We start from the raw sequence: 57671 nt of genomic DNA on the forward strand, positions 1-57671 counted from the left end.
AGCAGACATCTATTGGCTCTGGAAGGGCAATGCTTGTAGCTTTCGAAGTCGCGTTGCATTCAAGCTGGAACCAGCAGGTTGTAAAGGGGTGGTCGATGAGAAGAGGATCGAGCGGATCGAGCAGGCGGCCGAGCCTTACAAGGCCACGGGAAAAGCGATAGGGCCGATAGAAGATGGCAATGTTGCCCCAGGGCGCGTAGTAGGCCAGATCGCCCACCGCCTCACCGTCATAAGGCTCCATCCCCCGGCTAGCGAGTTTCTGCGGCAGGAAACCGATCTTTTCCTTGCCGACATAATCCTTCATCGCGAGGCTCAGTGGCAGGAGGTTTTTGAATTCACGTGCGGCGGCGTGCTGCTCCAGTTCGGCACGGATCTGGAGAGTGCCAATGGTCAGGCTGATCAAAGATGCATTCCTTCTTCGAACCCAATGCCTTCACGCATGATTCATGACTACTTGACGATTTCAACGGTCACCGACTGGCCCTCAAATCGGGCAAGTTCGGCAGGCGTGGCCCGATACTTGCCGATATGGATCGTCTGGTCCGAGTAGTCGATGCCCGAGGCGTTGTAGTAGAAACCGAGATTGCCCCACGGCACGAAGTAGATGAGATCACCGTCTTCCGGATCCGACCCCTCGGAGCCTTTCACCGTCAGCTTCCGGGAGAAATAGCCGATCTTCTCACGGCCGGCGAACTCCTCGAGCTTCATCGTCAACGGCAGGAGCGACAGGAAATCCCGCACTGTCGGATTGTCCTGCCCGATGGTGACATCGACCGACGCCGCGCCTGCGGTAAATCGAACGACCGTGCCGACCACGGACGGGCGGCTCTCGGCCAGTGCAGGACCGAAGGTCGTCATGACAGCAAAGACGAGCGCGCAAACAAGCCGGGAGATGTCGCGACGGGTGGTGACCATCGTTGAGAACCTGAACAGTGATGCCAATCTTGATCGGCATGCAGGTTGCTGCCGATCAGCGCTCTGCCGTCGCACTACACCTGGATCGGTGGGCACATCATGCAGCAAACGATATCGACCGCAAAGAGGCCCAGGACCGCCATGACCGCAACGGCATAGCCCGCTCCCAGCCGTCGCCAGTCCATGGCGTATTCGTTTGGATTGTAGACATGTCATCTCCTTGGCGTATTGAAGGTGCGGCTTACGCCAGCGCATGGTGTGGATGAATATTACCAAAGGAACATGCACGGCATTAGTCCGTGGGATCCGTACATAGCCATGAGCTCTCTTCATCAATGACCCCATTGACCGAAGCAGCGGCCGGACGTCCGGCACGCCGAATACAGGCCTGGATAGGCTGATGTCGGTTCATGCACGGGCAAGATGGGCGGCGTGGTGCACGTTCGCGCCTGCGCGATGCCTGACCCCGACCCAGTCATCGGCATCAGCATCGGCATCTGGCTCCTCACTCCGCACCGCGTGCGAACTGCGATGCAATCCTCGCGACACGCTCGCCCAGATAGGCGGCCGTGTCGAGATCGCTCCTGATCGGCGATAGCTCCGGCGGCTCATCCTTGGAATAGGCCATCGCGCCCAGCCAGCCGCCAATCCGGTTCCTGGCCTCATCGGAATGGCCGGGGAAGAGATCAAGGCCGGTCCAAATCATACCGTGCTGGGCCGCAAACAAGACGAGCGTCACCAGCGAATTCAGCTTGTCGCCGTGCCAGGAGCCGGAATTGGTGAAGCCCGCTGCGATCTTGTTGCGCCATGTCTGGGGAACCCATGCCTGGCGGGTGGACGCTTCCATGAAGGCCTTGAAGCGCGCGGAGATCGTGCCGTTATAGGTGGGGGAACCGAAGATGACCGCATCGGCGGCTTCGATCGCCACCCAGTCAGGCTCGCCGTCTGCCAGCGCGACAAGCGCGACCGTTACCCCTTCGATCCGCGCGGCGCCGGACGCGACGGCCTCGGCCTGTTTCCTGGTATGGCCATAGCCACTGTCATAAACCACGGCGACGTGCATGTTCATCTCCTTCAGGTGAGCGAGGTATCAGCCGCTGCGGGCTACCTGCCGGGGCATGGTGTTTGAGGGAATTCAGAAGGAATGCGGATGGCTTTGCTCAAGACTGTATCCGCAGGAGCCAATCCGCGTGATCAGGCGCCGCCCGACGACATGATGCGCCGGGCGACCTGCGGAAGCTGAGATTGGCAATCAGGCCGTCAGGTGCTGGGTGAAGAAGGACTGGATCTTGTCGAATGGAATCTTGTCGACCTGGTCATAAAGATCGACGTGATTTGCTCCCGGAACGATGACCAGTTCCTTCGGCTCCGCCGCGGCGGCAAAGGCGGTTTCCGCGAAGTAGCGGGAATGCGCCTTCTCCCCATGCACGAACAGCACCGGACGCGGCGAGATCTCGGCGATATAGGTCAGGATCGGCATGTTCATGAAGGAGAGCGGCGTGGTCTGCGACCAGGCATTGCCGGAGTTGACGGCCCGCTTGTGATAGCCGCGGGGCGTCATGTAGTAATCGTGGTAATCGATGAGGAATTGCGGCTCGCCACCCTTCAGGATATTGTAGGGCGGCTGGTAGACGGTGTTGCTGCTTGCCACGTCGACCCAACGCTGATGGCTCAGCCGATCCAGCGTCTGCGTGCGCTGTTCGAGCGTCACGCTGTCGTTGTAGCCCTGCGACATCACGCGCGCCATGTCATACATTGTGCTGGCGACGGCGGCCTTCACGCGCTTGTCGACGGCCACCGCGTTCAGCGCGAAACCACCCCAGCCGCAGACGCCGATCATGCCGATCCGTTCGCGATCGACCTCCGGACGCAGGCCAATGTAATCGACGGCGGCGCTGAAATCCTCGGTGTTGATGTCCGGTGAGGCGATGTTGCGCGGTTCGCCGCCACTTTCACCGGTGAAGGAGCCATCAAACGCCAGGGTGGCAAAGCCCCGCTCCGCCATGATCTGCGCATAAAGGCCGGATGACTGCTCTTTCACCGCGCCGAACGGTCCGCCGACGACGATTGCCGCCAGCGTCCGGCCATTGCGGTTCTTCGGCTGATAGAGGTCGCCGGAAAGGGTGATGCCGTAGCGGTTCTTGAAGCTGACCTTCTGATGGTCGACCTTGTCACTCTTCGGGAAAACCTTGTCCCAGGTGTCGCGAGCGCCTTGCGCCTGCGCATCGGCAGTGCTCATCACTGTGGCGGCACCCGCAGCAGCGATGCCAACGCCGGTCATCACCAGCAAATTGCGGCGCCCCATATTCATATCCCCATCGACGTTCTGCGGGGTACCTGGAAAAATTGTCTTCACGGCAGAGCTTCCTTCTCTTGGCTAAGCTTCGCCGCTAAACCTAGTGAATGGCGCTACCGGTGATTAGACATTGGCTATCGCTCAGCCTTATGGATTTTTCTCATCAATCTGTAGTGACCGCATATAGCTTAAAGGGACACCCCTGTTTGCTCTTGAACGGATATGAACCTGCGACGTTCAAATCGGTCTCCCCAAGTGACTGATACTTCCATTGCTGAGTGTATGCTGATCGGTGGCGCGGCAGAATGACAAATGAACAGTGTAGACAATGGAACTGCGCCCTGTTGCCGATGTAATCGCCGGGTGTCACACACTCTGCCGCTCTACAGTGTGCTGCAATCGAGATGCCCTCACTAAGGCTGTCCTTTAGTAGCCTCCCGTCAGGAAGATGGTTTCGCCGGTCATGAAGCTGCAGGCCTGGGATGACAGGAAAATGGCCGCGCCCACCATTTCTTCCGCATGGCCGGCGCGGCCCATCCAGTTCAGTGTGCGGGTGTATTCGGCCCAGCCTTCCGGGTCGTTGTCGCGGCGATCGGCGTTGCGGTCGGTATCGATGAGACCGGGTGCGAGCGTGTTGAGCAGCACATTGTCGCGGGCATAGTCGCGCGCCTGGCTCTGGATGAGGTTGTTTTGCGCAGCCTTCGTCGCCGCATAGGCCGTGACGATGCCCTTCGGCCGCAACTGGTTCACCGATCCGATGGAGACGACCCTTCCCCACTTTCGGGCCGCCATCCGCGGCAGGGCGGCCTGCAGCATGTCGACGGTCGAGACCAGGTTGACCGTCAGCTGGAATGCCAGATCGTCTGCGGTGAGCGCGCTTAGCGGCGCGTTGATCTGCGCACTGGCATTGATGACCAGGATATCCACCGGCGCGATCGCTTCGGCCCGTTCGATGAGGTCCAGGCCTGCTCCTGCCACAGAGAGATCGCCGGCAAGTTCCTGCGCCGTACCGCCGGCCTTGGCGATGCGCTGCTCAACGCCCGCGGTACTTCCCTCCCGGATGCCGTGCAGGATGACGTGCGCCCCGGCACCTGCCAGCCCTTCGGCAATCGCGGCCCCGATGCCGCGGCTCGATCCGGTGACAAGGGCGGTGCGGCCCTTTAGGCCAAACAGGGTCTCCAGACGCATATTTATCCCTCAAACAATTGAACGCGGGCGCCGGAGACGCCGGGACGGCAAGAAAACAGGCCGCCCGATAGTGGCGCGTCGGCAAGCGCGGAGGCAGGCAGGCGTGTGCGGGCGCTGGTGATAAACAGGGTCGACAGGTCCGGTCCGCCAAAGGCGATGCTCGTCGGGCGCGGAACGGGCAGTTCGATGACCTGGTCGAGCTTGCCGTTGGGCAGGTAGCGCCTCACGCACCACCCGTCCCAGACCGCGCACCACACCCCGCCTTGCGCATCGACGGCCAACCCATCGGGGCGGCCGTCGGCGACGGGGATGCGGGCAAAGTCGCGGCGGCCCGACAGCGCTCCGATCGACGGATCGCAGTCATAGGCGTGGATCAGCCCCGGAACCGTATCGACGAAGTAGAATGTCCGCCCGTCCGGGCTCCAGCCCAGCCCGTTCGAGACAATGATGCCGCCTTCCTTGCGTTCAAACGCGCCGGCCGGGGTGATCCGATAAAGAGCGCCGGTCGGCTTGGAGGCATCGATGCGCATCGAGCCGACCCAGACGGCACCGTCCGGTCCGCATTTGGCGTCGTTGAGGCGGTTGTCGGCAATGCCGCCTTCCGGGTTCACGAAGGGCGTGAGGCGTCCGGAGGCGAAATCGAGCCATTCCAGACCGTCCTGCGAGGCAACCAGCAGGCGGTCCTGGCTCACCGGAATGACGGCGCTGACCAGCTTTCCGGTTTCCGCCGTCTCATTGCGGCCCGTTGCCGGATCGAAACGATGAACGGAGGGGTGCAGGATATCCACCCAGTAGAGCACGTTTTCGCCCTCGTGCCAGACCGGGCTTTCGCCGAGCTGGGCGCCCCAGGGAAGAATGCAACTGAGATCCGCCGTCGGCCGGCTGACGGCCGAACGCGGGCGTGGCCGCGAACTGATGGCAACGGCGCCGGCGGCCCCCGTAATGCGCCGGGCCGCAGCAATCAGCTCGCGCCCGGCCGGATGAATATTGGAGGCTTCGAGACGCGACGACGGCCCAAGCGCCACCAGGACCCCGATCGGCGTGTTGTCGCGCCCCATCACCGGGGCTGCAACGGAATTGACCCCCGGCAGATGCTCTTCATAGGAGATTGCATAGCCGCGGGCGCGCGTGAGGGTGAGATCAGCCTGCAGCGCCTCAAGCGTGGTGACGGAATGAGGCGTATGGGCGTCGAGCGTCAGCCGGTCGAGAAGCGCCCGTCCGACGGCGGGATCCTGGAAAGCAAGCAGCGTCTTGCCCGGTGCCGTGCAGTGGAGCGGTACCCGGCGGCCCACTTCGACGCGGACGGAAACGCCATTGGGCGAGCGTTCCGCCAGATACTGCGCCGTCACACCGTCCAGACGGCACAGGGCGACGGTCTCGCCCAGTTCGGCGGCCAGCCGTTCCAGTTCGGGTGTGGCTGCGGAGACGAGATCAAAGCTCTCCCAGACCTTGTGCGACATTTCCAGAAAGCGCTGCCCAAGCACATAGGTCCCGCGGGCCTCGTCCTGGCGCACCAATCCGTAGGCGATGAGGGTGCGCAGAATGCGCGCAAAGGTCGGTTTCGGCAGGCCTGACGCCCGCAGCAATTCGGCAAACCGCAACGGTTCGGGGGCGTCTGCCACCATGTCGAGCAGCGAAAGCCCCTTGGAAAGCGCTGCCGTTCCCCCCGGCGTCTCCGGCTTCACGGTGTCCCCTCCCGACCGAAGCGCTGCCGTCTTGCGGCCATTGCCTCGTCCAGCATCCGCTCCATCGTCCATCTCGCTTCAAACCCCAACGTGTTTCTGATCCGTGCGTTTGACGTATGGTAATAGACGCCGGCGCCGGGAAAATCGACTGGCACGACGGGAAGTCCGGTTCGTGCCGCCATCTGGGGCAGGAGCACGGCAAAATCGACGGGCTCGTCCGAGCCGAGATTGAAGATGCCGCCCGCCGCATCGGGATGATCGAGTGCGAGAAGAACGCCCGCGACCATGTCGCGCGTCTCGGTGATGTGCATGCGAAAGGGCCTGCCATTCTCGTTGCGGGCGAGCACATGGGCGGGCCTACCGATATCCCTGGAGCGCAGGAGATCGGCATTGGCGGTGTTGCCGAACGTCTGCTGCTGCCGGATCCGCGGGCGCAGGAAAAAGCGCGGGCCTGAAAAGAAACTCTCCTCATCGAGAAGCTCTGAGGCATCCTGCGTGTGCGAAAAGCGCAGGATCACCGTCTCGAACGCGCCGGTTCGCTCGAAAAACCGCACCAGCTCCTCGCCGAGGAGCTTGGTCAGGCCATAAGGCGAATTCGGATTGAGCGGGTGGTCCTCCGTCACCGGCAGATAGTCCGGACGGTTCTCCGGATAGACCTCGCCCGAGGAGGCAAAGACGAAGCGCTTGATTTTGGCCGCCGCGGCGGCAGCCAGAAGACGGCGGGTGCCATCGACATTGACGCCGAACATGCGCTCGCCATCCGCGGGGTCCCAGGACATGAAGGCGCCGAGATGCACGATGGCGCTCACCCCGACGGTCGCCTCGGCGAGGCGGGCGGCATCCTCCAGCGAGCCGACGACCTCGTCGCCCCCCATTCCCGAAGGCCGCAGGTCAAACCCGCGCACGGGCCGCCCGTTTGCCCGCAAGGCTGCGACAACGCCGCGACCGACGCGGCCGGCCGATCCGGTAACGAGGATCATAGCCGCGCCCCCGTCCTGGCATCGAACAGATAGAGATGGGCGGGATCAAAGCCGAGCCGCAGCTCCTCCTGCCGCGGCAACGGCCCGCTGTGGGATACCCGGGCGATCAGCCCCTTGGTCTTGCCATCCTCGCCATCGGCGATCCGGGCGCCTTCGGTATCGAAATAGACGTATTTTTCCGATCCGAGGCTTTCCACCAGCGTCGGGCGCACGCCAAACGTCACCGGCGCGTCGTTGAGCGTCAGGTGCTCGGGCCGCACTCCGACGATCACCGGGCCTTGGTGGTCGGTAGCCCTTGTGAGTTCCATCTGCTGGCCGAAGGCCGTCAGGCGTCCTGCGGTGAGGTCGGCGTTCAGAAAGTTCATGCCGGGCGACCCGATGAAGCCGGCGACGAAGAGATTGGCGGGATTGTTGAAGAGTTCGTCCGGGGCGGCGATCTGCTGGATGATGCCGCCCTGCATGATGACGACGCGATCCGCCATGGTCATCGCCTCCACCTGGTCGTGGGTGACGTAGACGGTGGTCACGCCGATGCGCTTGTGCAGCGCCCCGATTTCGGCGCGCATGTGGACGCGCAGCTTGGCATCGAGGTTGGACAGGGGTTCGTCCATGAGAAAAGCCTGGGGCTGGCGCACGATCGCCCGCCCGAGAGCGACGCGCTGGCGCTGGCCGCCGGAGAGATCCTTCGGTTTGCGATCCAGATAGGGCGTCACCTCCAGAATGCGCGCCGCATCGTCGACACGCCGGTCCAGTTCCGCCTTGTCCGTGCCGCGCATCTTCAGTCCGAACCCGATGTTCTGCCGGACGGTCAGGTGCGGGTAGAGCGCGTAGTTCTGGAAGACCATGGCGATATCGCGATCGCCGGGGGAGAGATCGGTGACCTCCCGCTCGCCGATGAAGATCTGGCCTTCGCTGGCGGGCTCAAGGCCCGCGAGGATCTTCAGCATCGTCGACTTGCCGCAGCCGGACGGGCCAACCAGCACCACGAACTCGCCATCCTCGATTTCCAGCGAAAAGGGCCTCAGAACGTTGAGGGCGCCATAGGACTTGCTGACATTGCGAATGGAAATATTGGCCATGCTTATTTCTCCGCGCCAGCGGTGAGGCCGCCGACCAAATAACGTTCGAGGAACAGGTAGATTGCGATGATCGGCACGGCGATGAACACCGATGCGGCGGAAATGTCGTTCCAGTAGGTGACATATTCGCCCTGCATCGTCGTGATGCCGAGATTGGCCGTCCAGTTGTCAGGGGAATTGACGAGGAACGTGCGGGCATAGGCATAATCGGCCCAGCTCAGCACGAAGGCATAGAGTGCCGTGGCGGCAAGCCCCGGCGTTGCGATGGGCAACACGACGCGCACCATCGCTCCGATCGGCGAGCAGCCATCCACCATGGCCGCCTGTTCAAGCTCCTTCGGGATGGTGTCGAAATAGCCTTTCAGCATCCACGTGGCGAAGGGGATGATCATGGTGGAATGGGCAAGCACCAGCGTCCAGAGGCTACCGATCAAGCCGAAACTCGAAAAGATCGAGAAGAGCGGGATGACCAGCAGGGTGGCCGGCAGCATCTTGGCGGTGAGCACGAAGAGGCCCATCGTTGCCCCTCCCCGCATCGAGTAGCGCGACAGCGCGTAACCGGCACTGACGGAGACCAGCATGGAGAGCGCGACCGAGCCGACGGCCGCCAGCATGGAGTTCCACAGCCACAGGAGGATCGGTTTTGCCGCCCAGACGCGGGCGAAAATGCCCCATTGCGGGTCGGCCGGCCAGAAGGTCGGCGGCAGGCGGTAGAGTTCATTCGTGGTCGACAGCGCCGTGACGAGCAGCCAGTAGACCGGGAAAAGGATCATCGCCAGCGTGAAGATCACGGTGGCATAGAGAGCAAGGCTTTGGGCGAAGCTACGTTTCATCAGAGCCTCCTCAATAGATCGATTTCGAACGCCGGCCGAGCATCAGCAGGCTGGCAATGATGCAGATGACGAGCGTCACAACGCCCACCGCTGCAGCGCGGCCGAAGTTGTGATACTGGAAGGCCTGGTCATAGGTCATGATCGAGAGCGTCTGGGTGGAGCGCAGCGGTCCGCCGCCGGTCAGCACCTTGATGATCGAAAAATCCCGGAACACCCAAAGCAGCGTCAGCACCAGCGTGACGCCGAGAACGGGCATCAGAAGCGGCATGGTGATCCAGCGGAAGCGCTGCCAGACGCTCGCCCCATCCACCTTGGCGGCTGCGTAATAGTCGGACGGGATCGACTGCAATCCGGCAAGGCACATGATCGAAACGAAGGGAAAGCCCTTCCACACCATGGTGATTGCCACGGCCCAGAAGGCCGCCGTGGAACTGCTGACCCACGGGATCATCTGGTCGGCGAAGCCGAGCTGGATCGCCAGCCAGCCGAACAGGCCGAAGGACGTGTCGAACATCCAGGCGAAGATGACGACGGCGATGATTTCCGGCACCGCCCAGGGCAGAGCCATGCCGAGACGCGCGACCGTGCGCCCCCTGAAGCGGTTGTTGGCAAGAAGCGCGGTGCTGAGGCCAACGGCCACGCTTCCGGCGGTCACGATGACCACGAGCTTGAGCGTGACCCAGCAGGCCAGCCAGAATTCCTGCGAGGAAAAAAGCCAGGTGTAGTTGCTTATCGAGAACGGTCGGCTGGCACCGCCGAGCCTAGGAATCTTCACCTGCTGGAACGACAGGTCGATCGCCAGAATCAGCGGCCAGACGATGATGGCGGCTACCATCAGCACCGCCGGAGCGATCAGGATGTAGCCTAGAAGATGCTGCCGGCTGGGGCGCGCAAGGTCAAAGAACTTGCGCCGCCCCGCCTGGACGGTGTCGGTCATGGATGGTTCTCCTGCCGGATGCTGAAAGTGGTGCGGGGGCCGCAAGAGGCCCCTGCCCTGAAGATCGCCTCAGCCCTTGATCGCCTCGGCCTTCGCCTGCATCGTCTTTGCGACGGCTGCCGGATCAAGATCCTGGATGATCATCCGCTGCGTCTCTTCCATCACCATCTTGCTGAACTCGTTGTAGTAGAGTTCGAGACCCGTCGGCACGCGGTCGATGCCCGCGGCGGCGGCTTCCTTCATCGTCTGGATGAGGACCGGAAAATGCGGAATGGTCTTTTCGACGCCGGAGACATCGGCCTTCGGGCTCGGAGGCGTATTGCCGCCCATCGTGGCGTAACTGCGCTGGAATTCCGGCGTCATTGTCAGCTTGATGAAATCCCAGACAAGAGCCTTCTGGTCGTCAGGAATGTCTGCGGGCATGGCAAGCACGTTGGAGGAGCCTCCAAGCGGCGGCGTGAACGGCGGCACGGTATAGACGATGTCGCTCTTGGCGGTTCCCTTTTCGGTCGTGCCATAGAGCCATGGGCCGTCCAGACGCATGGCCATTTTGCCGTCAGCAAACAGTTTGCGCACATCGCTCGCGCTCATGTCCACGGGACTGACGCCGCTTTTCATCACGGTCTTCCAGCGGGTGAGCCCCTCGACCATTTCCGGCGTATCGATGGTGATATTGCCGTCCTTGTCGGTCCAGTAGGCCTTCGCATCGATGATGTAGTTCAGCATTTCGGTCAGGTACTGGCCCGGACCGCCCTTGGTTTCATGGCCGGTGCCGAACTGGTCGATGATGCCGTCGCCGTTCAGATCCTTGGTCGTCGCCTTGGCTGCTGCCAGGAATTCGTCATAGGTCTTCGGCACGGCGACGCCGGCTTCATTGAGGATCTTCTTGTTGTAGGCCATGACGAAGCCGAAATAATTCGTCATGATGCAGACGGTTTCGCCGTTCCATTCGCATTTCTGCTGGCCGGCCCAGCCGGTCATGTCGATGCCGTCCTTTTTCAGCCACGGGCCGAGCGGCTCCAGCCAGCCGCTGTCGGCGAACATCTGGAATTCGAAGGAGGCGAGATGGACGATCTGCGGCGGCTGGTTTGCGGCAAACAGCGTCGTCATCGTATCGGCATAGGCGCTGCGTTCGGCCTTGGTGAACTCGATCCTGACGCCGGGATGCTGCTTCTCGAAGGCGGCAATGACGGCGTGCCACCATTCGCCCGTGCCGGCATCGTCGGTCTGCCAGGAAATGAATTTGAGGACGGTTTCGGCCATGGCCGGGGCAAGGCTGCCCATCGTCATCAAGGTTGCGGTTGCAGCGCCAAGCGCCAGTCTTTTCACGTTCAGGGTCATGGCTTCCTCCTCCAAAGAGCCCGGTTAAATACGTTCGAGCAGATCAAGGGCCGCCTGCGATGGCGCAACCCCAAGGCCCGGCCCGGACGGCAGGTGATATCGGCCGTCGCGGCAATCCATGTCGCCGCTCAGCAGGCGGCGGTTCGGCTCGAAGATCGAATGCTGGAATTCATGGCCCTTCAGCGTCGGCAGGGTGGATGAGGCCTGCAGGCTGGCGGCCAGGAAAATGCCGGCGCCGACGGTCGCATGCGGGATCACGTCAATGCCGTGTTCGGCGGCAAGCGCGCCGATGCGGATGAAGTTGGTGATGCCCTTGTGGCCCATTTCCGGCTGGACGATGGCGATGCGGCAGCGCTCGATGCGGGCGCGCATGTCCCAGTGGGTGCGCCATTCCTCGCCGACGGCCATCGGAATATCCGTACCCTTGGAGACTTTTTCGAGGCCTGCAATGTCTTCCGTCCAGACGGGCGCCTCGGCAAACCAGGGGTCAAACGGTGCCATTTGCGCGATCAGTTCCAAAGCCCGATCCGGCGTCTGGTTCCAGTGCATGTCAGCAGCGATCCTGGCCTTAGGCCCCAGGACCCTGCGCAGGTTTTCCATTTCGGCGGCCGGGCCATCATCGGCAACGGGGGTGGCAAACTTGAAGGCATCAAAGCCGCGGTCCTGCCAGTATCTGGCGAGGTCGCCGCGAGCCGCGAGCGTTTTTTCCGGCAGACCCGAGACATAGGCCGAAAAGCTGTCGACACCGCCACCAAGCAGGTCACGAACGGATTTGCCCGATTCCTGCCCTGCAATATCCCAAAGCGCGATATCGAGGGCGGCCAGCGCATCGACATAGAAGCCGCCGGTATAGCCGCGCACCCGCATCATGTCATAGAGGTCGTCGTAGATCGCCGACGGATCGGATGCATCGCGGCCGATGACGAAGCCGGCCAGGAGATCGTTGATCAGCGCCGCGACCGCGCCCGGGGCAACGATGCCATAGGTCTCACCCCAGCCGACGGTGCCGCCTTGCGTCGTCATGCGGACAAGTACGCTGCGGTCGAAGGTTGGATAGACCGTGCGGTTTCCCTTGCGCACGATATAGCCGTTCGGGTTGACCACCTCCCCCTCGCGAAGCGCGCCGAGATAGGGCACCTTGCGTGGTTGTGTGAGCGTGAAGACCTCGATCGTCGAGACGGGGCTGTTCATGCGGCCTCCCTGCCGAGGAGGCCAAGTTCCAGAAGGTTGGCGTCGATGTCGGCAATGGCAGCCGCATCGAGATCGGGGGTTGGCGCCCGCACGCCGACACCCTCGATGATGCCGCGGCGCATCAGGACGTATTTTGTCAGGCGCATGCGGTAGACGGCCTGCAGAACCAGAAGCGGCAGGGTGCGCACATAGATCCGGCGGGCTTCGTCGCGCCGGCCGGCGGCAAGGGCGCGGTCGATGGCGACATGCTCCTCGACGATTTCCAGCGCCGGCATGGCGGCGGTCGCACCGCGCGCATATTCATCCAGAATGTAGCGGGCGCCGCCGCCGCCGATCACGCCCTTCAGGCTTTCCGGCGCATGGGCGACGATATGACTGATGGCGGGACCGGCCGGCAGCGTCTCTTCCTTGACATAGGTGACGCGCGGCAGGGCGTGGATGATGTCGACGATGGCCTCCGGTGTCAGATCGGATCCACGCGGGGCCGGTGCATTCTGTAGGATGATCTCCACCTGCGGCAGCGCCTTCAGGATCTTGCCGAGGAAATCGATGAGGGCCGGCGCGTCCGTGCCGACGGATTTTGGCGGCTGCACCATCAGGTGGCCAACACCGAGACCGGCAGCCACGCGGCCATGCTCCACCACGTCCCGCCAATCGGCAGCACTGGCACCGGCAACGACCGGCACGCGACCGGCCACTGTTTCAACCACGATGCGCAGAAGCCTTGCACGCTCACGGGCATCCAGGTTCTCCACCTCGCTGGCAAATCCGGGAAACACCACGCCGTCGACACCCTGCTCGAGAGCAAAGCGAACCAGCCGCGCCATGCCTGCCTCATCGACACTTCCGTCCGCCAGAAATGGCGTTGGCAGCACAGGCAGAATACCCTTCAAGCCGATCATCATGCTCTCCCTCACGATTGGTATCATATATTGGCACTATGAATTCACTAATTGACACTACATACGCCAGCGCTTTATGACAAGCCCTCAGGCAAAAAAGAGTGGAAGAGGCGCAGAGCATGACAGGACAACCGGCATCGATCGTTGTGGATTGGGGAACGACCTCATTGAGGGCAACGTTGGTCGGAGCCGACGGCCAGGAGCTTGACGTGATCGAGACGCCCCAGGGGATCTCAACCCTCAGCAAGGGGCAACACGAGGCAGCCTTGATGGCGACCCTGTCTCCCTGGCTTACCGCGCACGGCGCGCTACCGGTTGCAGCGCTCGGCATGATCACCAGCCGCAATGGCTGGATCGAGGTGGCCTATGTGCCCTGCCCGGCCGGACCCGCAGAGCTTGCGCAGGGAACCGTCCGGATGATGCTTCCGAACGGTTCCAATCTCGTCCTCCTTCCGGGGTTGACCGATCCGGCGCGGCGGCCGTTTCCCGATGTGATGCGCGGAGAGGAAACCCAGATTGCAGGCCATGGCCTGAATGCCGATCAGACCCTCATCATCCCGGGCACCCACAGCAAGTGGGCAAGGGTCGGCGGCGGCCGCATCGACGGCTTCCAGACCTTCGTGACCGGCGAACTCTTCGCGCTGCTCATGAACCATTCCTTCATCACGCGCGGGGCAACCCAGCCGCCGGTCGACGATCCAGACGCCTATCACCAAGGCCTGGCGGAGGCAAAGGAGACTGGCGCCATGCTCTCGCTGCTGTTTTCGGCGCGCACCGGGGGGCTTGCCGGCCGGCTCTCGGCCGACCAGCTGCGCTCCTATGTGCGCGGTCTTGTGATCGGCCAGGAGTTCAGGCAGGCGCGCGAGGCGGGCTGGTATCGGGAGGGGGATCCGGCCGCGATCATCGGCAATGATGGCCTCAACGACCTCTATCAGATCGCAGCGGATGTATTCGGTCTCCGGATCACGATGGGGGAGGACGACGTGCTCACACGGGGTGCGCTGGACGTGCTGCGGCATACACTCGCCTAGGCCCAGGACAACATACTGGCGCCAACAAAGAGGCTCGGCCCGCCAGACCATCCAATCGCGTTTTTACGGCTCGTCCTCGTTCTGCATCTGGACCCCAAGGCTGGGAATCTCGGATCTCCCGACTTCGTCAGTCTTGGGTTCGGCGGCGGCGGTATTCTTACGGGAATGCCGCCACCTGAAGTAACGATCGATACCGTTCAAATCATACAGAATGGCAGTCTGCTTTGGGAAACCGACATGGCCAGCGACGGTCTGACTGACGTGCATCGATAGCGGGCCGGAAGCGTGTCGGCCGTCATGACGGCCACATCGATGGCGCCCTCGTCGAGATGTTCCTGAACGACCGGAAGGAAATTTCTGTTTTGCGTGTCTCCAGTGCGCGGCATGTGAATGACCTCGAGCACACAGTGCGGCGCCCTTGAACGCACACGCTCGAGAAGGCGGGGCATCAGGACGACTGAAAAATAATCATTCATACCGATTCTGAATGCGCGATTGGAGGTCGCGGGTTCAAAATCGAAGCGCGACAGCATCACGGACTCCGTGTCCTCGATGATGCGTCGCACGGCGGGAAATATCTCCGTGCAAAAGCGCGTCATCACAAAACCGCCGGACGTCTTCTTGAACAGCTCATCTCCCATGATCGCCCGCACGCGCTTGAGTGCATGGCTCATTGCGGGCTGGGAGAGGCCGATATACTCGCCGGCCGCCGTCATGTTGCCCTTGATCACGAGGGCATAGATGACCTTCAGGAGATTAAGATCGATGGATCCCAACGAAAATCGCTGCATGCGAAACCAGCCTCAGTCTTCAGAGCGTGCATAAATACAATGGCATGGACTGCGCCAACCGAGAATAGAGGACATCCCGTCGCTTCAGATCGCGGCCCGAACTCTCAACACCGCGCATCCCATCATCCCATGTGACGCGCCAGGGTGACCATCGATCAACGAAAAGGACCGGCCCGACGGGGCCGATCCTTTGTTTTGGTTTTTCTGGGCAGGAAGGCTTACGCAGGCCGCTCCTCGCCCGCATTCGGCCGCCACGTAATCAGCCTCTTTTCTGCAAAGTCGAGGATGAGGTCGATGATGAGAACGAACACGGCCAGGATAATGATGCCTGCAAAGACGCCGACCGCGTCGAAATTGCCTTCCGAGCGGGCAATCAGGTAGCCGAGGCCGGCGGATGCACCGAGATATTCCCCGATGATTGCGCCGACGACGGCAAAGCCGACGGAGGTGCGCAGCGACGACAGGATCCAGGTCGCCGCCGCCGGAAAGTAGACGTGACGCAGCAGATCCGAGCGCCTGGCGCCCAGGATGCGGGTATTCGACAGCACGACCGGGTTCACTTCGCGCACGCCCTGCATGGCGTTGAAGAAGGTGACGAAGAAGACGAGCGTGACGGCAAGTGCAACTTTCGACCAGAGGCCCAGACCGAGCCAGAGAACGAAGATGGGGGCCAGAACGACACGCGGAATAGCATTTACGGCCTTGATGAACGGGTCAAGCACGCGGGCGACGAAGGGGCTGAGACCCAGCCAGACGCCGGCGCCGACGCCGAGACCCGTGCCGATGATGTAGCCAAGCACCGTTTCGCTGAGCGTGATGCCGACATGCTTGTAAAAGCCGGTGTCGGAGACCCAGGCGATCACCTGTTTGACGATGTCATAGGGAGCCGGGAAGAAAAACCGGTCGATGGCACCGGAGGTGACACCAAGCTGCCATCCGCCCAGAAGCACGACCAGGAGCACGATCTGGATGATGCGAATATTAACGGCTTGCATAGCTTTTCTCCACTTCGCCACGCAGAGACGCCCAGATATCGCGGTAGAGCGTCATGAATTTCGGATCGAGTTTGATCTCGGCGACATTGCGAGGCCGTTCGAGATCGACGGGGAAGCTTTCGATGACACGGCTCTTCGGGCCGGCAGCGAGCACGACGACACGGTCTCCAAGCGCAATCGCCTCCTCCAGATCGTGGGTAATCATGACCACCGCACGGCGATCTTCCTGCCACAGACGCAGCAACTCATTCTGCATCAGGTGGCGGGTATGAATGTCGAGCGCCGAGAAGGGTTCGTCCATCAAGATGACCTTCGGGCCCGTGATCAGCGCCTGCGCCATCTGGACGCGTTTGCGCTGTCCCCCCGACAGCTGGTGCGGGAAACGGTCGCCGAAGCCTTTCAGGCCGACCTTTTCAAGCCAGGCGGAAACCTTGGCGCGGCGTTCCTCTTCCGGGACACCGCGAAACATAAGGCCGAGCTCGACGTTCTGGAACGCGGTTTTCCACGGCAGAAGCGCATCCTGCTGGAAGAGATAGCCGATATTGTTCTGCACCCCCTGGACCGCGGTGCCATCGATCGACACCTTGCCCTCAGCAGGCTTCAGCAACCCGGCAATGGCGTTGAGGATGGTGGATTTCCCGCACCCCGTCGGGCCGACAATCGAGAGGAACTCTCCGTCACCGACCTTCAGGTTCACGTTCTGGACGGCCACGAACGAACCAAACGCCATGGTGACGTCGTCGATCGCCACCATCGGCTTGGGTTTCAGTTCTGTCACGGCCTCCAGCTTTCTGACTGGCGAAGACATGGCGGGCCCTCAGTTTCCGCTCTTCGAGGCAGCCGCCTCAACGAACTTGTTGGTGTAGGTTGTGTTGAGATCGATCGTGGCCTTGGCGACGGCGTCGTTGAAGCTCTTCAGAACGGCCAGCGGCGTTTCGAGGTCAGCCTGCTCGAACTTGCCATCTTCGGAGAAGATGGCCTTGGCCGCTTCAACGGCCTTGATGTAGGTCTGCTTGTCGCCGGAGACGAAATCCTCGGGGAGCTTGTCGACGATTTCCTCGGCCGAATGCTGTTTCATCCAGTGCAGCGCCCGAACCGTCGCATTGGTGACCTTCTGGATCAGTTCCGGATTGGCATTGATGTAATCCTGCGTCGCGTAGAGCACGGAGGTCGGGTAGATGCCGCCATAGACGTCCTTGGCACCCTGATCGCTGCGGGCATCGATGAGGATCTTGCCCAGGCCGCGCTCCACGACGATCGTCGCGGCGGGATCGTAGTTGACGAGCAGGTCGATCTTGCCCTGCTGCAGGGCGGCCACGGCCGCAGCGCCCGAACCGACACCGATGATGGAGATGTCGTCGTCGCTGAGTTTGTGCTGCTTCAGGTAGTAACGAATGAAGAAGTCGGACGAGGACCCGGGCGACGTGATGCCGACCTTTTTGCCCTTGATCGTTTCGGGTTTGGCCGGATCGAAATCCGTGTCGTTCTTGCCGGCGAGAACAAGGCCGGAATTGCGCGCGAGCTGGACGAAGCCGACCACGTGCTTGTTCTGCGACTGCATCTGGATCGTATGATCGTAGAAGCCGACGGCGACGTCGGTTGACCCGGCAACAAGGGCCTGAAGCACCTTGGAACCGCCCTGGGCGAAGTTCTCGGTTGTCACGTCAAGCCCCTCATCCTTGTAGAAACCAAGGCTATCGGCAACCGGAAACGGGAGATTGTTGAGATTGTAGGAGCCTACGCTCATTCGGATGGACTCGGCATTGGCAGATGCTGCCAAGGCACAGAACGCCGTTGTTGCAAGCAAGTATTTACGCATGAGGGTCTCCTCCCTGTTGATGTTATGCGTCGATATGGACGTCTTCAGGCCGCGTGTTCAATCGCAGCCATTGGCTTGGCGAAGGCAAAGCCTTCAAAAAGTCTCCGCGCCGTTCTCACCAGCCCGGCTGTCACCGCTCCGTTTCGCATCTCCAGTTGCACGTCGAGCCGGCCGGCCGGATGTTCGATACGCACCATCGCCGGCACGCAAAGACCACCTGCCAGATCATGGGCAATGGATCCTTCGGTGACGGCTGCGGTTGCAATGCCAACCGCACCGGTCGTTGCGAGAGCCGGATGACAGTCGTTCGGCATGAAATAGCGGACCGAAAGAGTGCCGCCCTTGCGCGCCGGCGCAATCAGTACCGGCTTGGGAATAACCATGTCAGCCACGTCGCCCATGCCCATCATCCTGCCGGCTTCGATGCGTATGCGGCTCATGCGCTCGATGAGTTCGCGATTGGCTGTCAGCACCTGCGGTTCCTCGTAACCCGTCACGCTAAGATCGGCTGCGCGCATCAGCACCATCGGAATGGCGCAATCAATGGACGTCACCGCCACCCCGTCGATCGTGTCGACAGGCTTGCCGGTGGGCAGCAACTTGCCGGTTTTTGCACCGGCGGCATCCATGAACGTCAAGGCGATGGGCGCTGCAAGTCCCGGCACGCCGTCAATCGAAGCATCGCCTAGATAGATGACCTCGCGACCCCGCGTCGGCACCTTCGCCTCGATCAGTTTGCCGGTGTTGACGTTATGGATGCGCACAAGCGTATCGTCTCCCGTCGCCGCCAGAAGCCCGGCCTCGATCGCGAACGGACCGACGGCTGCCAGCATATTTCCGCAATTGGGCGAATAGTCCACATACTGCCGGTCCGTACGGACTTGGGCAAAAAGATAGTCGACATCGGCGCCCTTGATCGTGGAAGGACCGATAATCGCGACTTTTGACGTGACGGGATTGCCACCCCCAATCCCGTCGATCTGCAGCGGGTGTCCGGAACCCATGATGGAGAGAAGGGCAGCATCCCGCGCGGCTCGCTCATGGGGAAGATCGGAGGCGAGAAAGAACGGCCCGCGCGATGTTCCACCACGCATCAGTACACAGGGTATCTTGAGCAAATCGTTCATGGCCTCGCCTCAGTCTTGCATGCTGCGGATTAATGTCGCTTGTTGTTGCAATATGGGGAAAGAAGGATAATCTGTTAAATGCAATGTTCGGAGGATTTATTGCGAAATGAGCATTAATTGCGAAATTCTGGACTTGCGCGCATTTCAGGCTGTGGTTGAGCTGGAAAGCTTCCACAGGGCCGCTGATGCGCTGCATATCTCACAACCGGCGCTTACACGCCGTATCCAGAAACTGGAACAGGCCATCGGGGCGCCTCTTCTGGAGCGCACCACCCGCCATGTTGCTCCAACGGCCATGGGGCAGGAGGTCATGCCGCTTGTCCGGCGGATGCTGGAGGAGTTCGACGGATCGCTTTTTGCGATGAAGGACGGAGCACAGCGACGGGGTCTCATCACAATGGCCTGCGTTCCGACCGCAGCGTTTTACTTCCTGCCGACGGTGATCAAAACCTTTAGCAATCAATATCCCCATATTCGGTTGCGGATCAGAGACTTGACTGCGAACGAAGGCCTGCAGGCGGTGGCCCGTGGGGAGGTCGAATTCGGCATCAACCTGATGGGAAATTCCGATCCGGATCTGGCGTTCGAGCCGCTGATAGACGATCCGTTCGTGCTGGCGATGCGCAAGGACCATTCGCTGGCGGCGTTCGAAACCATCCAATGGGATCAGTTGGAGCCCTACCCGCTGGTTGTTGTCGACCGCTCCAGCGGCAACAGAACGCTGCTCGATGGAGCGCTTGCGCGACACAATTTGAAATTGAACTGGTTCTATGAGGTGACCCATCTCAACACCTCGCTTGGCCTCGTGGAAGCCGGACTGGGGATTTCCGTCTTGCCGCGTCTGGCGACACCACAAGACGATCATCCTTTCCTCGTCACCCGGCCGATCGTAAACCCGGTGGTATCTCGAACCATCGGCATCGTGCAGAGGCGAAGCAGTGTTCTGTCACCTGCGGCGGAAAAGTTCGTGGAGATGCTGCTGAAGACCTGGAAAACACCGTAGTCAAGAACAGGCAAATGGATAGGTGTTGCTTGGTTACCCAAGGACTGGTGCGGGATCCGGCTGCCGAACGGAGGTGACACAGTGGGACGAGCGCTGTTTCCTTAAGGTAAGGAAAAACAGCAGTTCAATTTTATGCAGTGCCGGCAGTTCAAGGCTCCAAGCGGTGGTCTGCTCCAACCCGTTGCCACTGGGGCAAGGGAACACAACGCTAACCAAGTCGTTCTTGCATGCCGGCATTTCCCGGCGGTAATCGGCGGCTTGATGTGCGTAAAATAAATGACGAAGGTGGGGAGGCTGCGGCGCCTCGTTCTGAAAGCCTCCAGGTAAAGAAGGCGAGATACCCCGCCGGTTTGCTTGCGTCGCGGTTGGCTGCAGCGTTGAAAGAAGCGCAACAGCCGACATGTTATGTGGCGCTTAGCGAAAGTGCGGCTGACGAAATCGCAGCTTCGGTCGGTGCCCTCTTTCCGGATATCCCACTCCTTGTCCTGCCGCCCTGGGACTGTCTCCCCTACGACCGGGTGCCACCGTCTCCGCATTGCATGGGCCGACGCATGGATGCGTTGCGCATCTGGAGGGAACCCGGCGGCCCGCCTAAACTCCTCGTCACCTCCCTTGAAGCGATGCTGCAACGTGTTCCGCCGGCGGCGGTCATCGAGGAGAGCACGTTCGATCTGGCGGCGGGCCAGCGGTTTGACCGCGAGGCTTTCTCGCAATTCGTCCGGCAGACCGGTTACATCGAGGAAGGTGTGGCAGACGATCCCGGCGAGGTGGTGGTGCGCGATGGCGTGATAGACATCTACCCTGCGGGCGCGCCGGGCCCGATGCGGATTGTCGTCTCGGAGAAGGATGAGGTCGAGGACCTGCGGGGCTTCGATCGCGTCTCCCAGCGCACGGAAAGCTTTCTGGAGCGGGTCAGTCTAGGTCCGGCCACGGAAGCCATCTCAACGAATGCCGATCTAAACGTAGCGGCTCCGACGTCCGGGACAATGGAACATGTCCTGTGCCGCCTCTATGAGAACATGCCGAGCGTCCCGGAGGTCTTGGGCGATGCGATCATACATCTGGCCCCGGGCGCTGAAACACGCGTTGAGCGTTATCTCGACATCATCGAAGATGCGCGGCAAGCCCGTACGCGCCTTGGTGAGACCGACACCGGCTCCGCGCGGTCATTCTACTTGAACCGTACGGAATGGGATCGATACGCTGAGGGCATGAAGGCAAACGGCCTTAATCTCGAGCAGGAGGACAGTCAGCACATCGAAGCCTTGGCTTTGGGTTTTGGCAAGTCGGTGGCGCGACTGGTTCAGGAGGGCGTGAAGCAGGGGCAAAAAATCGTCCTCACCGGGACGGGCAAAAGCTTGGAAGCCCTGTCTCGACGGCTTGCAAAGGCAGCCGGGACGACCGTCCAGCCCATCGACACCTGGGAGGCGGCGATCTCGGCCGAGGCCGGAAGCCTCCTCAAACTGCCATGCGCGCTGGAGCAGGGCTTTGTCGACAAACGGAACAACATTGTCGTCGTCGCGGCCCAGCAAACAAGCGGGACGAACAGCGCCCGCCTGCTCCTTGCGGAGCCGGAGCTGCAGATCGGCGATGTCGTGGTTCACGAAGAGCACGGTGTCGGCGTTCTGAAAGACCTGCAGAGCCTCGACATAAACGGCGTGCCCCACGACGCAGCGCGCCTCGACTATCGCGACGGCGGATCGCTTCTCGTACCGATGGAAGATTTCGGCAAATTGTGGCGCTATGGATCCGAGGCACAGACCGTCACGCTGGATCGGCTCCACACCGAGGCCTGGGAGAAAAAGCGCGAGAAAATTGCCCGCGATATTCAATCGACAGCCCGGCACCTGGGAAGGATTGCCAGGCAGAGAGAGGCTTCGCAGGCTGACACCTTCGCGCCGCCGCGAGCGACATACACCGCGTTTACGCGACGTTTCCCCTATGCGGAAACGGCAGATCAGACCGAAGCCATTGATGCCGTGCTCTCGGATCTTTCTTCCGGTCGCCCGATGAACCGTCTCATCTGCGGAGATGTCGGCTTCGGCAAAACCGAGATCGCCTTGCGGGCGGCAGCGGCCGTTGCCCTTGCCGGAGGGCAGGTCGTCGTGATCGCGCCGACCACCGTTCTCGCCCGTCAGCACTTTGCCACCTTCGAGCAACGTTTTGCGGGCTCCGGTGTTTCAGTCGGCATGCTGTCGCGGCTCGTCACGGCTTCCGAGGCAAAGCAGCTCAAGGCAGAACTGGCCGAAGGCAGCCTTGGCATCGTCGTCGCGACCCAGGCGATCCTGGCCAAAGACGTGCGTTTTGCCCGCCTTGCCCTTCTCATCGTCGATGAAGAACACCGCTTCGGACTGCGACAAAAGCAGGCGATGACCAAGCTTGCCCCCTCTCTGCATGTGCTTGCCATGTCGGCGACGCCCATCCCCCGGACACTGCAATCGGCGATGGTCGGGATCCAGGAGGTCAGTCTGCTGACGACACCGCCGCGTCGGCGTCTGCCGGTCCGCACCACGCTTTCGACCTTCGACAACGCTTCCGTCCGCATCGCGCTGATGCGCGAGTTCAGGCGCGGCGGACAAAGCTTTGTCGTCGTGCCGCGCATCGAGGACATCGCAGCGGTCGAGGCGCGACTGCGCAAGATCGTTCCGGAGCTGACGATCCGGGTTGCGCATGGAAAGATGCCCGCAGCGGCCATGGATGAAGCGGTGGTGTCTTTCGCGGCGGGCGACGGCGATATCCTGCTGGCCACCAACATCATCGAAAACGGCCTCGACGTTCCCCGGGCGAACACCATATTCGTCTGGCACGCGGACCTGTTTGGACTGGCGCAGCTTCATCAATTGCGCGGGCGGGTCGGGCGCTCTGGCACGCAAGGTGCAGCAACCTTCCTGACGGACGAGAACATGGCATTGTCCGAGGAAGCGCAGCTGCGGCTATCGACGCTGGTCGAAAACGATCGGCTCGGCTCAGGCCTGTCCATCAGCATGCGCGATTTTGACCTGCGCGGCGGAGGCGACCTCGCCGGCGAGCATCAGGCCGGGCACATCAAGGCCATCGGCATTGGTCTTTATCAGACGCTGCTGGCGGAGGCGGTCGCAAAGCTGCGCAAGCCGGTTCAGGACAAGCCGATGCAGGCTATGAAGGAGCGGACAGTCCTGAACTTCGGAATTTCAGGCGGGATACCGGCAAACTATGTGTCCGATCCGGCGGTTCGGCTTCATCTATACGCCAGACTGGGCCGAGCTTCCGCGCCGAAATCGCTGGAGGATCTGGAAGAGGAATTCGAAGACCGCTTCGGCGAGCCGCCGCAGGACGTAAAACTGCTCCTCAGAAGAACCCGCCTGCAGCTTGCTGCCGCACGGCTCGGCATCGCCAAACTGGAGGCCGGGCCAAAAGCGATAGCTGTCACGTTTCGGGAAAAAGCGCCTCTCCGCTCCTGGGCGGCCTTTGCAAAAGCAGAAGGTGCGGTTTTGGAAAAGAACCGCCTGCTGTTCGAAGCCAGCCGAGCGGCGGGTGACGAGCCGCTCGAATTCTTCGAGAAAATGGTCGTGAGCGCACAGAAAATGTCGAAACGCGGTGTCAAAAGAGGGGCCGGAAACGAAAGGGAGGACTGACGCAGCGTGAGGGTGGCGCCAAGTCCAGACCTGAAACACAACGCTGACACTGCCCGTAGCAACTGCTCCGTCTGCAGGAACTTGACCTGCACCGAAAATCGATCAGCCAGCACCTCCAGAGAAGCGTCATGGGTCTGGTCGGCGCCGCTGCAAACGGCGTCCTTGAGGAGGACGACCCGGTAACCCAGGTCGATGGCACCAAGTGCCGCGGCGAGAACGCAGGCATCGGTTTCTCCTCCCGACAGGACGAGTGTATCCACTCCCTCCCCTGCCAGAAGGCGATGAAGGTCGCCTGTGGACCAAGGCGAATAGGTCATCTTGTCCACGATCCTTGCGGGCGGCACCTTCGCCTTCAGGGACGGGAGGAGGTCAACCATCTCCGGCCCGAGCCGGTCGAGCGTCATCCCCTCCATTTTTCATACTAGCGCCGCCATGTGCCGGACATGTCCGCAGCCTGCCTCGGCGGCACAAAGCGCGTAACGATCGTCCGCCGTGCGTGGCGCCCGACGACCTCCTGGATTTGAGGCGCCACCTGCTGCATCCACGGCACATGCCAGGGCGTTTGCTCGGCAAACATGCGCTGCATGTCGATGCAAAGGTGGATCCAATTGTCGTCGGCCATCCTGAATTCCATGACTACCCCACCGTACGACCCCGTCGAGGTTCCCGCAGGGAGATGGCAGAACCGCCTGCGCACAGCACCCTCATGCCTGGTCGAACGGCGTGACCGGCAGACGGCGCTTGTGGTCGCTGCCATGGTAGAATGTCAGGACGCGCTCCTGGGCCCTCGAGGCGGAGAGTGACGGGGCAACGGAGTGATGCCGTAGGGCCCATGCTTTTCTAAGGAACGAACAGGTCGAGCCTATTCGAGGATGACCGGAAACAACAGGCGATAGGGAACCTGTAGGAGTTTCAGCCGAAATCTGCTTTGGGGCGCAGCAGGCGGACAAGCCTGTTCGGCGCGATGCGGACGCCGTGGATCTTCACGCGCTCATCAGCGCCTTCTGCTTTTGCGTCCCGATCTTAGACAGAACGTCGTCCGGCAAAAATCCTGACTGTTTGGTGGACGCGGCCGCCTGCCCCCCCCCGGAAATGCTCAAAAGAAAATCGGCGCCATCGCCGATAAAAAATCTTGCGCCTTCGTCCGATGCCCTCTTATAGTCCTTTTGCATGCGCATTCATTTCGTCTCGCTTCGCATGCCATCAACAAGAAGGGGTAAATCATGAGACTGGGAGTCGATGTCGGAGGAACCTTTACGGATCTTCTTCTTCACGATGATGCCACCCGCCGCACCTATCAGGCCAAGACGCCCTCCACGCCCGAGGACCAGTCGATCGGTGTTGCTGCCGGCGTGAAGCTGATCTGCGAGAAGGCGGGCATTTCTCCCGCCGATCTTTCGCTCATCCTCCACGGCACCACCGTCGCAACCAACGCTGTTCTCGAAGGAAAAGGCGCCCGTGTAGGCCTGCTGGTCACCGAGGGCTTCGAATACACGCTGCATCTGGCAAAGTCCTGGACGCCGGGTCCGCTGTTCGGCTGGATCGTGATGGACAAGCCCGATCCGCTGGCCTCGCTTGCCGACACGCGCGGTATTCCCGAGCGGATGAATGCCCAGGGCGAAGTGGTTCGGCCGCTCGATCGCGAGAAGGCCACCGCTCTCATCGACGATCTCTGCTCGTCGGGCATCGAGGCACTCACGATCTCTCTTATGCATTCGTATGCAAACGCGGAACACGAGCGGATCCTTGCTTCGATCGTGCGCGAGCGCTACCCGGATATTCCCGTTTCGGTATCGTCCGATATCCTGCCCGAGTTCCGCGAATATGACCGTGCCATCACCACGGTGATGAATGACTACGTGCGCCCGATCATGAAGCGCTATCTGTCGCAGATCGAGGCGCGCCTGAAGGACATCGGTGTCACCGCACGCCTTCACATCGTTCGGTCCGATGGCGGCCTGATGAGTGCCCAGGCGGCCTCCGATCGGCCGGTCCATACCGTACTCTCCGGTCCGGCAGGCGGCGTCACCTCGACCGTGATGGTGTCGCGCCGCTCCGGCATCCGCAAGCTGCTGGCCTTCGACATGGGTGGCACGTCGACCGACGTTGCCGTGATCCTCGATGGTCAGCCGACGATTTCCCGCTCGACAGAGGTCGGCTCGTTCCCGGCCAAGGTCCCGACGCTCGACGTCCGCTCGGTCGGTGCAGGCGGCGGTTCGATCGCCGAAGTCTCCGAACTGACCAAATCGCTGCGGGTCGGACCGCGCAGCGCCGGCGCCCGCCCGGGGCCGGTCGCTTACAGCCGTGGCGGCACGGAACCGACCGTCAGCGACGCCAATGTCGTTCTCGGATATCTGCCGCCGGTGCTACTCGGCGGGGACATGAAACTCGACGTCGAGGGCGCGCGTGCATCGGTCGCGAAGATCGGCGACAGGATCGGCCTTTCCCCGGAAGATGCCGCCCAGGGCATCATCGATATCGCCAACGAGGTGATGCTGGGGGCGCTGCGCGTCATCACCGTTCAGCGCGGGCTCGATCCGCGCGATTTCGGCATCCTCGGCTTCGGTGGTGCCGGCCCCCTGCATGCCAATGCAATGGCTGAACTGCTCGGATGCTATCCGGTCGTTATTCCCGGCAATCCCGGGGTTCTCTCGGCCCTCGGCTTCCTTGAGTCCGAGTTCAAGAACGAATTCGTGCAGACCTTCATCCGTTCCACCCGCGAACTCGACGCCAACGACGTTTGGTCGCGCTTCGAACAACTGGAGGCAAAGGCGAAGGCCTGGCTTGACGAAGAGCATGTGCCGGCGTCCGACCGCAAGCTGACCTTCTCGGTTGACCTGCGTTACGAACAGCAGGGTTTCGAAGTCACCATCGATATCGACGGCGACACTCTTGCCAGCAAGGGCGCCCTCAAGCCTGTCTTCGACAAGTTCCATGAAACGCATGAGCGGCTCTATGGCGTTCGCTTCCATGTCCCGGTTGAACTGGTGGCACTTCGCGTCGTGGCGACCGGCGCGACCCTTCCGGTCGAGGAAACCGCGCCGGCTGCTGCCAGCGCGGATGGCGGGGCGCTGATCGAGACACGGCCCAGCTATTTCAAGGGCCAGTGGATCGACACGCCGAATTATGACCGCTCCAAGCTGACCATGGGCGAAAAAATCCCGGGGCCGGCGATCATCCGCCAATACGATACGACGACCGTGCTGCTGCCCGACCACTATGCCGAGGTCGACCCGCACGGCAACCTCCTGATCTGGCCGAACGCGAAGGGGAACTGAGATGAGCAAAGTTGATCCCATCACCCTCGATATCATCGAGAATGCCCTGAAGAACGCCCGCTTCGAGATGGATGGCGTCGTGGTGCGCATTGCGCTGTCGCCCGTCATTCGCGAGCAGCACGACGAATTCCCGATGATCTGCGATGCCAAGGGCCGCATGGTCGTCGGGCAGTTCGGCTCCTATATCCCGGCGATCGTGGAGCAGTTCGAAGGCGACCTGAACGAAGGCGACGTCTTCGTCTGGAACGACCCCTATGCCTGCAAGGGCTCGATTTCGCACAACAATGACTGGTGCGTGATGATGCCGATCTTCCACGAGGGCATCCTTGTGGGCTTTTCGTCGATCTTCGGCCATATGGTCGATGTCGGCGGCAAGGTGCCGGGCTCCATGCCGTTCGACGCGCGCACCATCTGGGAGGAAGGCCTGCGCATTCCGCCGGTGCGCATCTACGACAAGGGCAAGCTGAACGAGGGCGTGCTGAGCATCATGCTCAACAACACCCGCACGCCCGACATGAACCGGGCCGACCTCATGGCGCTGATCGCCGGCTGCCGTACGGCCGCCACGCGCGTGCGCGAGTTGTGCGACCGCTTCGGCCGCGAGACCTACATGTCGGCATGCGACATGCTGCTCGATCGGACCCGCGAAGCCATGAAGGTGTTGATCGACAAGTATATTTCGGAAGAGCCGGTGTCCTTCACCGACTATGTCGATGACGATGGCGTCGGCAACGGGCCGTTTAAAATGACGCTTTCGATCTACCGGAAGGGCGACAAGGCCGTCTTCGACTGGACGGGAACGGACGACCAGGCGGAAGGTCCGATCAATTTCCATATCCACGAAGGTCTCTGCAAGCTGTTCTTCGGCGTGTACATGATCATGGCCTTCGACCCGTCGATCCTGTTCAACGAGGGGTTCTACGATCTGTTCGAGGTGGTGCTTCCGGAGGGAAGCCTGCTCAATCCGCGCTTCCCGGCAGCCCTTTCGAACCGACTCAACACCCATACGCGGTTCTTCGATTGCCAGGCCGGCGCTCTCGGACAGCGTGCGCCGCATCTCTCCATGGCCGCCGGTTACGGCACCAGCCCGCACTTCATCTTCACGGGCCATGACAAGGACAACAAGTACTTCCAGTTGATGGAGCTTCTGTTCGGCGGCGTGCCGGGACGTCCCCGCGGCGATGGTCTTGACGGGCATGCCTGGTGGCCGCTCTTTTCGGCAACGCCGATCGAATACATCGAGAACTATTATCCGGTTCTCGTCGAGAGCTATCGGCCGATCCGTGATTCCGGCGGTGCAGGCCTCAACCGTGGCGGCGCCGGCATTGCCAAGACCTATCGCCTCCTGGAATCCGGCAAGGTTTCCATCCACGACGACCGCGAAGTGGTGCCGCCATGGGGCATCAATGGCGGCCTGTTCGGCGGCACCTCCAGCAAATGGCTGCTGCGCAAGGGCAGCGAGACGCCCGAACGCATTCCCTCCAAGATCGACAATCTTCAGGTCAACGAAGGCGATGTGATCGTGTTCAATACCGCTGGGTCCGGCGGGTGGGGCGATCCGCTGGATCGTCCGCCGGAAAGTGTGGCGCGCGATGTCCGCTATGACCTCGTCTCTGCAGAAAAGGCGCACAATGACTATGGCGTCGTCTTGAGTGCCGCCGGCACCGTGGATGAAAGTGCAACCGCAGCGCTGCGCGCCGACATGAAGCGCGACAGGGGTGCACCGAAGCCCTTCAACTTCGGATACTTGCCCGAAGCCGCGGAATAACAGGAAGCGCAAACAGGGTCCCCTTCGACGGACTTCGATGGGGACCTTCCAGCAACGGGCGTGGAAGCCGGGCTGAGGCCCGCCTTCTGCTTAGCCGCCCCCCACAGCATAAAATCATCGCAGACCGGAGAGAGCCCAGTCATGGCCGTTGACTATTTGAAGCGCGGAAAGCCCGAAGCCCAGCGGTCCGAGGACGACCACAAGGTGCGCAGCGTCGTGGAGGAAATCCTGAAGGATATCGAGGCGCGGGGCGACGCCGCGGTCCGCGAACTCTCGGAAAAATTCGACAAATACGCTCCGCCGTCCTTCAGGCTGTCCGAGAGCGAGATCGAGGCCCTGATGAACAAGGTCTCGCCCCGCGACATGGAGGACATCAAGTTCGCCCAGGCGCAGGTGCGCAATTTTGCCCAGGCCCAGCGCGATTCAATGCTCGACATCGAGGTCGAGACGCTGCCGGGCGTTATTCTGGGACACAAGAACATCCCGGTGCAGTCGGTCGGTTGCTACATTCCCGGCGGAAAGTTCCCGATGGTGGCGTCGGCCCATATGTCGGTCGCGACGGCGTCGGTCGCGGGCGTGCCGCGCATTGCGGCAGCAACTCCGGCCTTCAAGGGAGAGCCAAACCCGGCGGTGATTGCGGCCATGCATCTCGGCGGCGCGCACGAGATCTATGTGCTGGGCGGCATCCAGGCGATCGGTGCGATGGCGATCGGGACCGAGACCATCAAGCCCGTTCACATGCTGGTCGGCCCGGGCAATGCCTTCGTCGCCGAAGCCAAGCGGCAGCTCTACGGTCGCGTCGGCATCGACCTTTTCGCCGGCCCGACGGAGACGATGGTGATTGCCGACGAAACCGTCGATGCGGAAATGTGCGCGACGGACCTGCTGGGACAGGCCGAACACGGATATAATTCTCCGGCCGTCCTCATCACCAATTCGCGCAAGCTCGCCACCGAGACGCTGGCCGAAATAGACCGGCTGCTGACCATCCTGCCCACGGCCGACACGGCATCGAAGAGCTGGGCGGATTACGGCGAGGTCATCGTCTGCGATACCTATGAGGAAATGCTGGATGTCGCCAATGACATCGCGTCCGAACATGTCCAGGTCATGACCGACCGGGACGACTGGTTCCTGGAGAAGATGCATTCCTACGGGGCGCTCTTCCTCGGGCCGCGGACGAATGTGGCCAATGGCGACAAGGTGATCGGCACCAACCATACCCTGCCCACCAAGAAGGCCGGACGCTATACCGGCGGGCTGTGGGTCGGAAAGTATCTCAAGACGCATTCCTACCAGAAGGTGCTCACCGACGAGGCCGCCGCCAGCATCGGCGAATATTGCTCGCGACTTTGCATCCTCGAAGGCTTTGTCGGTCATGCCGAACAGGCCAATATCCGTGTTCGCCGCTATGGCGGCCGCAACATTCCCTATGGTCAGGCGGCAGAGTAAGGCGATGGAGCTTCCCCGCACGCCCTCCTTCCGGCTGGATGGCAAGCGCGCGCTGGTGGCCGGCGCCTCGTCGGGCATCGGCCTGGCTGCGGCGGTCGCGTTTGCGCAAGCGGGCGCGCATGTGGCGCTTGCAGCCCGCTCCGCCGACAGGCTTTCAGCGGCGGTCGACAGTCTGATGCGTGCCGGCCTTTCGGCCGAGGCGCTGGTCTTTGATGTAAAGGACGTCGAGGCCATCGAGACCACGATCGCCAGCCATGCGCCGTTCGACATCCTGGTCAACAGCGCAGGGCTTGCACGGCACGGCCCTGCCCTCGATACCACGCCTGAGGACTTCGATGCCGTTGTCGGCCTTAATCTGCGCGGCGCCTACTTCCTCACCCGCGCGGTGGCGCGCAGCCTGGTTGCGGCGGAAAAGCCGGGATCGCTGATCAATATCTCCTCGCAGATGGCCCATGTCGGCGGCATTGACCGGGCCGTCTACAGCGCGACGAAGCATGCCGTGGAGGGTTTTACCAAATCCATGGCGATCGAGTGGGGCAAGCATGGCATCCGGGTCAATACAATCTGCCCGACATTCATCCGCACGCCGCTGACGGAGCAGACCTTCTCCAATCCGGACCGGGTGGCGTGGATCGGGGACAAGATCAAGCTCGGCCGTATCGGTGAGGTCGAGGACATCATGGGTCCCGTCGTCTTTCTCGCATCGGATGCGGCCGCAATGATCACAGGCTCGGCCTTGATGGTGGACGGTGGCTGGACTGCGGACTGATATGGGAGGTGAAATGACAATGAGCGGACATATAGCAATCGTCGGAGCCGGGCTTGTCGGCGCGGGCTGGGCCATCGTCTTTGCGCGAAGCGGTCATCAGGTCAAAGTGTTCGACACCAGCGAGTCCATTCGCTCGCGCCTGCCGGATCATCTGAAGGCGTCGCTGGAGGCGATGGCGGCGTATGAACTCGTATCCGGCGTCGATGACATCATGCATCGTATCACGGTCTGCGCCAGTCTGGCCGATGCCGTCACCGGCGCGGACTACGTCCAGGAATCGGTGATCGAGCGCGTGGACCTGAAGCGGGAGGTGTCCGCTGAAATCGACCACCACCTCGCGCAGACCGCCGTGGTGGGCAGTTCCACCTCCGGGCTGCCGGCCTCGTCCTTCACCGAGGACTGCCGCAACCGCGAGCGCTTTGTGGTCGCCCATCCGGTCAATCCGCCGCATCTCGTCCCAGTGGTGGAGATCTGCCCGGCACCCTGGACCGCGCCTGCGACCGTGGAAAAGACGCGCGACCTGATGCAGTCGGTCGGGCAGGCGCCGGTCGTCGTTACCCGCGAAATTCCCGGCTTCATCCTGAACCGCCTGCAGGGTGCCTTGCTGGACGAGGCGTGGTCGCTGTTCGACCAGGGCTATGCGACGGCAGAGGACATCGACAAGACGATCAAGCATGGGCTGGGGCTGCGCTGGTCCTTCATGGGACCGTTCGAGACCATCGATCTGAACGCGCCCACGGGCATCGACGATTATGCGCGCCGGCTTGGTCCCATGTATGTGGAACTGGCAGGCGGCCGCCGTCCGGCCGGTCCCTGGAGCGACGATGCCGTGCGTCGCGCAACCGAGGAGCGCCGCGCAAGGCTGCCGCAGGATCAGATCGATGCACGCCGCGCCTGGCGTGACGAAAGGCTGATGGCACTCGTGGCGAGCCAGAAGAAGTTGGAATCCTGAAGCGCCGCGCCTCGTCAATCAGGTGTTTCGGATGACTTGAGAGGCCGGGCTTCGCCACAGTGCGCAGCCTGGCCGCCATCTTTAGGACGCAGCTTCCGGAACCGTGGATCGCCAGACCAGTTGACCGGCCAGCGGCAAGTCGCGGCCGAGTTCGTGGGGCCGGCGCGGTTCATCGAGATGCAGGAGGCTCAACGTTTCCTGCACCATTTCGGCAAGCGGCTGCTGCACCGTGGTGAGCTTGTAGGGTTCGCGACCCGCTTCCGGAATGCCGTCAAAGCCTGCGACCATGACATCTTCGGGCACGCGCAGGCCGTGATGGCCGCGCAGCGCATCGATCGCCCCCATCGCCATGATATCGGCGATGCCGAACACGGCGTCGGGCATCGGCTTTCCGGTTGCCATATGTGCGTCGATGGCGGCCATGCCGCCTTCGTAGCTCGAGCCGCCGGGGCATTCGACAATGGCGTCGCGCCGGATGCCCGCTTCCAGCAACCGTTCGAGGAAGCCGCGCACGCGGTCCTGACTGGTGGAGCCGTTCGGATCGCCGGTTACCATCATGAAGGACTTGGCGCCCGCCTGCAGCAAGACCTCGGCGATCATCCGCCCGCCGGCCACATTGTCACAGCGCACGCCATAGACGCCGCTATGGGGAACGTAGCGGTTGAACAGCACGACGGGAATACCGCGGTCGTGGCACAGGTTGATCATGCGCGTTGACAGCTGCGCGGATGTCAGGATCACCGCCTCGACCTGATACTGCAGAACCCGCATGATCGCTTCATCGGTGTGCATGTCTTCCGAAAGCGTGAAGGTCAGCGTCTGGCGCCCGCGCTTCTGGAGTTCCTGGCTGAACGTATGCAGCGTGCGCACGTAAAAGGGGTTTGCCAGCGTGCCCAGGATGACCGCGACGATCTTCGAACGGTTCTTCGTCAGGCTACTGGCAATCGAATTGGGAACGTAATTCAGCTTCCGCGCGGCCTCGATGATCTTCAGTCGCGTGCTCTCCCGGATGCTGGATCCCGGTGTAAAGGCGCGAGACACCGCCGACTGGGAAACACCAGCCAGTGCTGCGACATCAAAAGATGTCGCCCGGATCGTCTCTTCCGCCATTGCGTTGTCCCCGCATTCGTATTCAGACCCTGTTGCTATCCTAATATTAAAGGAACTGCAATTTTCCCGGCAACCGTCCTCCACAGCAGCATATCGCGGCGTGCTGACCCTCTTGTTCCGGGCTTAAGCACGGTAGACCCTGCCGATGGCTGAATGTGTATGCAGGCGATGCGGTTGTCGCGGACTGCAGCACGCCGCGCGACCGGATTGGTGAAACCCGAGCAACCGGCAGATTCGGTCACGTTCCGCCGATGACGGCGGGGCCGAACGGCCTCAGGCGGCTGTCCAGCCGCCATCGACCGGCAAGACCGTGCCGGTCATGAAGCGAGCCGCGTCGCTCAGGAGGAAGCAGACGACATCGGCAACCTCATCCGGACGTCCGAACCGTTCCATCGCATGCCGCAGCCGTGATTTTTCCCGCTCCGCACTGCTTGCGGAGGCAAAGGCGCGCTCCATCATCGGCGTCTCTATCGCACCGGGCGCCACGGCATTGACCCGGATACCATCGCCCGCATGATCGATGGCAAGGCTACGGCACATGGAATTGATCGCACCCTTGGAGGTCGCATAGGCAATGCAGCCACGACCGCCGGAGAGCGAAAGCTGCGAGGAGCAGAGCACGACGGAGGCACCTTCGGCCTGCTGCAGATTGGGTAGCAGGGCTTTCACGGCATTGGCGGTGCCGATGACGTTGATCGCCAGCACCCTTTCCCAGTCATGGCTCTCGACTGCATCGATGCCGCCAATCAACTCGATGCCGGCAAAGGTGGCCAGTCCGTCGAACCGCAGCCCGGCGCGGCTGACCTCATCCCGGATGGCCACAAGGCGGCCGCCATCCCGGACGTCGCCGGAGTGACGGGCAACACGGGGATCGAGCGCATCGGAAAAGGATAGATCAACGCCGATCACCGTGGCCCCGCGTGCTGCCAGTGCGTTTGCGGTCGCAAGGCCCAATCCGCTTCCCGCGCCGGTAACCATGATCGTACGACCTTCAAAACTGTTCATCGGCGACACCTCAGTAAGGGTTTTCCTGAAGCCAGGATACGTAAGCGCGAAGCCCTTCGGGGAAGGAAATTTCAGGTTTCCAGCCGAGATCGCGGGCGGCGGCGTTCAACAGCATCTTTCCCTGCTGGTCGGCACCGGGCAGGAGGCCCGGGCCGATCTGCGCCCGGATCGTCGGCAACTGGCGTGCGACGAGATCGAAAATATCGCCGACCGTGACGGTCTCGCTGCCGTTGATATTGTAGGCGGCAGCGGTTGGGGCCACCGCATCGAGCGCCGCATGGATCGCCGAGACGACGTCATCGACATGCACGAACTGCAGGCGCTGCTGCGCGCCCGCTTCCAGTTGCAAGGGCTCGCCTTTGGCCGATCGGACCAGCGGCTGGATGATCGCATCGGTGACGCGGCCGGGACCATAGACCCAGCCGATCCTCAGAGCGATGGCGCTGAGCCCACGTTCGCGTACGAAGCTCTGCAGCACCAGATCGGAGGCTGCCTTGCTGGTGCCGTAGAAGGTTGATGCGGAAAGGCGCACGCTTTCGTCCACCAGTTCGAATTCCGGGGTATCGCCATAGGCGGATACCGAGGACAGGCTGACGAACCGGCGCAGCTTGAGATCGGAGGCCAGCGAGAGCAGCTGCGCGGTTCCCCGCACATTGATATCGATGACTTCAGCGGCATTGTCCTGCAGCAGCATCGGTCCGGAGATACCGCCGCAATGCACGATGCTCTCGCAGCCTTCCGCCACCACAGGAGCGTGGCGCGTGATATCGCGGACATCCGCCACGTAGAACGGGCAACCCAAGTCGCTGCCCCGCGGCGAGACGACGTCCGTTGCAATGACCTTCCGGCCGGCCTTCAGCAGCGCGGCAACTACGCGACGGCCGATGAAACCTGTCGCTCCCGTCACGAAGACGGCTTTACTCTTTGGAGCCATAGGTTTCCTCAGCCGATATCGGTTTCTTCGCGTCCGCGGGCGAACTGCGACACGGTGACGGCCAGAACCAGGGCGGCGCCATTGAAGACGGATGTCACCCAGAGCGGAATGCCGAGCATGGTAAGGCCCGTGATGCCGGTTGCGAGGAAGTAGACCGCGATGACCGCGCCCCAGGGATTGAACCGTCCCGGAATGATCGACGTCGCGCCCAGATAGGCGGCAGCGAAGGCCGGCAACAGGTAGTTCAGGCCGGAGAACGGATCGGCCGCGCCCAAAAGGCCGGCATAGACCACGCCGCCAAGCGCGGCGAGGAAGCCCGACGAAATCAGGCAGCCGACGCGGACACGCCCGACGTCGATGCCGGAGAGACGGGCGACCTCGCGGCTGCGTCCGACGAAAAGGATGCGGCGACCGAGCGGCGTGAACTCGAAGATGAGCCAGATGATGATAGCCAGCAGGATCACATAATAGAAGGCATAGGAAATGCCGAACAGGCGCCCGCGCGAGACGAGATTGATCAGGATCGGCGAGATGCCGCCAATCGTCGAGGAGTTCGTCATCCACTGCACGAGGCCGGTAATGATCGAGGTCGTGCCGAGCGTGACCACCAGCGAGGGGATGCGGACGTAGACGATGAAGAACGAATTCACCAATCCGACCAGGACACCGGCAAGCAAGGCGATCGGGATCACGAAGCCGATCGGAATCTGGTAGACGGCATTCAGGACGCCGATCGTGACGGCCGAAAGCGTGAGATTGGCGCCGACCGACAGGTCGTAATCCCCGGCCGTCAGCGGAATGATCAGCGCAAGCGCCAGCACGGCGCCGGGCGCCTGGGTGGCGAAGAGGATCGAGAAATTCGTCCAGCTGAGAAAGATGCCGGGGAGCGCGACGCTGAAGAAGGCAATGGTGAGAAGCCATACGCCGACCAGTGCGAAGCGCTCGATGCGACGTCCCAGCTTCTGCTTGTTCCAGAGTGGCATGTCAGCCTCAGTTGTGCTGTGAGTGGCCATAGCAAGCCTCCGCAATATGATCTTTGGTGATGTCGTCACCGACGAGTTCGCGCACCACACGCCCGCGGGCGAAGACAAGGACGCGCGTGCAAAGGTCGGCAAGCTGTTCAAAATCCGAGCTGGCGCAGATTACCGCGGCCCCCTCGGACGCCGCCTTGCGGATGACCTGGAACACCTGCTGGCGCGTTCCGACATCGACGCCTTGCGTCGGCTCGTCGAGCATCAGCAGCTTCGGCTCGCGGATCAGCCACTTCGCCAGCAGCACCTTCTGGGCATTGCCGCCGCTAAGCGAGCCCAGTTTCAGGCTGACATCGTTCGGCCGCACCTCGTATTCATGGGCAAGTTCGGTGGCCCGCCGGGCAATCTCTGCCCGCTTCAGGCCGAAGCGCCCCATGAATTTCTTAAGGTCGAGGATCAGCATGTTTTCCGCGACGCTGAGGCTGGCAATGCCGCTTGCCTTCGGCCGGTCGGCAGGCAGGAGAGCAATATTGCGCTTCACCGATCGCTTCGGTGTGCTGGTCGCAAGGTCGATCTTTTCATCGTCGAGAACCAGCGTGCCCGAACTGGTCGCGGTGGCGCCGAAGACGATATAGGGCACCTTCTCGTAGCCGGAGCCGATCAGGCCCGAAAGGCCGAGGATTTCGCCTTTCGCCACCGTGATTTCCTCGACGGAAATGCCCGGTTCGGAAATGTTCGTGACGATCGCGCGCGGCTCAAGCGAGGCCACGTCCGGACGGGCGGATGTCGTGCGGGTGATGCGCCGTCCGATGATGCCTTCGACGAAATCGTCATGGGAGGCGTCCCGGGTCACGAGCGAACCCGAGACGAGCCCGTCGCGCAGAATCGTCGCCCGATCGGTGATTTCCCGGACTTCATCGATATCGTGGGAGATGAAGATGACGCTGTCTCCCTGGGCCGCCACGCGGCGCACGAGTTCGAACAGGCGGTCGACCCCTTCGCGCGGCAGGAAGGGCGTCGGCTCATCCAGAATGAGAATGCCGCCGCCATGGTCGCTGCCGGTTGCGCGCAGATCATCCGACGCCCTGACGATCGCCAGGAGCGCGCGCTCGATCTGGGATATGTCTCCGGTTCGTGCGTCAAGGTCGAGCTGGATGCCGAAGCGATCCAGGGCCTGCTGGGCGGCAACCCGCTCGGCGCGCCAGTCGATCCTGCTTTTGCGCGCCGTGATCGACGCGACCCTCAGGTTTTCGAGCACCGAAAGGGACGGGACAAGCCCGAGATGCTGGTGCACGAAGGCCATCCGGTAATCGCGAAAGGCGCCCGCCTTCATCGGAAGGTCCAGCTGCCGGCCGTAGACAGAAATGGAGCCACCCGGATCCGGCGCATGAAAACCGGACATGATCTTCACGAAGGTGGATTTGCCCGACCCGTTCTGACCGAGCAGACCATGAACCTCCCCGGCCGATACCGTGAAGTCTATTCCTTTCAGCGCCCGGGCTCCGCCGAACGTCTTGGCGATCTGCGAGACCTGCAGCGCCGGAACCGCCGACGCTGCAGGGTCGCCACGCCCGGGAGGGACGTAGCCGATCATGCCGCTTACTTCACCATCCAGGTTTCGCGGAAGCCCTTCACATAGTCCTCGCCGTAGCCTTTGTTGGGTTCGGCCGGGACGCCGGCGGTTTTGACGTTGGACTGGTCGAAGATGTAGTAGGGAACGCCGATATCCTTGGGCATCGGCAGACCGGCGAGCTTGCGCATGTATCCGTCGATGGTCGAGCGGGCAATCCAGTCGAGGCTTTCGCCGATGTCCATCTCGACCTTGCCGTCGCGGATGAAATCGAGCACGAACGGCGTGCCGTTCGACGTGGCGATCTTCACCGTGTCGCTCTTGCCGGTCAGTTCCACGGCCGGAACCACAAACTGGCTCATACTGTCATAGATGGGAATAACGTAGTTCGCAGTGGGCTTGGAGATCAGGGCCGACTGCACGGAGGGCTGGATCTTGGTGCCCCATTCGGTGATGCCGACATTTATTTCCTGCTGGATCGTGCATTTCGGGCAGTTCTTCTGCAGCGCGTCCCGAATGCCCTGCACCAGCGGGGCGGTCGGCGGCACTTCGTCGGATTTCACCACGATCGCATGGGCGTTGCCGCCGGTCTTGTAGATCATCCAGTTGCCGAGCAGCCAACCCTGCCCATAGAAGCTGACCGGCAGGTCGCCTTCCAGCAGCTTGTTGGCCGGCTGCGACGGATCGTAGAAGTGCGAGGTGAACACCTTGACGCCGGCATCCTTGGCGGCCTGCAGCTGCGGCTCGACCACGGCGGGGTTCACGCCGGAAATCAGGTCAACGATATCGAACTTGTTCTGGATGGCATATTCGATGCCCTGCACCCACTGGGACGGCTGCCCCTGGTTTTCCCATTCGCGGACCTCAAGGCCGATTTCCTTACCGACCGCAATCTCGCGGGCGATGATGCCCTTCAGGAACTGATTGGAACTGGTGTTCGGGATGGAGAGCATCTTCTTGCCCTTGGCGACGGCCTGAATGTCGAAGGCCTCGCCGGCGGGCTTGTATTGCGGTGCCTTGCGATGCTGCTCGACGATTTCGGTGGCGCGGGCGAGGCCCTCAGAAGCCTGGTCGGCATGCGCCTGCCCGCCGATAAACGCTGCCCAGGAGACAGCAGCAAGGATGGTGCTGGACTTGAAAAATGCGCGCATCGACGTTCCCCTTCAATGCTTATGGATGTGAGTAGCTGCGTTTTCGCATGCGTATTCATTTCATCTTTCTGCCGCTTCGTGAATTTGTCAATGGGCTGTTTACGATTCGTCAAGTTCCCGAATTGCGCCGCTAATCCCAACGAAAACAATAGGCTGGCGACAAAACCACCCTTGATTGCGATGTACTGCCTTCGAAATTTATCGCATGGGGAGCTGGCACGGGTTGACAGACAGGCCCAATCGAGAAACCATGAATACGTATTCTTTTCCTGGGGGATCGTTATGGGCAATTACTTGCAGCTCGGCCTTTTCATGCCCAGTACGACCGGCAGTCTCATCATTGCCAAGGGCACGCCGCCGCAGAGCGAAGCCACCTGGGAGTTGAATCGTGATGTCAGCCTCGCCGCCGAGGCGGCCGGTATGGAATTCCTGCTGTCCCAGGTGAAGTGGCGCGGTTACGGCGGCGAATCCGGTCACTGGGATGGCGCGCTGGAATCCTTCACCCTGATGGCCGCCATTGCTGCGGTCACCAGCCGGATCAAGCTCATCGGTTCCGTCGCGGTGCGCACGATGAACCCGGCGGTGGTTGCCAAGATGGCTGCGACCGTGAGTGACGTCAGCGCCGGGCGCTTCGTCGTGAACATCGTCGCCGGCTGGAACAAGTTCGAATATGCCCAGATGGGTCTGTGGAGCGACGACGATTACTATCTGAACCGCTATGAATATGCCGACGAGTTCCTGCACATCCTGAAGCGGCTATGGTCGGAAGAAAGCGTCACCTTCAAGGGGAAACACTTCCAGCTGGAAGACTGCAGATCCTTTCCGAAGCCACGGCAGATGCCGGAAATCGTCTGTGCCGGACAGTCGGAAGGCGCCCTCGCCTTCGTGGCCAAGGAGGCCGACTACTCCTTTATCGGGCGGATGAACGACAGCGCCGAACAGCTGGGACAGGTCGCCGCCAAGATTTCGAAGCTGGCTGAGCCCCATGGCCGCAGCGTGCACTCGCTGACGCTCCTCAACGTCATCGCCGCTCCAACGGATGCCGAGGCGCAGGCCGAGAAAGCCTTCTACCTGGAGAATCGTGACGAGGTGGCGATCAAGGAATGGATGCGCGTGTCGGGAATGGACAAGAACCGCATCGACTACCTGCATCTCGATCCGGAACCCGCGACCTTCATGTCGGTGCCCTACATTGTCGGCTCGTATGAGAAGGTGGCAGCCCATCTGGATGCGCTGGCGGTCAATGGCATAACCGGCGTCTGCCTCGCCTTCCCGGACTTCGCGTCGGACGTGCCGGATTTCATCGCCAATGTCATGCCATTGATGAAGTCCCGCCAGCGCGCGGAATAGGTTTTCAACCGATCGCTCATGGGGAAGCGGTGGAGCGGAAAAGACCGGCAGCACTATGGCAGATTATTTTTTGCATAGGCATGCAAAGCGACTGCGCCAGCCTGCCAAAGACTGGAAACTATCAAAAGAATATGGGGAACCCGCGCCTTCAATCAAAAGATGAAGCCGCATTCAAAAAAGGGGAAGCAGCATGAAAATTAGTCTTAAGGTAGCGAGGGCAGTGCTTGCGGCGGCGCTGGCGACGGCGCTCTCGGCATCCGCTCTGCAGGCAGCCACGTTGCGCCTTGGCTCCGGGTTCGGCGACAAGCACTCCTCGACCATTGCCCTTCGTGACGTCTTCGGACCGGAGGTCGAGAAGCGGACCGAGGGACGTTACGCTGTCAAGATCTTCGCCAACAGCGAACTCGGGCAGGCGTCCGAAATGATCAACCAGGCCCAGAGTGGCATCAATTTCGGCGTCTACGTCTCTTCCGCCTTCTTCAACGCACAAGTGCCGCAGATCGGCGTCACCAATCTGCCGTTCCTGTTTCCCGATCGGGAGACCGCCTTCAAGGTCATCGATGGCCCTGTCGGGCAGAAGATCACCGCCATGTTCGATGCCAAGGGCCTCTCCGTCCTCGGCGTCATGGAGCTCGGTTTCCGCAACATCACCAACAGCAAGCACGCCATCAAGGAACCGAAGGATCTCGCCGGCCTTAAGATTCGCCTGCAGAACAATCCCGTCCATATCGCGACGTTCCAGTTGCTGGGTGCAAGTCCGACATCCATCGATGCCAGCGAGATGTATTCGGCTCTGAGCCAGGGCGTCGCCGACGGCCAGGAAAATCCCTATGCCGTCATCAACAGCTTTCAGCTCTATGACGCCAAGCAGAAATTCATGACCAACACCGGTCATTTCTTCGACGTCATCGTCTTTGCCGTCAGCAAGTCGGCGCTGGAGCGCATGTCGCCGGCCGACCAGGCAGCCGTTCGCGAAGCCGCAAGACTGGCAACCGCCGAGCAGCGCCGCCTTGCCGCCCAGATGGATGCCGACAATCTGAAGCAGATTCTTACCCATCAGGTCGAATTCACCGAACTCACCGACGACCAGAGAGCGAAGTTCCGCGAGGCAACGGCACCGGTCTACAGCAAGGTGCGCGACACGATTGGCGCCGGCATCTTCGATGAATTCACCGCAGCCGTCAGCGCGGCCAAACCGTGATGGGGCGCATCCTGTCCCTCCTGGACCGAGCGGTGGAGGCGGCGATCGTCTGCCTCATGGCCGTTGTCGTTTTGACCGTGGCGAGTGATGTCGTCTCTCGCTACCTGCTCGGCGGATCGTTGATTTTCGCAAACGAACTCAGCAGGATGTGCTTCATCTGGGTGTGCTTCCTGGGCATGCCGATCGGCATTTCCAAAGGTTTGCACGTGGCGATCACCACCCTCGAGGCGCGGCTTACGCCGACCTGGCAGAGCGCAATGTTCCGCCTCGGCCTGGTGTTCATGCTGGTTCTCATGGTCGTCGTCATCTGGGGGGCGATCGTCAGCATCGGCGCACGCTCGGCAGAACAGTTGAATACCATTCCGGTCACCGCGGCCTGGTTCTACGTTCCGGTCGCGATCGGAGCCGGTCTCTCCATTCTCCACATCATCGCGCAGTTCATCGAAGGCCGCCGCGTCGTCCGCGAGGCCATCGAGACAGTCTGACGCCAACGGTCGGCAAACATAAGCGCGCCTGCCTCGCCCAAGCGTCAACCGGGCGGGGCCGGGCTGTCGGTTGCCCTGGAGCCTCATCATGAGCATTCTCATCTGCCTGCTGTTTTTCGCCTTCTGCATTCTGAGCATTCCGCTTGCCTTCTCGTTTGGCCTCGCGGGTCTTGTCGGCGTCATCATGTCCGATCTGCCGATCGAGGTAATCGCCACGCGCATGATGTATTCGATCAATTCCTTTCCCCTGCTGGCCATCCCGTTTTTCATGTTCGCCGGCGAACTGATGGTACGCGGCGGCATCGTGACGCTCGGGATCGAATTTGCCGACACGATCATCGGCCGCGTCCGTGGCGGGCTTGGCCAGGTCACCATCCTCTCCGCGCTCGGCCTTGCGTCGGTATCCGGGACCGCGGTTGCCGATGCGGCAGCCTTGGGCTCGGCGCTCCTCAAACCGCTCGGCCAGAGCTACGGCACGCGCTTCGGCGCCGCCCTGATTGCCGGCGCCAGCAATCTCGGTCCGATCCTGCCGCCAAGCACCGCGATGATCGTCTATGCCTCGATTGCAGGTCCCGGCATCTCGGTGCCGGCGCTGTTTCTCGGCGGGGTGCTGCCGGCCGTCCTGATCGCCGGGGGCATGTCGCTCTATGTCTACTTTGCCGCCCGCATGCGCGGCTTTCCGCTTCGCGGCGAGGCCTTCTCGATGAGCCGCGTGGTCAGGCAGGGCATCAAGACGCTGCCGGTATTCTTCCTGCCCATCATCGTGATCGGCGGCATCGTCGGAGGCGTTTTTACCGCGACCGAAGGTGGCGCCATCGCCGTCATCCTGGCCATGCTGCTGGGCTTCTTCTATACGCGCGAGCTGAAGGTTTCGGACCTCTGGCCATGCCTGCTGGGCGCCGGCCTCACGACCGCTTCGGTGACGGTCATCATCGCCTTTGCCTCCACCATGACCTTCATCTTCTCGATCGACGGGCTGCCTGACCAACTGGCCGCCGGCTTGAAAGCGATAACGTCCAGCCCGCAGATGTTCCTGATACTCGTCTTCCTGCTGCTGGTCATCGTCGGCATGTTCATGGAATCGACGGCCGCCTATGTCATGCTGGTTCCGATCTTCGTACCCATCGCGGAAGCCTACGGCATCGACGGTGTGCATTTCGCACTCGTCTTCATTCTCACCCTGATTGTCGGGATGCTGACGCCGCCGGTTGGCGTGCTGCTCTTCGTGATGTGCGGGCTTTCGGGACTGAAGCTCGGCGAGATTGCTGAGGAGGTCTGGCCCTATATCCTCATCCAGTTCGGCGTGGTCGCCGCCGTACTGTTCTTCCCGGATGTCTTCCTGGCGCTGCCGCGCCTTGCCGGCTACTGAGGTCACAGCATGAGCAATGCCCTGAACGCCGCCACGGACCCGATGCCGCATCTCGTGCGGCATGTGGCAAACCTTGCCTTCGATGACCTGCCGCCGTCTGCAATTGCCTGTGCCAAGACCTTCATTCTCGATACCCTCGGCGTCGGCATCGCCGGCGCCAACGGCACAGGTGTCGGCAACCTGCGCAAACTCGCGCAAACCTGGGGCCGAGAGCCCGAAGCCACGGTCTGGGGGTCGGGAGAACGGCTGCCGGCAGCGTCCGCGGCCCTCGTCAATGGCTACCAGATCCACTCGCTGGAATATGATTGCGTTCACGAGCGGGCGGTCCTCCACCCGATGGCGGCCATCCTCTCCGCCGCCATCGCCTTTTCGGAGAGGCGCGTGGCCCATGGCGGTGCGCCCGTCGATGGCCGATCATTCATCGCAGCAATCGTCGCTGCGGTGGATCTGGCGACATTTCTCGGCTTTGCGGCCCGCGGATCGCTGCGCTTCTTCCGGCCTTCGACGGCCGGTGGCTTCGGCGCTGCGGCGACAATTGCCAAACTGTCCGGCTTTGATGAGCATCAGGTCGCCAATGCACTGGGAATCCAGTATTCGCAGGCCTCCGGAACCATGCAGGCGCATGTCGAGGGCTCGCCCTGCCTTGCCCTGCAGGTCGGCTTCGCTGGCCGGGCCGGGCTCGTCAGCGCCGATCTGGCAGGCGCCGGCTTCGAGGGCCCGAGGGACATCCTGACGGGCCGGCACGGCTATTTCAGGCTGTTCGAAAACGACCGCTTTGCAATCGACGGCGAAATCGAGCGCATCGGCCGCGACTATCAGGTCGAAGAACTGGCGCACAAGCCGTTCCCCAGCGGCAGGCTCACCCACGGCACCATCGACGCGCTGATGCAGTTGCAGAGCCGTCATGGCTTCAAGGCTGAAGATATGGCGAGCCTCGAATGTTTCGTGCCGCCGGTGGTTGCACGGCAGGTCGGCCGACCGGACATTGCAACGCCCGACCCGAACTACGCAAAACTCTGCATTCCTTTCGTGGCGGCGACCTTTCTGCGGCATGGTCGCGTGGATGTCGGCGAGTTTCTCGGCGCCGAGATGTTGAACGATCCCATAACGCACGCGCTGGCAGGCAGGGTGGCGGTGACAGAGGACGATAATCCGGACCTCAATGCCATGAACCCGCAACGCTTTGTGCTGACCCTCAAGAACGGCGACCGCCACGAACTGACCCTCAACCACGTTCTCGGCCATCCCAAAGCGCCTCTCACGGCCGCGCAGAATGTCGAAAAGTTCATGCGCAACTGGGCCACCAATCCGGCTCTGGCCACTGCGGACGGAGAATGGCTGGCTGAGACCATCGCCCAGCTTGAAACGGTCAAGGATATCACGGACATCACGCGTCTGATGGTGCCGGCCGACCTGCGCTGACAGCGCCCTCGCCGCACGCTTCTGCGCTCCTCCAATCCTTGCGTGGGCCTGAAAAGGCCCGCGTCATGATCCTTCGATCACGGCCATTCCTACGTTTCACCGATTGCAACCAAACGGCAATGCATAGGAATTCATTCTAACATCAAATAATTGTTGATATGACGATGCTCAAAATAGCGCGTCCGAGGAAACCGCTGGACAAAAGTGATCTAGCCGGACAAGGCCATGGCGGCTTCGCGGGCGCATCTTGCCGAAAACTTGAAGAATTCGCGGTGAGTTATGCTCGCCTTCTTTTTCATTTCTTAATCGGGCCGCGAATTGATCGGGTCAGACAAAGCACGGTCAAGACGGGCAAAACACCCGTAGATCTCCGTCACAAAATTCTTGCATGCGCATGCAAATTGGCTATAGTCACGACAAAAGAGCTTACGCACTGTGTGGCGTGCGCCTTGACGGCTTCGTGAGAGAGGACGTGCGGCGTCCTGGGGAATGTATTGTGACCGGAATGAATTCGACGCCCAAAACCCTTTACGAGAAAGTCTGGGCAGACCACGTCGTGAAATCCTACGAGGACGGAACCGATCTCCTCTATGTCGATCGGCATCTGGTCCAGGAAGTCTCCAGTCCCCAGGCCTTTGCCGGTCTCGAAGCCGCCGGGCGCAAGATCCGCCGGCCGGATGCGCATATCTCCGTTGCCGATCATGCCGTTCCGACCCGGGATCGCGCAGCGGCCCTGCGGGATGGGCTTGCGGCGCGGCAGGTGGAGCGACTGGTCCAGAATACCGAGAAATTCGGCATTCCCTATATTCCGATGCGGGACCGGCGCCACGGCATCGTGCATGTCATCGGTCCGGAGCTGGGCTTCACCCTGCCGGGGGCGGTGCTGGTCTGCGGCGACAGCCACACCTGCACCCATGGCGCTTTCGGCGCGATTGCCTTCGGCATCGGTGCGAGCGAATGCGAATGCGTGCTTGCCACGCAGACGCTTCGCCAGCGAAAGCAGAAGACGATGCGCGTTCTCCTGGAGGGACGCCGCCCGGACGGCGTGGAGGTCAAGGATTTCATCCTGGCCGTCATCAGCAGCATCGGTGTCGGCGGTGGCGTCGGCTATGCGATCGAATATGCGGGTTCGGCCGTGCGCGATCTGTCGATGGAACAGCGCATGACCCTCTGCAATATGAGCATCGAGGCGGGCAGCCGGATCGGCATGGTCGGGCCTGATGACAAGACCTTCGATTATCTTCGCGGACGACCGCTCGCTCCTGCCGGTCAGGAGTGGGATGCAGCTGTCGAGGCGTGGCGGGGCCTTGCGAGCGAACCCGATGCGGTTTTTGATCGCGAAGTCGTCATCGACGTGAGCACGCTCGCTCCGTTCGTTTCGTGGGGAACCACGCCTGAGGAGTGCTCGCCGATCACCGGCCGGGTGCCGGATCCGGCCGAGGAGCCGGATGACGGGCGTCGACGCCGGCTGCAGCGGAGCCTCGATTACATGGCATTGACGCCGGGCATGCCGCTCACCGACATCCGGATCGATCGCGTGTTCATCGGCTCCTGCACCAACGGACGCATCGAGGATCTGCGCCGGGCAGCGGCTGTGGTCGACGGCCATCGTGTCGCCGATCATGTCTCGGCCATCGTCGTCCCGGGTTCTGCCGCCGTGCGCGCGCAGGCCGAACAGGAGGGCTTGGACCGCATATTCCTGGAAGCGGGCTTCGAATGGCGTTCGTCCGGCTGCTCCATGTGCGTGGCGATGAACGATGATCGCCTGTCGGAGGGCGAGCGTTGCGCGTCCACATCCAATCGCAATTTCGAGGGCCGGCAGGGCAAGGGTGGCCGCACCCACCTGATGAGCCCACCGATGGCCGCGGCAGCTGCGATCAGCGGCAGGCTCGCCGACGTCCGCAAACTGAGCATCGAGGCCTAGCATGAAGCCTTTCACGACGATCGAAAGTGTCGCCGCCTTCATCGATGAGGATGCGATCGACACCGATATCATTTTCCCGGCGCGCTTCCTGCTGTTGCTGGACAAGGCCGGGCTTGCCAAGCATGCGTTTCACGAACGCCGCCATGCGCCCGCCCTCAAGCAGCCCTTCATCCTGGATCGCGCGCCGTTCACCGCGGCGGAGATCCTCGTCGCGCGCAAGAATTTCGGCACCGGCTCCAGCCGGGAGCAGGCCGTCTGGTGCCTGGCGGACTTCGGCATCCGCTGCATCATCGCCGAAAGCTTCGGTGAGATCTTCTTCGCCAACTGTTTCAAGAACGGTGTGCTGCCCATCGTCAAATCCGGCGACGAGTTGAAGGAGATCCGGGAGGCCGCCGGCGAGGAACAGAAGATCGAAATCGATCTGGTGGATCGCACGATCCGCTTCCAGGACGGACGCGTGATGGCCTTCGAGGTCGATGACTACCGTCGCGATGCCCTGCTGAACGGGCTGGACGAGATAGGCTCGATCCTGCGCGACGACGGTGACGATATTGTCCGCTTCGAAGAGCGCCAGCGCGGCCGATCGCCATGGCTGCATCTCGACCCGCAGAAGCTTTCGACCTTCGCCGATCTCGGCAAGGAGAAGATCCTGGACTGACGGTTCGGCGCGCAACCGCGCACATCCTCAGATCAAGCCCCAACGTCCATCGAAAAGGCATTGTTAATGGCAAAACCCATCCTGAAACAGGCATTGGCGTCCGGTCAGTTCGTCGTAGCGCCCGGCATTCATGACATGATTGCCGCCGCTGTCTTCAACAAGAGCGGCCTCGAGTTCGCCTATGCCTCCGGCTATTGGATGGGCGCATCCGCCTACGGCCTGCCGGATGCCGGCATCGCAACCTATACGCAGATGGTCGATCGGGTCAGGACGCTCTGCAATACCGTCAATGCCGGTGTGATTGCCGATGCCGACACGGGCTATGGCGGCCTGCTCAACGTGCACCATACCGTCATCGGCTATGAAGAAGCCGGCGTGACGGCGATCCAGATCGAGGATCAGGAATTTCCGAAGAAATGCGGCCACACGCCGTTCAAGCGCATTGTTCCGACCATCGACATGGTGGAAAAGATCCAGGTCGCTTGCGATGCCCGCAAGAGCACCGACACGCTGATCATCGCGCGCACCGACGCCCGCCAGTCCGAGGGTTTCGAAGGCGCGATGAAGCGGATCGAGGCCTATGGCGCCGCTGGCGCGGATATCCTTTTCGTCGAGGCTCTGGAGAGCGATGACGAAATGCGCGAGGCCTGCCGCAGGCTCAACAAGCCGACCATGGCGAACATGGCCGATGGCGGCCTCACCCCGATCCGCAGCGCCGCTGAGTTGAAGGATCTCGGCTACAGCATGGCGATCTACCCCGCCGCAACGGGCCTTGCATCGGCGCAGGCGGCGGAGAATGTCTTTACTGCGCTGAAGACGCTCGGCACCTCGCAGTCGCCGGATGTCTCGCTCTTCTCCTTCCGCGAATTCAATTCGCTGATCGGCTTTGAAGATGTCTGGGAATTCGAACGCAAATGGGCCCGCGATCCGGCCAAGACGGACAGCGCGGCGTAACGGCAATCATAGCGACGTGGTTCGGGCGGTGGGAGTGGAAACGACCGCCCGGACGACCGAAAACGAGGCGAAAAATCGCCCGGCCTGAATCTGCACTCTCCAGGGTGCGATGAAAGGAAAACAAAAGAGGGACAAGAGCATGGACACGACCGAACGGGAAGGCGGCATCGCCGCGCAATTCAAGATCGGCATGCGTCGCCTGGCCTCCGGGGTCTCGCTCATCACCACCGGCCGTGGAGATGTGCGCGGGGGGCTGATCGCCACAGCCGTCAATTCCGTGAGTGCAGAACCGCCGACCTTGCTGATCTGCGTGAACCAGGGCGCTTCGGCGCATGATCTGATCGTCACGTCGGGAACCTTCTGCGTCAATTTCCTGCCGGCCAGCTGCGCCGACATCGCCGGACAGTTCAGCAGCTCGGCCCGCAAGGCCGAGCGCTTCGTCACCGGCGACTGGACAGAGATGGCCTCGGGCTCCCCGGCGCTCGCCTCGGCGCTTGCCGCGTTCGATTGCGAGGTGGTGCAGACGGTGTCCTACCATTCCCACACGATCTTCATCGGGCTCATCCGGGAGGTACGCCTCAGCGAAGGGGACGATCTCCCGCTGATCTATCTCGACCGCAATTTCCACTGCGGGGCCTCCTCCAAGATATCGTTGCCGGCATGAGCGGCTTTCAGTTCAGCACCACGAAATCCCTGATCTGCCGGCCCGGCGCGGCGGCCGATCTGGCGGCGAGTGTGGGCGCTCTCCTTGGGCAACACATTCTGGTCGTCACCGATCCCGGCATCCGCAAGCTCGGGCTGATCGATGCGGCGCTCGCATCGCTTGCCGCGGCTGGTTGCGAGGTTTTTGTCTTCGACGCGGTCGAGGCGGACCCGTCACGCGCGACATTGATGGCGGCGGTCGCGGCTGGCCAAACCTTCGGCGCAACCGGCGTCGTCGGTTTCGGCGGCGGTTCTTCGCTCGATGTCGCCAAGCTCGCAGCTCTTCTCCTGGGGTCCGACCAGCCGCTGGACGAGGCCTGGGGCGTCGGCAATGCGAAGGGTCCCCGCCTGCCGCTGGTCCTGGTTCCGACGACGGCCGGAACCGGATCCGAGGTGACGCCTGTTTCCATCATCACGGTCGAAAACGACGAGAAGCGCGGCGTATCGAGCGCTATCATCCTGCCGGATCTGGCGGTGCTCGACGCGGACCTGACGCTCGGACTGCCGCCCGCCATTACGGCCGCCACCGGGGTCGATGCCATGGTCCATGCAATCGAAGCCTTCACATCGAAAAGCCCCAACAACAATCCGCTGTCGCGCATGCTGGCACGGGAGGCGCTGCGCCTCCTGGGCGCAAATATCGAAACGGTCTGCGCCGAAGGATCGAACCGGTCAGCGCGGGAGGCCATGCTGCTGGGGTCGATGCTGGCGGGCCAGGCGTTTGCCAATTCGCCCGTTGCCGCGGTCCATGCGCTGGCCTATCCGATCGGCGGCATCTTCCATGTGCCGCATGGGCTTTCCAACGCACTGGTGCTTGCGCCTGTGCTGCGCTTCAATGCCGAGGTGCAGGCTGATCTTTACGACGAGATCGCCGCCGACGCCTTCCCCTCTCTGGCCGAGATGGGACAGGGGCGGACCAGCGCCTTCATCGACGCGCTCGTGTCGCTCGCAGCGCGTCTCAAGCTGCCGCCGCGGCTGAGAGATGTCGGGATTCCCGAGGATGCCCTGCCGCGCATGGCTGCCGACGCCATGAAGCAGCAGCGCCTTTTGGTCAACAACCCACGGCCGGTATCCGAGGCTGATGCACTGGCCATCTATCGCACGGCCTGGTGAACGCACCGGGCCGTCTTCGCTGGATTCGCTTCAACACTGGGAGAAAATGCAGATGGCCGATCATGCGGGCAAGACCGTTCTGATAACCGGAAGTGCAAGCGGCATCGGTCTGGCGATCGTCGAACGCTTCCTGTCCGAGGGGGCCAATGTCGCGGGCCTTGATCTGAAGCCGACCCGGGTGGACGACCCTTCGGACAGGCTGCTGTCGATCACCGCCGACGCGACGGACGAGGCCGCGGTGAACAAAGCCGTCGCCGATGTCGCCGACCGGTTCGGCAGGCTCGACGTCATGGTCTGCAATGCGGGCGTCATCGGCATCGGCTCGGTTGTCGACATGGATTTTGCCGAGTGGCGGCGGGTCACCGAAATCAACCTGAACAGCGTGTTTCTTGGCGCGCGGGCAGCAGCCCGCCAGATGATCGCCCAGGGTGGCGGAGGCGTGATCGTCAACGCCTCGTCCGGTGCCGGCCGAAAGGGAGCGGCCAATCTCTCCCACTACTGCGCCTCGAAGGCCGCCATCGTTTCGCTGACGCAGAGTTTGGCGATCGAACTCGCCCGCCATGACATCCGCGTGAACTGCTACACGCCCGGCCATATCGAGACGCCGTTCTGGAAGGACATCGCCGAGGGCTTTTCCCGGCTGACCGGGCAAACCGCGGATGACGTCATCGAAGGCTTTCGCCGCACGGTGCCGGCGGGCCGCTTCGGCAAGCCCTCGGATGTAGCCGCCGCCGTCTCGTGGCTTGCGACGTCGGATGCGGCCTATGTGAGCGGCCAGGCCATCGCCATGAACGGCGCGGAGATGCCGTATTGAGGGGAAAGCAGCATGCAGGCGTTCGACTATATCATCATCGGTGCGGGTTCTGCCGGCTGCGTTCTGGCCAACCGGCTGTCCGAGGATAGCAAGAACCGGGTTCTCCTGATCGAGGCCGGCGGCTCGGATCGCAACCCGGTCTTTTCCATTCCCCTCCTTGCCGGGGCTGCCTATTTCTGGAAGCCGAGCAACTGGCACTACGAGACCACTCCGCAACAGGGTCTGGACGGCCGCGTCATCAAGTGGCCGCGCGGCAAGGTGCTGGGCGGCTGCTCGACCATCAACGGCATGATGTACATGCGCGGCACCCGTCGCGATTACGACCTGTGGCGCCAGATGGGCCTGCCCGGCTGGAGCTATGAGGATGTCCTGCCCTATTTCAAGCGGGCCGAGCATAATCCGGAAAGACCGCAGAACAGGTTTCATGGTCAGGGAGGCCCGCTGCATGTCGAGCGCGCCAAGGCCGACAACCCTCTATACAGGGCCTTCCTGGAGGCCGGCTATGACGAGGGCATGCCCGCCAATGACGATTTCAACGGCGCGGTGCAGGAAGGCCTCGGCGTCTATGACTTCAACGTGCTGAACGGCCGCCGGGCCAGCAGCTCCACCGCCTATCTGCGCCCTGTCCTGTCGCGCTCCAATCTTGCCGTCTGGACCAAGACCCATGTGCTTGGGCTGGCCATGGATGGGCGACGCGTCACCGGCGTCAAGCTATCCCGTGGTTCCGCCCTCGAAACGATCACGGCGCGCGCCGAAGTGATCCTCAGCGCCGGCGCCATCAACTCGCCGCAGATCCTGCAACTGTCAGGCATTGGCGACGCTGACAGGCTGAAGGCACTCGGCATCGACCCGGTGCTGCACAGGCCCGAAGTCGGCCGTAACCTTCAGGATCACATGGGGGTCTATCTGAAATATGCGGCCAGCCAGAAGGTCACGCTGTTTTCGCTGTTCAGGCCGGACAGGGCGATCCGTGCGCTGACGCAAGCCTATCTCTTCGGCACCGGCCCCGCCTCCGCCGTGCCACTGGAGGCGGGCGGCTTTCTGAAGACGCGACCGGACCTCGATGAACCCGACATCCACATGACCTTCGTGCCGGGGCTCAATCTCGAAACCACGCGGGCCGGGCAAGGCGGTCACGGCTATCTGATCAGCTTCTACCAGCTTCGGCCGGAAAGCCGCGGCGAGGTGCATATCGTTAACAAAGACCCGCGCGCCAAGCCGCGCATGGATGCGGCCTATCTCTCGTCGGAATTCGACCGCCAGGTCATGCGCGACGGTGTGCGGCTTGCCTATCGCATCGGCGAGAACGCTAAGATGGCGTCCTATCGGGCAGCGTCGATCTCGCCTGTTGCTGCCGACATGGAAAGCGATGCCTCCATCGATGCCTGGGTTCGCCAGAGTGCCGGCACGACCTTCCACCCGACTGGCACCTGCCGCATGGGATCTGATGACGCCTCCGTCGTCGACGCCGAGCTGCGCGTGCGCGGCATCGATGGGCTGCGCGTCGTTGATGCCTCCATCATGCCGATGATCGTCAGCGGCAATACGTCGGCGCCCACGATGATGATCGCGGAAAAGGCTTCCGACATGATCTTGGGCAAGGCGCCGCTGCGCGGCTAAGGTGAATTCTGGCAGGGCATCTTCTTCTGCTGGATCAGCCCTTTTCAGCGCGAGAGTGAAGGCGGAGCATCAGCGACCGGCAAGCCTCAGCCTTGCCGGTTCGCCGAGTGTGCAGCCTTCCTCGATCAGGCGACAAGAAGCCGGACCACCTCTGCCACGTCTTCCACCTCTTCCAGGCGATCGACTAGGGCGATCAGTTCGTCGCCTTTCTGCGTGGAAAGGGCGGGCACGCGGCTCCAGCAGCGCCAGAACTTGTCGATGTTCTCCTCGCGCGTCAGCGGGAAATCCGGGTGGCCATAGACCGATGTGAGATCGACGCTGTGTTCGGCGCCCGATTTCAGGACGACGCTCACCGTCTGCGGTGTCATGGCCGCGTTGTCGGGGTTGGGTACTTCGATCACCGTCACGCGCGATGCAAAATCATGGGTGCGCGGATCGTTCAGCATCGCCTCGCCGATGAACTGGTCGACATCCACCACGCCGTGGTTGAGGAAGGTGCCGGCAACGAAGGCGAGGCAGAGCTTGGCGTAGTTCGGAGCGGGCGCCGGAATGTCCGGCCGCCCGACCAGGCGGTTGACCAGCGGCGGAACGATGCAGGTAATGGACTGGATATCGTCCGGCGCAAAGCCATGGGCCTTCAACAGCCGGTTCAGGCCGTCGATGACGCCATGGGTCAGGCGGCCGGACGGGAACGGCTTGTGCGACATGCGCTCCATCTGGAAACCTGAGAGCAGTTCGCGCTTGCCATGGGCGACGTCGAACTCGCCGTTTTCAAACAGGCGGAAATAGCCGTAGCGCCCCGTCAGCACGTCGCTCGGGCCCAGAATGCCGTTTGCCGCGAAATCGCAGGCAGCGATGGCCGCCCGCGCGTTGAAGCCGACCTGCATGCCGAGCAGGGGCGAGCCCTCCACATGCGGCTGCAGCGTGCCGCTCGACTGGCCGTACTGATTGCCGAGCGTGCGAATGATCGTCTCCGCGTCAAAGCCCTGCAGCTTGCCGAGCGCCGCCGCAGCACCGAAGCCGCCGGAAGCGGCGGGGCGAAAGAAGCGGATCGGCCCGCGGGCTGCCTTGCCCATGAAGATCGAGACATCGACGCCCATGACCATGGCCGTGATGAAGTCACGGCCGCTCACCGGATTACCTTGCGCCGAACGCCGCTCGCAATAGGCCATGACCGCGGAAAGGATGGTCGCCATCGGATGCAGAACCGCATCCTCGTTGACGCAGTCATATTCGAGGCTATGGATCTGGTAGGCGTTGACGAAGGCGGCCGCCGGTGCCGGAAGGCGCTCGCCGGTCACCCAGGCCGTCGCCTCGTCGCCTGTGCCCCAACTCGACGCGACGCGGATGATGCCATCGATCTTGAACCCGTGGCTGCCCGCAACACCGACGCCGAACGTGTCGAGCAGAAAGGTCTTTGCCCGCTCCACCGTTTCGGCCGGCAGAAGGTCGAAATGCGTCGCGACGACGCGATCGATCAGCCACGGAAGCGGATTTTCCTGTTCACTCATCATGCCTGTCCTTGCTGCGCTCAGGCGTCGTCGGACGCCAGCTCTGTGGATGGTTGCGAACGGTCGCCAGGACGGAGTCGTCGAAAGGCGCCATGACATAGCCGGCCGGCTGGGGAGGATTGCGGTAGCCCGTTTGTTCCGAAACGGCCGCGAGAACACGCGGATCGGTATAATAGACGCTGTAGAGCGCCTCGATCAGCGTCTGGAAGGCGGGCGCCATGGTTTGCTCCAGCCCCTCCAGAACTGCGCGCCGGCCCGCGGTGTCTAGCGTTTCAAACCCCTCCGGGAGTGCGCTCATCACTGCCTGGAGTGCCGTCGTCCAGTTCGGGCGAAACGCAAGGCGTTCCAGGCGAGCGACCCCTGATGCGGGCGGAAAACCCTTGCCGCCGGGAATGAGCGTATCGAGAAGGCAGGCACGCAGCCGGTCCCTGTCCGTGGTCATTGCGTGACCTCCGCCATGGTCTGTCGCCAACCCTTGCTGGTCAGTCCTGCCGGCGTCTCCTGTAAGCGCCGCTGCGCGATGATGCGGTCTGCGGTCCTCAGCGCAATCGCCTGGATCGTCGGGGTGGGATTGAGAGCCGCGGCCGTGACGAAGACGCTGCCATCGATGATGAAAAGGTTGTCGCAGTCATGGGCGCGGCAGTCGCCATCGACCACCGAACGGTCCGGATCCTCGCCCATTCTGGCCGTACCGAGCAAATGGAAGCCGGTATAGCGCAGCAGGCGCTGCGCCTTGATATCGGTGGCACCGGCCTCCTCGAAGGCGCGGGTCGCGCTGGCGATGCCGTGTTCGATCATGCGGCGGGTATTGTCCGAGATCCGGTAATGGAAGCGCGGGGCGGGAATGCCGTGACTGTCCTTCAGGTCGGGGTCGAGATCGATGAAATTGCTTTCCTCGGGCAGGTCCTCGGTTGTCACCGTCAGGCTTGCGGTGCGGCCGAAGCGCTCCAGGAAGGCGCCGTGATGCCCCTCCCCCCAGGGCAGCCGCGGCTGATGACCGCCGAGCGCAAAGGTGAGCGGCGCCTCGGAGCGCACCAGCTGCATCTGGTATCCGCGCTTGAAATCATGCTCGGACCGGGTCTCGTAAAAGTTCTGGCAGAGCAGCGTGCAGGCGAAGGCGCCCTCGAAATTGCGCTCCATGTCGGGAAAGACCGCCGACACCATGCCGGTCGGGTGGTGCATCAGCCGCTTGCCGACAAGGCCCGACCGGTTGGCGAGCCCCTCGGGATGCCGTTTTGATTTCGACAGGAGCAGGAGGCGTGCGGTGCCGGCGCCATTGGCCGCGAGGATGACGGTGCCGGCCGCGATATGCCGGGCCGCGCCGTTTTCGTCATAATAGGCGGCCCCGGTCGCCCGTCCCTTTGCATCGGTGGTGATCTCGAAGACCCGCGCACCTGTAACGAGCCTGGCGCCCGCCGCCAGTGCTGCGGGCCAATAGGTGATGTCGGCGCTTGCCCGCGCCAGCCGCGGACAACCCATGTCGCAGGGGCCGCAATGATTGCAGGCGCCGCGGCCGCGATAGGTGCGGCTGGTAATCGCGACATCCGAGACCCACCAGTTCCAGCCCAGCCGGTCGAAGGCCCTGGCCATGCGCTCGCCGCCGGGGCCAAGCGGAAGCGGCGGAAGCGGCCGCGGACTGCGCGGCGGATTGGCCGGATCGCCTGCAAGCCCCGAGACGCCCATGATCCGATCGTTGATGTCGTAATAGGGCTCGAGATCAAAGTAATCGATCGGCCAATCGTCACCCACCCCATCAAGGCTGCGGGTGCGGAAATCCGATGGCCTAAAGCGCGGAAACTGCGCGCCCCACTTGATGGTGCTGCCGCCGACGCCGTTGAACATGACCGGCTGGATCGGGGTGTCATCCTCGTTGACCGGATAGTCTTCAGGCAAGCCGCGGACATTCGGCGACCAGTGGTCGTTGAAATTGCGGGTCAGTTCCCAGTCGTCGCGCGTCGTCGGGGTGTCCGTGTGATCGCGCCAGTTGCCCTGTTCGAGGCAGGTGACGCGAAAGCCGGCAGAGGCCAGGCGCCAGGCGCAGGCTGCGCCGGAGGCTCCGGCGCCAATGATCAGGATCTCGTCAGACGAAGACGTCATTGCGCGCTCCCGGCATGTCCTGCGTCAGATCCGCCTGCTCCTGCGCGCGCCAACAGCGCACCCGGCGGCCCGTGACATCGCTCTTGAGCACCTGCCGCTCACGCTGGCAGCGATCGACACGATAGGAGCAACGGCTGTAGAGGAAGCAGCCCTCCGGAAGATCGACCGGGCTTGGGATTTCACCGGCAAGAGAATCCTCGTTCTCGCGGTCGACACGACGGTTTTCCGGGTCCGGCGCAAGGTGGGACGCAATCAGCGCCCGCGTATAGGGATGGCGCGGGTTTTCAAACAGCTCACGCGTCTGCCCGATTTCGACGATCTGCCCGAGATACATCACCGCCACCCGGTCGCAGACCTGGCTGATCGTGGAAAGATCGTGCGAGATGAACAGGAAAGAGAGGCCGAGTTCGGACTGCAGGCGCCGCAAGAGGGCAATGAGGCTGGCGCGCGAGGACGGCGCCAGGACAGACGTCGGTTCATCGAGAATGATGAATTCCGGCTTGGTCGCCAGCGACCGCGCGATGTTGACGCGCTGCAGGGCGCCGGCGCCAAGATCCCTCGGTCGGCGCGACAACATGCTTTCATCGAGCTCCACCAGCGCCATCAATTCGCGGATCCGCGCGGCGCGCTGCGTGCGGGTGAGCCCGGCATGGATCTCCAGGGGCTCCGACAGGATGCGTTCTATCGTCCAGCGGGCATCGACGCTGTCATAGGGATCCTGCAGCACGATCTGCATCTCTGCGCGGGCCTTCTTCAGCGCCGCGCCCCGGATGACGCGCAGATCCTGCCCCTTGAACGACAGGCGCCCGTCATCGGCCTCCGCAAGCTTGATGATCAGACGCCCGACCGTCGATTTGCCGGATCCGCTTTCGCCGACAAGCCCGACCGCCTCTCCGGGCTGGATCGTCAGGTCGACATCATTGACCGCATGCACACGCTTGGTGCTGTTGCTGATGGGAAAGGACTTCGACAGCGACGCGACATCCACGATTGGTAGGGCATCGTCGTCACTGGAGGCCGCAGGCATGGCCGCGGATGCCTCCACCCTGTGATGCGTCGTCCGGCGTCGCTTGAAATAGGCCCTGGTCTCGTCCTGATCGACGATGCGGCCCTGTTCGAGCACGACCACCCGGTCGCAATAATTGGCGACGATCCCGTCTTCCTGCGTCACGAGCAGGACGGAGGATTGGGTGGTGCGTACCGTCTTCCAGAGCTGATCCAGGAACTGCGCCTGGATCGTGACGTCGAGCCCGCTGGTCGGTTCGTCGGCAATCAGCAGTCCCGGCATGGAGCTCAGCGCCATCGCGATCAGCACGCGCTGCGCCATGCCGCCGGAGAGTTCGTGGGCGAAGGCATCGAGGCGCCGCTCGGGGTCGTTGATGCCGACCAGTCGCAGCATTTCGATAGCCCGCGCCCGGGCCTCATGGGCCGCTTTCGGCTGGTGCGCCAGCCAGGCATTGCCGATCTGCGCACCGACATTGATCATCGGATGAAGCGAGGCGCGGGGGTTCTGGACGATCAGGCCGATGTCCTTTCCCCGCACAGTGCGAAGCTCGGCTGCCGGAAGCGACAGCAGGTCTTGCCCGTTCAGCATCACGGTGCCGGAGGTAATCCTGCCGGGCGGCTTGACGAGGCCGAGCATAGCATAGGCGGCGGTAGATTTGCCGCTGCCGCTCTCTCCCAGGAGGCCGACGATCTCGCCCCTGCGGACCTCGAAGCTGACGGCGTCGAGCGCCTTTTTTCCATCGAAAGCGACCGTCAGGT

At 62.3% G+C, this 57671-nt stretch carries 49 protein-coding genes and 1 pseudogene (1 of these 50 running past the window's edge); 20 read left to right on the forward strand and 30 right to left on the reverse strand.

The features are described from left to right. From ACEXP3_RS08790 to ACEXP3_RS08850, 13 genes are all read right to left on the reverse strand, one after another. On the reverse strand, nt 1-403 hold a 403-nt coding region (locus tag ACEXP3_RS08790), incomplete at its 3' end, for a cyclophilin-like fold protein (RefSeq protein ID WP_377296909.1). A 47-nt stretch (nt 404-450) separates the two neighbouring features. Further along, the gene (locus ACEXP3_RS08795) at nt 451-915 is read right to left on the reverse strand and encodes a cyclophilin-like fold protein (RefSeq protein ID WP_377296910.1); all 465 of its coding nucleotides are present in this window, start codon (nt 913-915) and stop codon (nt 451-453) included. A 505-nt stretch (nt 916-1420) separates the two neighbouring features. Continuing rightward, nucleotides 1421-1978, reverse strand: coding sequence for a flavodoxin family protein (locus tag ACEXP3_RS08800; RefSeq protein ID WP_377296911.1), 558 nt, complete (start codon nt 1976-1978; stop codon nt 1421-1423). Nucleotides 1979-2167: 189 nt separating this feature from the next. Continuing rightward, on the reverse strand, nt 2168-3226 hold the full coding sequence (locus tag ACEXP3_RS08805; protein ID WP_377297194.1) for an alpha/beta hydrolase: 1059 nt from the start codon (nt 3224-3226) through the stop codon (nt 2168-2170). Nucleotides 3227-3637: 411 nt separating this feature from the next. Further along, nucleotides 3638-4399, reverse strand: coding sequence for an SDR family NAD(P)-dependent oxidoreductase (locus tag ACEXP3_RS08810; RefSeq protein ID WP_377296912.1), 762 nt, complete (start codon nt 4397-4399; stop codon nt 3638-3640). A 2-nt stretch (nt 4400-4401) separates the two neighbouring features. After that, entirely contained in the window at nt 4402-6084 is a 1683-nt protein-coding gene (locus ACEXP3_RS08815; protein ID WP_377296913.1) for an SMP-30/gluconolactonase/LRE family protein, read from the reverse strand. Beyond that, nucleotides 6081-7064 (reverse strand): NAD-dependent epimerase/dehydratase family protein, encoded by a 984-nt coding sequence (locus tag ACEXP3_RS08820; protein WP_377296914.1) that lies wholly within the window; start codon nt 7062-7064, stop codon nt 6081-6083. Before ACEXP3_RS08820 ends, ACEXP3_RS08815 begins: the two co-directional genes overlap by 4 nt. Beyond that, entirely contained in the window at nt 7061-8143 is a 1083-nt protein-coding gene (locus tag ACEXP3_RS08825) for an ABC transporter ATP-binding protein (protein ID WP_377296915.1), read from the reverse strand. Before ACEXP3_RS08825 ends, ACEXP3_RS08820 begins: the two co-directional genes overlap by 4 nt. A gap of 2 nt (nt 8144-8145) precedes the next feature. After that, a complete protein-coding gene (locus tag ACEXP3_RS08830) occupies nt 8146-8976 on the reverse strand; it encodes a carbohydrate ABC transporter permease (protein WP_210107161.1) in 831 nt (276 codons plus the stop codon). Nucleotides 8977-8986: 10 nt separating this feature from the next. Then, nucleotides 8987-9913, reverse strand: a complete 927-nt coding sequence (locus ACEXP3_RS08835) for a carbohydrate ABC transporter permease (RefSeq protein WP_210107162.1) — start codon at nt 9911-9913, stop codon at nt 8987-8989. Nucleotides 9914-9982: 69 nt separating this feature from the next. Then, complete coding sequence (locus ACEXP3_RS08840; RefSeq protein WP_377296916.1) at nt 9983-11254, reverse strand: ABC transporter substrate-binding protein; 1272 nt, start codon at nt 11252-11254, stop codon at nt 9983-9985. Nucleotides 11255-11278: 24 nt separating this feature from the next. Further along, on the reverse strand, nt 11279-12445 hold the full coding sequence (locus tag ACEXP3_RS08845; protein ID WP_377296917.1) for a mandelate racemase/muconate lactonizing enzyme family protein: 1167 nt from the start codon (nt 12443-12445) through the stop codon (nt 11279-11281). Then, the gene (locus ACEXP3_RS08850; RefSeq protein ID WP_377297195.1) at nt 12442-13350 is read right to left on the reverse strand and encodes a dihydrodipicolinate synthase family protein; all 909 of its coding nucleotides are present in this window, start codon (nt 13348-13350) and stop codon (nt 12442-12444) included. Before ACEXP3_RS08850 ends, ACEXP3_RS08845 begins: the two co-directional genes overlap by 4 nt. A 116-nt stretch (nt 13351-13466) precedes the next feature. On the opposite strand from ACEXP3_RS08850, the gene ACEXP3_RS08855 reads away from it, so the two are divergent. Continuing rightward, complete coding sequence (locus tag ACEXP3_RS08855) at nt 13467-14378, forward strand: 2-dehydro-3-deoxygalactonokinase (protein ID WP_377296918.1); 912 nt, start codon at nt 13467-13469, stop codon at nt 14376-14378. Between the two features lie 197 nt (nt 14379-14575). Here the strand turns inward: ACEXP3_RS08855 and ACEXP3_RS08860 are convergent, their stop codons facing one another. The 5 genes from ACEXP3_RS08860 to ACEXP3_RS08880 all read right to left on the reverse strand — a co-directional run bounded on the left by ACEXP3_RS08860 (nt 14576) and on the right by ACEXP3_RS08880 (nt 19110). Beyond that, a complete protein-coding gene (locus tag ACEXP3_RS08860; RefSeq protein ID WP_377296919.1) occupies nt 14576-15169 on the reverse strand; it encodes a LysR family transcriptional regulator in 594 nt (197 codons plus the stop codon). Between the two features lie 218 nt (nt 15170-15387). Continuing rightward, nucleotides 15388-16164 carry an ABC transporter permease gene (locus tag ACEXP3_RS08865; protein WP_210106938.1) on the reverse strand — a complete coding sequence of 259 codons (777 nt, stop codon included), beginning with the start codon at nt 16162-16164 and terminating at the stop codon, nt 15388-15390. After that, nucleotides 16151-16972, reverse strand: a complete 822-nt coding sequence (locus tag ACEXP3_RS08870; protein WP_377296920.1) for an ABC transporter ATP-binding protein — start codon at nt 16970-16972, stop codon at nt 16151-16153. The genes ACEXP3_RS08865 and ACEXP3_RS08870 overlap by 14 nt, the downstream gene beginning before the upstream one ends. A gap of 9 nt (nt 16973-16981) precedes the next feature. Next, nucleotides 16982-17983, reverse strand: a complete 1002-nt coding sequence (locus ACEXP3_RS08875) for an ABC transporter substrate-binding protein (protein WP_377296921.1) — start codon at nt 17981-17983, stop codon at nt 16982-16984. A gap of 44 nt (nt 17984-18027) precedes the next feature. Beyond that, complete coding sequence (locus ACEXP3_RS08880; RefSeq protein ID WP_377296923.1) at nt 18028-19110, reverse strand: 4-oxalomesaconate tautomerase; 1083 nt, start codon at nt 19108-19110, stop codon at nt 18028-18030. Between the two features lie 106 nt (nt 19111-19216). Here ACEXP3_RS08880 and ACEXP3_RS08885 point away from each other — a divergent pair, with 106 nt between their 5' ends. Together ACEXP3_RS08885 and ACEXP3_RS08890 are read left to right on the forward strand one after the other, a co-directional pair. Then, nucleotides 19217-20113 carry a LysR family transcriptional regulator gene (locus ACEXP3_RS08885; protein WP_377296924.1) on the forward strand — a complete coding sequence of 299 codons (897 nt, stop codon included), beginning with the start codon at nt 19217-19219 and terminating at the stop codon, nt 20111-20113. Nucleotides 20114-20340: 227 nt separating this feature from the next. Next, nucleotides 20341-23727 (forward strand): DEAD/DEAH box helicase, encoded by a 3387-nt coding sequence (locus ACEXP3_RS08890; RefSeq protein ID WP_377296925.1) that lies wholly within the window; start codon nt 20341-20343, stop codon nt 23725-23727. 47 nt (nt 23728-23774) lie between these two features. On the opposite strand, the pseudogene ACEXP3_RS08895 reads toward ACEXP3_RS08890, so the two are convergent. Together ACEXP3_RS08895 and ACEXP3_RS08900 are read right to left on the reverse strand one after the other, a co-directional pair. After that, nucleotides 23775-24349: pseudogene (locus ACEXP3_RS08895) on the reverse strand (cysteine hydrolase family protein); the annotation flags it as partial. Nucleotides 24350-24710: 361 nt separating this feature from the next. After that, nucleotides 24711-24905 (reverse strand): hypothetical protein, encoded by a 195-nt coding sequence (locus ACEXP3_RS08900; protein WP_377296927.1) that lies wholly within the window; start codon nt 24903-24905, stop codon nt 24711-24713. A 45-nt stretch (nt 24906-24950) separates the two neighbouring features. On the opposite strand from ACEXP3_RS08900, the gene ACEXP3_RS08905 reads away from it, so the two are divergent. From ACEXP3_RS08905 to ACEXP3_RS08925, 5 genes are all read left to right on the forward strand, one after another. Next, on the forward strand, nt 24951-27005 hold the full coding sequence (locus ACEXP3_RS08905) for a hydantoinase/oxoprolinase family protein (RefSeq protein WP_377296928.1): 2055 nt from the start codon (nt 24951-24953) through the stop codon (nt 27003-27005). Between the two features lies 1 nt (nt 27006). Beyond that, nucleotides 27007-28773 carry a hydantoinase B/oxoprolinase family protein gene (locus ACEXP3_RS08910; protein WP_377296929.1) on the forward strand — a complete coding sequence of 589 codons (1767 nt, stop codon included), beginning with the start codon at nt 27007-27009 and terminating at the stop codon, nt 28771-28773. 141 nt (nt 28774-28914) lie between these two features. Continuing rightward, complete coding sequence (gene hisD / locus ACEXP3_RS08915; protein ID WP_377296930.1) at nt 28915-30225, forward strand: histidinol dehydrogenase; 1311 nt, start codon at nt 28915-28917, stop codon at nt 30223-30225. Nucleotides 30226-30229: 4 nt separating this feature from the next. After that, the gene (locus ACEXP3_RS08920) at nt 30230-30994 is read left to right on the forward strand and encodes an SDR family NAD(P)-dependent oxidoreductase (protein WP_377296931.1); all 765 of its coding nucleotides are present in this window, start codon (nt 30230-30232) and stop codon (nt 30992-30994) included. 19 nt (nt 30995-31013) lie between these two features. Then, nucleotides 31014-31946: a 3-hydroxyacyl-CoA dehydrogenase gene (locus ACEXP3_RS08925; RefSeq protein ID WP_377296932.1), complete on the forward strand. Its 933-nt coding sequence runs from the start codon at nt 31014-31016 to the stop codon at nt 31944-31946. 81 nt (nt 31947-32027) lie between these two features. Here the strand turns inward: ACEXP3_RS08925 and ACEXP3_RS08930 are convergent, their stop codons facing one another. The 6 genes from ACEXP3_RS08930 to ACEXP3_RS08955 form a co-directional block, all read right to left on the reverse strand. After that, entirely contained in the window at nt 32028-33056 is a 1029-nt protein-coding gene (locus tag ACEXP3_RS08930; RefSeq protein WP_210106948.1) for a LacI family DNA-binding transcriptional regulator, read from the reverse strand. Between the two features lie 273 nt (nt 33057-33329). Further along, complete coding sequence (locus ACEXP3_RS08935; RefSeq protein ID WP_377296933.1) at nt 33330-34061, reverse strand: SDR family NAD(P)-dependent oxidoreductase; 732 nt, start codon at nt 34059-34061, stop codon at nt 33330-33332. A gap of 10 nt (nt 34062-34071) precedes the next feature. Further along, nucleotides 34072-34995, reverse strand: a complete 924-nt coding sequence (locus ACEXP3_RS08940) for an NAD-dependent epimerase/dehydratase family protein (RefSeq protein WP_377296934.1) — start codon at nt 34993-34995, stop codon at nt 34072-34074. A gap of 8 nt (nt 34996-35003) precedes the next feature. Next, nucleotides 35004-35978 carry an ABC transporter permease gene (locus ACEXP3_RS08945; RefSeq protein WP_377296935.1) on the reverse strand — a complete coding sequence of 325 codons (975 nt, stop codon included), beginning with the start codon at nt 35976-35978 and terminating at the stop codon, nt 35004-35006. 7 nt (nt 35979-35985) lie between these two features. Then, complete coding sequence (locus ACEXP3_RS08950) at nt 35986-37560, reverse strand: sugar ABC transporter ATP-binding protein (protein WP_377296936.1); 1575 nt, start codon at nt 37558-37560, stop codon at nt 35986-35988. 5 nt (nt 37561-37565) lie between these two features. After that, nucleotides 37566-38687, reverse strand: a complete 1122-nt coding sequence (locus ACEXP3_RS08955) for a sugar ABC transporter substrate-binding protein (RefSeq protein ID WP_377296937.1) — start codon at nt 38685-38687, stop codon at nt 37566-37568. A gap of 282 nt (nt 38688-38969) precedes the next feature. Here ACEXP3_RS08955 and ACEXP3_RS08960 point away from each other — a divergent pair, with 282 nt between their 5' ends. The 12 genes from ACEXP3_RS08960 to ACEXP3_RS09015 all read left to right on the forward strand — a co-directional run bounded on the left by ACEXP3_RS08960 (nt 38970) and on the right by ACEXP3_RS09015 (nt 52299). Then, the gene (locus ACEXP3_RS08960) at nt 38970-40037 is read left to right on the forward strand and encodes an LLM class flavin-dependent oxidoreductase (RefSeq protein WP_377296938.1); all 1068 of its coding nucleotides are present in this window, start codon (nt 38970-38972) and stop codon (nt 40035-40037) included. A gap of 190 nt (nt 40038-40227) precedes the next feature. Then, the gene (locus ACEXP3_RS08965) at nt 40228-41238 is read left to right on the forward strand and encodes a TRAP transporter substrate-binding protein (RefSeq protein ID WP_377296939.1); all 1011 of its coding nucleotides are present in this window, start codon (nt 40228-40230) and stop codon (nt 41236-41238) included. Next, the gene (locus tag ACEXP3_RS08970; RefSeq protein WP_377296940.1) at nt 41238-41723 is read left to right on the forward strand and encodes a TRAP transporter small permease; all 486 of its coding nucleotides are present in this window, start codon (nt 41238-41240) and stop codon (nt 41721-41723) included. Before ACEXP3_RS08965 ends, ACEXP3_RS08970 begins: the two co-directional genes overlap by 1 nt. An 88-nt stretch (nt 41724-41811) precedes the next feature. Beyond that, nucleotides 41812-43092, forward strand: coding sequence for a TRAP transporter large permease (locus ACEXP3_RS08975; protein WP_377296941.1), 1281 nt, complete (start codon nt 41812-41814; stop codon nt 43090-43092). A 9-nt stretch (nt 43093-43101) separates the two neighbouring features. Further along, nucleotides 43102-44514, forward strand: coding sequence for an MmgE/PrpD family protein (locus ACEXP3_RS08980; RefSeq protein ID WP_377296942.1), 1413 nt, complete (start codon nt 43102-43104; stop codon nt 44512-44514). A gap of 505 nt (nt 44515-45019) precedes the next feature. After that, a complete protein-coding gene (leuC, locus tag ACEXP3_RS08985; protein WP_377297196.1) occupies nt 45020-46438 on the forward strand; it encodes a 3-isopropylmalate dehydratase large subunit in 1419 nt (472 codons plus the stop codon). Between the two features lies 1 nt (nt 46439). After that, entirely contained in the window at nt 46440-47096 is a 657-nt protein-coding gene (gene leuD / locus ACEXP3_RS08990) for a 3-isopropylmalate dehydratase small subunit (RefSeq protein ID WP_377296943.1), read from the forward strand. A gap of 66 nt (nt 47097-47162) precedes the next feature. Beyond that, on the forward strand, nt 47163-48050 hold the full coding sequence (locus ACEXP3_RS08995) for an isocitrate lyase/PEP mutase family protein (protein ID WP_377296944.1): 888 nt from the start codon (nt 47163-47165) through the stop codon (nt 48048-48050). Nucleotides 48051-48189: 139 nt separating this feature from the next. Beyond that, a complete protein-coding gene (locus ACEXP3_RS09000; RefSeq protein ID WP_210106961.1) occupies nt 48190-48714 on the forward strand; it encodes a flavin reductase family protein in 525 nt (174 codons plus the stop codon). Further along, a complete protein-coding gene (locus ACEXP3_RS09005; RefSeq protein ID WP_377296946.1) occupies nt 48711-49865 on the forward strand; it encodes an iron-containing alcohol dehydrogenase in 1155 nt (384 codons plus the stop codon). Before ACEXP3_RS09000 ends, ACEXP3_RS09005 begins: the two co-directional genes overlap by 4 nt. Nucleotides 49866-49917: 52 nt before the next feature. Next, nucleotides 49918-50679 carry an SDR family NAD(P)-dependent oxidoreductase gene (locus ACEXP3_RS09010; protein WP_377296947.1) on the forward strand — a complete coding sequence of 254 codons (762 nt, stop codon included), beginning with the start codon at nt 49918-49920 and terminating at the stop codon, nt 50677-50679. A 12-nt stretch (nt 50680-50691) separates the two neighbouring features. Then, nucleotides 50692-52299 carry a GMC family oxidoreductase gene (locus ACEXP3_RS09015; RefSeq protein WP_377296948.1) on the forward strand — a complete coding sequence of 536 codons (1608 nt, stop codon included), beginning with the start codon at nt 50692-50694 and terminating at the stop codon, nt 52297-52299. Between the two features lie 125 nt (nt 52300-52424). On the opposite strand, the gene ACEXP3_RS09020 is transcribed toward ACEXP3_RS09015, so the two are convergent. The 4 genes in view from ACEXP3_RS09020 to ACEXP3_RS09035 are tightly spaced (each overlapping or abutting the next) and all read right to left on the reverse strand, a layout consistent with a single transcriptional unit that may run on beyond the window. After that, nucleotides 52425-53810, reverse strand: coding sequence for an MmgE/PrpD family protein (locus ACEXP3_RS09020; protein WP_377296949.1), 1386 nt, complete (start codon nt 53808-53810; stop codon nt 52425-52427). After that, on the reverse strand, nt 53803-54252 hold the full coding sequence (locus ACEXP3_RS09025) for a hypothetical protein (RefSeq protein ID WP_377296950.1): 450 nt from the start codon (nt 54250-54252) through the stop codon (nt 53803-53805). The genes ACEXP3_RS09020 and ACEXP3_RS09025 overlap by 8 nt, the downstream gene beginning before the upstream one ends. Continuing rightward, nucleotides 54249-55907, reverse strand: a complete 1659-nt coding sequence (locus ACEXP3_RS09030; RefSeq protein ID WP_377296951.1) for a GMC family oxidoreductase — start codon at nt 55905-55907, stop codon at nt 54249-54251. The genes ACEXP3_RS09025 and ACEXP3_RS09030 overlap by 4 nt, the downstream gene beginning before the upstream one ends. Further along, nucleotides 55891-57671, reverse strand: partial view of a dipeptide ABC transporter ATP-binding protein gene (locus ACEXP3_RS09035; protein WP_377296952.1) — the 3' portion only. The gene runs 55 nt beyond the window's last position; only the last 1781 of its 1836 coding nucleotides appear in the window; its start codon lies off the right edge, out of view; it ends in the stop codon at nt 55891-55893. Before ACEXP3_RS09035 ends, ACEXP3_RS09030 begins: the two co-directional genes overlap by 17 nt.

Origin of the sequence: Neorhizobium fuzhouense, assembly GCF_042611105.1 — a bacterium.
Lineage (GTDB): Bacteria > Pseudomonadota > Alphaproteobacteria > Rhizobiales > Rhizobiaceae > Neorhizobium > Neorhizobium galegae_A.

Coding starts and splice junctions, on each gene's coding strand:
- ACEXP3_RS08795 (WP_377296910.1), bottom strand. CDS start 915: ATGGTCACCACCCGTCGCGACATCTCCCGGCTTGTTTGCGCGCTCGTC.
- ACEXP3_RS08800 (WP_377296911.1), bottom strand. CDS start 1,978: ATGCACGTCGCCGTGGTTTATGACAGTGGCTATGGCCATACCAGGAAA.
- ACEXP3_RS08805 (WP_377297194.1), bottom strand. CDS start 3,226: ATGAATATGGGGCGCCGCAATTTGCTGGTGATGACCGGCGTTGGCATC.
- ACEXP3_RS08810 (WP_377296912.1), bottom strand. CDS start 4,399: ATGCGTCTGGAGACCCTGTTTGGCCTAAAGGGCCGCACCGCCCTTGTC.
- ACEXP3_RS08820 (WP_377296914.1), bottom strand. CDS start 7,064: ATGATCCTCGTTACCGGATCGGCCGGCCGCGTCGGTCGCGGCGTTGTC.
- ACEXP3_RS08825 (WP_377296915.1), bottom strand. CDS start 8,143: ATGGCCAATATTTCCATTCGCAATGTCAGCAAGTCCTATGGCGCCCTC.
- ACEXP3_RS08830 (WP_210107161.1), bottom strand. CDS start 8,976: ATGAAACGTAGCTTCGCCCAAAGCCTTGCTCTCTATGCCACCGTGATC.
- ACEXP3_RS08835 (WP_210107162.1), bottom strand. CDS start 9,913: ATGACCGACACCGTCCAGGCGGGGCGGCGCAAGTTCTTTGACCTTGCG.
- ACEXP3_RS08840 (WP_377296916.1), bottom strand. CDS start 11,254: ATGACCCTGAACGTGAAAAGACTGGCGCTTGGCGCTGCAACCGCAACC.
- ACEXP3_RS08845 (WP_377296917.1), bottom strand. CDS start 12,445: ATGAACAGCCCCGTCTCGACGATCGAGGTCTTCACGCTCACACAACCA.
- ACEXP3_RS08850 (WP_377297195.1), bottom strand. CDS start 13,350: ATGATGATCGGCTTGAAGGGTATTCTGCCTGTGCTGCCAACGCCATTT.
- ACEXP3_RS08855 (WP_377296918.1), top strand. CDS start 13,467: ATGACAGGACAACCGGCATCGATCGTTGTGGATTGGGGAACGACCTCA.
- ACEXP3_RS08860 (WP_377296919.1), bottom strand. CDS start 15,169: ATGCAGCGATTTTCGTTGGGATCCATCGATCTTAATCTCCTGAAGGTC.
- ACEXP3_RS08865 (WP_210106938.1), bottom strand. CDS start 16,164: ATGCAAGCCGTTAATATTCGCATCATCCAGATCGTGCTCCTGGTCGTG.
- ACEXP3_RS08870 (WP_377296920.1), bottom strand. CDS start 16,972: ATGTCTTCGCCAGTCAGAAAGCTGGAGGCCGTGACAGAACTGAAACCC.
- ACEXP3_RS08875 (WP_377296921.1), bottom strand. CDS start 17,983: ATGCGTAAATACTTGCTTGCAACAACGGCGTTCTGTGCCTTGGCAGCA.
- ACEXP3_RS08880 (WP_377296923.1), bottom strand. CDS start 19,110: ATGAACGATTTGCTCAAGATACCCTGTGTACTGATGCGTGGTGGAACA.
- ACEXP3_RS08885 (WP_377296924.1), top strand. CDS start 19,217: ATGAGCATTAATTGCGAAATTCTGGACTTGCGCGCATTTCAGGCTGTG.
- ACEXP3_RS08890 (WP_377296925.1), top strand. CDS start 20,341: ATGCCGGCATTTCCCGGCGGTAATCGGCGGCTTGATGTGCGTAAAATA.
- ACEXP3_RS08900 (WP_377296927.1), bottom strand. CDS start 24,905: ATGCGCATGCAAAAGGACTATAAGAGGGCATCGGACGAAGGCGCAAGA.
- ACEXP3_RS08905 (WP_377296928.1), top strand. CDS start 24,951: ATGAGACTGGGAGTCGATGTCGGAGGAACCTTTACGGATCTTCTTCTT.
- ACEXP3_RS08910 (WP_377296929.1), top strand. CDS start 27,007: ATGAGCAAAGTTGATCCCATCACCCTCGATATCATCGAGAATGCCCTG.
- hisD (WP_377296930.1), top strand. CDS start 28,915: ATGGCCGTTGACTATTTGAAGCGCGGAAAGCCCGAAGCCCAGCGGTCC.
- ACEXP3_RS08920 (WP_377296931.1), top strand. CDS start 30,230: ATGGAGCTTCCCCGCACGCCCTCCTTCCGGCTGGATGGCAAGCGCGCG.
- ACEXP3_RS08925 (WP_377296932.1), top strand. CDS start 31,014: ATGAGCGGACATATAGCAATCGTCGGAGCCGGGCTTGTCGGCGCGGGC.
- ACEXP3_RS08930 (WP_210106948.1), bottom strand. CDS start 33,056: ATGGCGGAAGAGACGATCCGGGCGACATCTTTTGATGTCGCAGCACTG.
- ACEXP3_RS08935 (WP_377296933.1), bottom strand. CDS start 34,061: ATGAACAGTTTTGAAGGTCGTACGATCATGGTTACCGGCGCGGGAAGC.
- ACEXP3_RS08940 (WP_377296934.1), bottom strand. CDS start 34,995: ATGGCTCCAAAGAGTAAAGCCGTCTTCGTGACGGGAGCGACAGGTTTC.
- ACEXP3_RS08945 (WP_377296935.1), bottom strand. CDS start 35,978: ATGCCACTCTGGAACAAGCAGAAGCTGGGACGTCGCATCGAGCGCTTC.
- ACEXP3_RS08950 (WP_377296936.1), bottom strand. CDS start 37,560: ATGATCGGCTACGTCCCTCCCGGGCGTGGCGACCCTGCAGCGTCGGCG.
- ACEXP3_RS08955 (WP_377296937.1), bottom strand. CDS start 38,687: ATGCGCGCATTTTTCAAGTCCAGCACCATCCTTGCTGCTGTCTCCTGG.
- ACEXP3_RS08960 (WP_377296938.1), top strand. CDS start 38,970: ATGGGCAATTACTTGCAGCTCGGCCTTTTCATGCCCAGTACGACCGGC.
- ACEXP3_RS08965 (WP_377296939.1), top strand. CDS start 40,228: ATGAAAATTAGTCTTAAGGTAGCGAGGGCAGTGCTTGCGGCGGCGCTG.
- ACEXP3_RS08970 (WP_377296940.1), top strand. CDS start 41,238: ATGGGGCGCATCCTGTCCCTCCTGGACCGAGCGGTGGAGGCGGCGATC.
- ACEXP3_RS08975 (WP_377296941.1), top strand. CDS start 41,812: ATGAGCATTCTCATCTGCCTGCTGTTTTTCGCCTTCTGCATTCTGAGC.
- ACEXP3_RS08980 (WP_377296942.1), top strand. CDS start 43,102: ATGAGCAATGCCCTGAACGCCGCCACGGACCCGATGCCGCATCTCGTG.
- leuC (WP_377297196.1), top strand. CDS start 45,020: ATGAATTCGACGCCCAAAACCCTTTACGAGAAAGTCTGGGCAGACCAC.
- leuD (WP_377296943.1), top strand. CDS start 46,440: ATGAAGCCTTTCACGACGATCGAAAGTGTCGCCGCCTTCATCGATGAG.
- ACEXP3_RS08995 (WP_377296944.1), top strand. CDS start 47,163: ATGGCAAAACCCATCCTGAAACAGGCATTGGCGTCCGGTCAGTTCGTC.
- ACEXP3_RS09000 (WP_210106961.1), top strand. CDS start 48,190: ATGGACACGACCGAACGGGAAGGCGGCATCGCCGCGCAATTCAAGATC.
- ACEXP3_RS09005 (WP_377296946.1), top strand. CDS start 48,711: ATGAGCGGCTTTCAGTTCAGCACCACGAAATCCCTGATCTGCCGGCCC.
- ACEXP3_RS09010 (WP_377296947.1), top strand. CDS start 49,918: ATGGCCGATCATGCGGGCAAGACCGTTCTGATAACCGGAAGTGCAAGC.
- ACEXP3_RS09015 (WP_377296948.1), top strand. CDS start 50,692: ATGCAGGCGTTCGACTATATCATCATCGGTGCGGGTTCTGCCGGCTGC.
- ACEXP3_RS09020 (WP_377296949.1), bottom strand. CDS start 53,810: ATGAGTGAACAGGAAAATCCGCTTCCGTGGCTGATCGATCGCGTCGTC.
- ACEXP3_RS09025 (WP_377296950.1), bottom strand. CDS start 54,252: ATGACCACGGACAGGGACCGGCTGCGTGCCTGCCTTCTCGATACGCTC.
- ACEXP3_RS09030 (WP_377296951.1), bottom strand. CDS start 55,907: ATGACGTCTTCGTCTGACGAGATCCTGATCATTGGCGCCGGAGCCTCC.